This window comes from Streptomyces sp. NPDC014006, assembly GCF_043088925.1.
Lineage (GTDB): Bacteria > Actinomycetota > Actinomycetes > Streptomycetales > Streptomycetaceae > Streptomyces.
Genome location: NZ_JBICAJ010000017.1, coordinates 70226 through 118282, shown reverse-complemented (window position 1 = coordinate 118282; position 48057 = coordinate 70226). Strand labels below are relative to the sequence as shown.

37 protein-coding genes and 9 pseudogenes are annotated in these 48057 nt (G+C 70.3%); 18 read left to right on the top strand and 28 right to left on the bottom strand.

Annotated features, from left to right (window positions below):
- Window positions 1-567 (bottom strand): annotated as a pseudogene (locus tag ACF1GV_RS38080) (hypothetical protein); the annotation flags it as partial.
- 353 nt (window positions 568-920) lie between these two features.
- On the opposite strand from ACF1GV_RS38080, the gene ACF1GV_RS38075 reads away from it, so the two are divergent.
- Complete coding sequence (locus ACF1GV_RS38075; protein ID WP_391690706.1) at window positions 921-1295, top strand: hypothetical protein; 375 nt, start codon at window positions 921-923, stop codon at window positions 1293-1295.
- Between the two features lie 63 nt (window positions 1296-1358).
- On the opposite strand, the gene ACF1GV_RS38070 is transcribed toward ACF1GV_RS38075, so the two are convergent.
- The 3 genes and pseudogenes from ACF1GV_RS38070 to ACF1GV_RS38060 all read right to left on the bottom strand — a co-directional run.
- Window positions 1359-1745: a hypothetical protein gene (locus ACF1GV_RS38070; protein ID WP_391690703.1), complete on the bottom strand. Its 387-nt coding sequence runs from the start codon at window positions 1743-1745 to the stop codon at window positions 1359-1361.
- 281 nt (window positions 1746-2026) lie between these two features.
- Window positions 2027-4492: a PAS domain S-box protein gene (locus ACF1GV_RS38065; RefSeq protein ID WP_391690700.1), complete on the bottom strand. Its 2466-nt coding sequence runs from the start codon at window positions 4490-4492 to the stop codon at window positions 2027-2029.
- A gap of 565 nt (window positions 4493-5057) precedes the next feature.
- Window positions 5058-5237, bottom strand: a pseudogene (locus tag ACF1GV_RS38060) (histidine kinase); the annotation flags it as partial.
- A gap of 99 nt (window positions 5238-5336) precedes the next feature.
- Here ACF1GV_RS38060 and ACF1GV_RS38055 point away from each other — a divergent pair.
- Window positions 5337-5750 (top strand): pyridoxamine 5'-phosphate oxidase family protein, encoded by a 414-nt coding sequence (locus ACF1GV_RS38055; RefSeq protein ID WP_391690697.1) that lies wholly within the window; start codon window positions 5337-5339, stop codon window positions 5748-5750.
- 37 nt (window positions 5751-5787) lie between these two features.
- On the opposite strand, the gene ACF1GV_RS38050 is transcribed toward ACF1GV_RS38055, so the two are convergent.
- The 14 genes and pseudogenes from ACF1GV_RS38050 to pflB all read right to left on the bottom strand — a co-directional run bounded on the left by ACF1GV_RS38050 (window position 5788) and on the right by pflB (window position 19505).
- A complete protein-coding gene (locus ACF1GV_RS38050) occupies window positions 5788-6489 on the bottom strand; it encodes a response regulator (protein WP_391690694.1) in 702 nt (233 codons plus the stop codon).
- A gap of 87 nt (window positions 6490-6576) precedes the next feature.
- A pseudogene (locus ACF1GV_RS38045) lies at window positions 6577-6777 on the bottom strand (pyridoxamine 5'-phosphate oxidase family protein); the annotation flags it as partial.
- A 91-nt stretch (window positions 6778-6868) separates the two neighbouring features.
- Window positions 6869-7206 (bottom strand): annotated as a pseudogene (locus ACF1GV_RS38040) (phosphoketolase); the annotation flags it as partial.
- Between the two features lie 274 nt (window positions 7207-7480).
- The gene (locus ACF1GV_RS38035; protein WP_391690692.1) at window positions 7481-8383 is read right to left on the bottom strand and encodes a universal stress protein; all 903 of its coding nucleotides are present in this window, start codon (window positions 8381-8383) and stop codon (window positions 7481-7483) included.
- 372 nt (window positions 8384-8755) lie between these two features.
- Window positions 8756-9637, bottom strand: a complete 882-nt coding sequence (locus ACF1GV_RS38030) for a universal stress protein (RefSeq protein ID WP_391690689.1) — start codon at window positions 9635-9637, stop codon at window positions 8756-8758.
- 67 nt (window positions 9638-9704) lie between these two features.
- Window positions 9705-10325: a hypothetical protein gene (locus tag ACF1GV_RS38025; RefSeq protein WP_391690734.1), complete on the bottom strand. Its 621-nt coding sequence runs from the start codon at window positions 10323-10325 to the stop codon at window positions 9705-9707.
- Between the two features lie 162 nt (window positions 10326-10487).
- Window positions 10488-11411: a carbamate kinase gene (locus tag ACF1GV_RS38020; protein ID WP_391690686.1), complete on the bottom strand. Its 924-nt coding sequence runs from the start codon at window positions 11409-11411 to the stop codon at window positions 10488-10490.
- A 4-nt stretch (window positions 11412-11415) separates the two neighbouring features.
- Complete coding sequence (gene argF, locus ACF1GV_RS38015) at window positions 11416-12417, bottom strand: ornithine carbamoyltransferase (RefSeq protein ID WP_391690683.1); 1002 nt, start codon at window positions 12415-12417, stop codon at window positions 11416-11418.
- Window positions 12418-12435: 18 nt separating this feature from the next.
- Window positions 12436-13650: an arginine deiminase gene (locus tag ACF1GV_RS38010; protein ID WP_391690680.1), complete on the bottom strand. Its 1215-nt coding sequence runs from the start codon at window positions 13648-13650 to the stop codon at window positions 12436-12438.
- Between the two features lie 29 nt (window positions 13651-13679).
- Window positions 13680-15164 carry an APC family permease gene (locus ACF1GV_RS38005; protein ID WP_391690677.1) on the bottom strand — a complete coding sequence of 495 codons (1485 nt, stop codon included), beginning with the start codon at window positions 15162-15164 and terminating at the stop codon, window positions 13680-13682.
- A 569-nt stretch (window positions 15165-15733) separates the two neighbouring features.
- Window positions 15734-16078, bottom strand: coding sequence for a universal stress protein (locus ACF1GV_RS38000; protein ID WP_391690731.1), 345 nt, complete (start codon window positions 16076-16078; stop codon window positions 15734-15736).
- Window positions 16079-16251: 173 nt separating this feature from the next.
- Window positions 16252-16473, bottom strand: a pseudogene (locus tag ACF1GV_RS37995) (universal stress protein); the annotation flags it as partial.
- A 27-nt stretch (window positions 16474-16500) separates the two neighbouring features.
- On the bottom strand, window positions 16501-17247 hold the full coding sequence (gene pflA, locus ACF1GV_RS37990) for a pyruvate formate-lyase-activating protein (protein WP_391690675.1): 747 nt from the start codon (window positions 17245-17247) through the stop codon (window positions 16501-16503).
- A complete protein-coding gene (pflB, locus tag ACF1GV_RS37985; protein WP_391690672.1) occupies window positions 17244-19505 on the bottom strand; it encodes a formate C-acetyltransferase in 2262 nt (753 codons plus the stop codon). Before pflB ends, pflA begins: the two co-directional genes overlap by 4 nt.
- 209 nt (window positions 19506-19714) lie before the next feature.
- Between pflB and ACF1GV_RS37980 the strand changes: the two genes are divergently transcribed.
- The 7 genes and pseudogenes from ACF1GV_RS37980 to ACF1GV_RS37950 all read left to right on the top strand — a co-directional run bounded on the left by ACF1GV_RS37980 (window position 19715) and on the right by ACF1GV_RS37950 (window position 26947).
- Window positions 19715-21172 carry a pyruvate, phosphate dikinase gene (locus ACF1GV_RS37980; RefSeq protein ID WP_391690669.1) on the top strand — a complete coding sequence of 486 codons (1458 nt, stop codon included), beginning with the start codon at window positions 19715-19717 and terminating at the stop codon, window positions 21170-21172.
- 202 nt (window positions 21173-21374) lie between these two features.
- Window positions 21375-21899: pseudogene (locus ACF1GV_RS37975) on the top strand (putative PEP-binding protein); the annotation flags it as partial.
- 88 nt (window positions 21900-21987) lie between these two features.
- Window positions 21988-22228, top strand: a pseudogene (locus ACF1GV_RS37970) (putative PEP-binding protein).
- A 110-nt stretch (window positions 22229-22338) separates the two neighbouring features.
- Window positions 22339-22710 carry an HPF/RaiA family ribosome-associated protein gene (locus ACF1GV_RS37965; RefSeq protein ID WP_391690728.1) on the top strand — a complete coding sequence of 124 codons (372 nt, stop codon included), beginning with the start codon at window positions 22339-22341 and terminating at the stop codon, window positions 22708-22710.
- A 68-nt stretch (window positions 22711-22778) separates the two neighbouring features.
- Window positions 22779-23441, top strand: a complete 663-nt coding sequence (locus tag ACF1GV_RS37960; protein ID WP_391690666.1) for a CBS domain-containing protein — start codon at window positions 22779-22781, stop codon at window positions 23439-23441.
- A gap of 199 nt (window positions 23442-23640) precedes the next feature.
- Window positions 23641-26334 (top strand): bifunctional acetaldehyde-CoA/alcohol dehydrogenase, encoded by a 2694-nt coding sequence (gene adhE / locus ACF1GV_RS37955; protein ID WP_391690663.1) that lies wholly within the window; start codon window positions 23641-23643, stop codon window positions 26332-26334.
- Window positions 26327-26947 carry a CBS domain-containing protein gene (locus ACF1GV_RS37950; protein WP_391690660.1) on the top strand — a complete coding sequence of 207 codons (621 nt, stop codon included), beginning with the start codon at window positions 26327-26329 and terminating at the stop codon, window positions 26945-26947. The genes adhE and ACF1GV_RS37950 overlap by 8 nt, the downstream gene beginning before the upstream one ends.
- Window positions 26948-27008: 61 nt before the next feature.
- Here ACF1GV_RS37950 and ACF1GV_RS37945 read toward each other — a convergent pair.
- Window positions 27009-27451 (bottom strand): annotated as a pseudogene (locus ACF1GV_RS37945) (flavodoxin).
- 530 nt (window positions 27452-27981) lie between these two features.
- Entirely contained in the window at window positions 27982-28608 is a 627-nt protein-coding gene (locus tag ACF1GV_RS37940) for a hypothetical protein (protein WP_391690657.1), read from the bottom strand.
- An 834-nt stretch (window positions 28609-29442) separates the two neighbouring features.
- Here ACF1GV_RS37940 and ACF1GV_RS37935 point away from each other — a divergent pair.
- Window positions 29443-29640 (top strand): hypothetical protein, encoded by a 198-nt coding sequence (locus tag ACF1GV_RS37935; RefSeq protein WP_391690654.1) that lies wholly within the window; start codon window positions 29443-29445, stop codon window positions 29638-29640.
- Between the two features lie 210 nt (window positions 29641-29850).
- Here ACF1GV_RS37935 and metF read toward each other — a convergent pair whose 3' ends face one another.
- A complete protein-coding gene (gene metF, locus ACF1GV_RS37930) occupies window positions 29851-30777 on the bottom strand; it encodes a methylenetetrahydrofolate reductase [NAD(P)H] (protein WP_391690651.1) in 927 nt (308 codons plus the stop codon).
- Window positions 30778-31297: 520 nt separating this feature from the next.
- Between metF and ACF1GV_RS37925 the strand changes: the two genes are divergently transcribed.
- The gene (locus tag ACF1GV_RS37925; RefSeq protein ID WP_391690648.1) at window positions 31298-31543 is read left to right on the top strand and encodes a Tn3 family transposase; all 246 of its coding nucleotides are present in this window, start codon (window positions 31298-31300) and stop codon (window positions 31541-31543) included.
- A gap of 201 nt (window positions 31544-31744) precedes the next feature.
- On the opposite strand, the gene ACF1GV_RS37920 is transcribed toward ACF1GV_RS37925, so the two are convergent.
- Window positions 31745-32041, bottom strand: coding sequence for a helix-turn-helix domain-containing protein (locus ACF1GV_RS37920; RefSeq protein ID WP_201878052.1), 297 nt, complete (start codon window positions 32039-32041; stop codon window positions 31745-31747).
- A gap of 330 nt (window positions 32042-32371) precedes the next feature.
- Here ACF1GV_RS37920 and ACF1GV_RS37915 point away from each other — a divergent pair, with 330 nt between their 5' ends.
- The 3 genes from ACF1GV_RS37915 to ACF1GV_RS37905 are packed head-to-tail and all read left to right on the top strand — an operon-like array spanning window position 32372 to window position 33251.
- Entirely contained in the window at window positions 32372-32665 is a 294-nt protein-coding gene (locus ACF1GV_RS37915; protein WP_391690645.1) for a DUF1330 domain-containing protein, read from the top strand.
- A gap of 3 nt (window positions 32666-32668) precedes the next feature.
- Window positions 32669-33100 carry a PhzF family phenazine biosynthesis protein gene (locus ACF1GV_RS37910; protein ID WP_391690642.1) on the top strand — a complete coding sequence of 144 codons (432 nt, stop codon included), beginning with the start codon at window positions 32669-32671 and terminating at the stop codon, window positions 33098-33100.
- Window positions 33093-33251 carry a hypothetical protein gene (locus ACF1GV_RS37905; protein WP_391690640.1) on the top strand — a complete coding sequence of 53 codons (159 nt, stop codon included), beginning with the start codon at window positions 33093-33095 and terminating at the stop codon, window positions 33249-33251. The genes ACF1GV_RS37910 and ACF1GV_RS37905 overlap by 8 nt, the downstream gene beginning before the upstream one ends.
- Window positions 33252-34111: 860 nt before the next feature.
- Here ACF1GV_RS37905 and ACF1GV_RS37900 read toward each other — a convergent pair.
- From ACF1GV_RS37900 to ACF1GV_RS37880, 5 genes and pseudogenes are all read right to left on the bottom strand, one after another.
- Window positions 34112-35410, bottom strand: a complete 1299-nt coding sequence (locus ACF1GV_RS37900; protein ID WP_391690637.1) for an SLC13 family permease — start codon at window positions 35408-35410, stop codon at window positions 34112-34114.
- Window positions 35411-35430: 20 nt separating this feature from the next.
- Window positions 35431-36690 (bottom strand): cation:proton antiporter, encoded by a 1260-nt coding sequence (locus tag ACF1GV_RS37895; protein ID WP_391690634.1) that lies wholly within the window; start codon window positions 36688-36690, stop codon window positions 35431-35433.
- Window positions 36691-36851: 161 nt separating this feature from the next.
- Window positions 36852-37316, bottom strand: coding sequence for a CBS domain-containing protein (locus tag ACF1GV_RS37890; RefSeq protein ID WP_391690632.1), 465 nt, complete (start codon window positions 37314-37316; stop codon window positions 36852-36854).
- Window positions 37317-37628: 312 nt separating this feature from the next.
- Window positions 37629-42514, bottom strand: a pseudogene (locus tag ACF1GV_RS37885) (DNA repair ATPase).
- An 87-nt stretch (window positions 42515-42601) separates the two neighbouring features.
- Window positions 42602-44635 (bottom strand): SPFH domain-containing protein, encoded by a 2034-nt coding sequence (locus ACF1GV_RS37880; protein ID WP_391690629.1) that lies wholly within the window; start codon window positions 44633-44635, stop codon window positions 42602-42604.
- Between the two features lie 259 nt (window positions 44636-44894).
- Between ACF1GV_RS37880 and ACF1GV_RS37875 the strand changes: the two genes are divergently transcribed.
- The 4 genes from ACF1GV_RS37875 to ACF1GV_RS37860 all read left to right on the top strand — a co-directional run bounded on the left by ACF1GV_RS37875 (window position 44895) and on the right by ACF1GV_RS37860 (window position 47311).
- Entirely contained in the window at window positions 44895-45953 is a 1059-nt protein-coding gene (locus tag ACF1GV_RS37875) for a PucR family transcriptional regulator (RefSeq protein WP_391690627.1), read from the top strand.
- Between the two features lie 319 nt (window positions 45954-46272).
- Window positions 46273-46386 carry a DUF6207 family protein gene (locus ACF1GV_RS37870; RefSeq protein WP_391690624.1) on the top strand — a complete coding sequence of 38 codons (114 nt, stop codon included), beginning with the start codon at window positions 46273-46275 and terminating at the stop codon, window positions 46384-46386.
- Between the two features lie 357 nt (window positions 46387-46743).
- On the top strand, window positions 46744-46995 hold the full coding sequence (locus tag ACF1GV_RS37865; protein ID WP_391690621.1) for a hypothetical protein: 252 nt from the start codon (window positions 46744-46746) through the stop codon (window positions 46993-46995).
- A 166-nt stretch (window positions 46996-47161) separates the two neighbouring features.
- Window positions 47162-47311, top strand: coding sequence for a hypothetical protein (locus tag ACF1GV_RS37860; RefSeq protein WP_391690725.1), 150 nt, complete (start codon window positions 47162-47164; stop codon window positions 47309-47311).
- A 232-nt stretch (window positions 47312-47543) separates the two neighbouring features.
- Here ACF1GV_RS37860 and ACF1GV_RS37855 read toward each other — a convergent pair.
- The coding region (locus ACF1GV_RS37855; RefSeq protein WP_391690618.1) for an Ig-like domain repeat protein at window positions 47544-48057 on the bottom strand (514 nt) is incomplete at its 5' end.

Genomic DNA, 48057 nt, shown 5'->3' with positions numbered 1-48057 from the left:
GTCGAGCGCGTCGACACCGCCGCCCGCGATCAATGCGGCCATGGCGCCCCGCCGAATCCTGGGGGGCTCTGCCGGGTCGCGGCGCAGCGCACGCAACCGCGGCCGGAAGACGTCGTCGAGCCGGCGGGCGTAATCAGCTGCCTTGTGCGGGACTACACGACCACGAGCGTAGGTCTCCACCAGTGCCCTCAGCCCGGCCTCCGAGTCGACTCGCAGCCGGACAAGCCCCTGGAAGCCGTTGCCTGACTTGCCGTAATCCGGATCGGCCGCCAGGGCCGCGTACTGGTCGGCGCAGCGCTCATCGAATACACCGAGGAGACGGCCCGCCTGCCAGTCCGCGACCTCTCCGCGCCGCCAGGCCGCCAGGCCGGCATCGAAGGCCAGAGGGCCAATGCTGCGCAAGGCCCGCATGACCGGCCGGAGTTCCGTTGTCTGGCGCGCAGTCGCGGCACTGCGCAGAAGCTCCGGCACGAGGGTGTCAGCCTCTTGCACCACCCGGGCAACGGCGGACTCCACACGCTCGGCGTCGTCGCTGTCAAGATCTTCGAGAAGGGATTCGATCTTCATACCGCAGGACAGTAACCGCGTCTCGAAGAACGCGCGCCACGGGGCCCTGGGCCGGGGCAGTACACGCCGCCCTCGGTTTGCCCGGAGCGGCCGGCGTGCCGCGCTGCACCGCTGCGGGCCGGGGTCCTGACCGCGACGCGGTTGCCCTGGAGGTCCGCAAAGCCCTACAGGAAAAGCACGAACCACTCGTCAACGGCCCGGTCAACGCAGCGCTCGTCGGCGCGGCGTTTGTAGCGAACTGGTTCAGGGTGTGGAGCTCCGGCGCAAGGCACAGAGCACCGCCGCAACCGGGTTCCTTGATCGCTAACATGTGACACTTCCGACCACCAACCCACGAAGAAACGGGGAGACACATGGCTGTGAAGCGGATCGTCCAGGCCGTGGCCATTCTGGCCACCGCGACGGGAGTTGTCCTGGGGACCCAGTCGGCCGCACTGGCCGCGGACAAGACCGGCAGCATCACGGGCGGTCAGTTCGCCTATATCGACGGCGGCAACATCCTGACGGTGACCGACACCAAGCGGGACGACGCCTGGGCCGAAGTCATCGTCTTCAACAAGCGGTGGCCGGGCGGCGCGCTGGAGTGCAGGGCCTCGGGCGCCGGCAAGACCAAGCGCTGCACGCTCGCGGGCACCGACACCCGGGAGAACGAGAAGATCACTCTGTGGCTGCGGGTGATGAACACCAAGGGCAAGTACAGCGCCAAGAAGTACACCACCACCGCCTGACGGCCCAGCGGCCGGCACCGAACGACGCCCGAGGCGCCCCGGTGGCGTTGGAGTGGTACTGCGTCATGACCGCCCTGGCGGCGAGGCCGTAGCTGAAGACCTGGGGCGCATCGGCAGCGCCGGCAGATGATCGGCACGCGCACGCAGGGCCTGCGACAGGCCCTGCACTGACCCGGGACCGCCTACGTCGATCCCGGCCTCCAGCGCGGTCAGGCCGCCGGCGACGCTGCCGGTGGTGCGGCGGCGGCCGGCGGGCGCACCTGCGCCCGGCGCACCGCCGCCTCTTTCTGCCAGTCGCCTCGGGCGGAGGCCCGACCAGTCGTCGTTCTGGACGGCGAACGCCGCCTCGGCTTCGGTGACGGCGTCGCGGACGTTCCGGGACGCCAGACGCCGCACGCTCGCTGCCGGACCGCCCGTCATCGAGACGATCTCCCCGCTTTCCGGAATCAAGCACTTGGCCCGCTGCTTCTCGAGGCAGGCCGTGGTCCTGGCAACGCATCAGGACGCCGTGGGGCCACCGGACGGGTTTCGCGAAGGGGAGACGCGGCGGGCCGCGACCGTGTCGTGGTCGTGAGGGCCTCGGGAGCTACTACGGGGGACACGCCACCCCGGACGGCGGTGGGGACCGACCCTGCCACCGTTCGCGGTGAGGTGGTCGCCCCGCTCGGCACCCGCCCCGGCATCGCAGCAGCCGGACGGGCCCCGCAGGCCCCCGGCTGGGCGGGCAGCCCCTACAGTTTCAGGCTGAACCAGATGGTTTTCCCCTGGTCCGTCGGCCGAACGCCCCAGTCGTCGGCGAGAGTGCGAACCAGCAGGAGACCGCGCCCGGACTCCTCGTCCTGTGCGGCGAGGCGTGGCTGGGGCAGGTGGGGGCTGTGGTCGCTGACTTCCACGGTGAGGCCGGTGTCAGTGCGGCATACGTGGACACCGAGGGGGCCGTGGGCGTGCTGCACGGCGTTGGTGAGGATTTCGGACAGCAGCAGGAGCGCGTCGTCGGCCATGTCCGCGAAGCCCCAGGCGCGCAGTGCCCTGGCGAGGAAGCCACGGCCCGAGGGCACGGACTCGGGCGTGGCGGACAGATGTGTGGTGGCTGTGGCCAGCGGGGCGGCAGGCAGCTGGGTCAGGAGCAGCGTGACGTCGTCGTGGCCGTCCGCGTCAGGCAGCAGAGTCGACAGGACATGGTCGGCAGTGGCCTCCAGATCCGGCGCGGTGGGCGGGAGTTCGTCCAGGGTGGCAATGAGCTGGGTGAGTTTGTCCTCGATGTCTGCCCCGGGGGTCTCTACGAGGCCGTCGGTATAGAGCACGAGCGTGGCGCCGGGCTCGATGGTGCTGCTGCACTGCTCGTAGATCACCCCACCGACACCGAGCGGGGCGTTCACCGGTGCCGGCAACGTCCGGGTGCGGGCATCGGGGACGGCGACGAGAACCGGCAGATGGCCGGCGGAACACACGGTCACCTCGCCCGCATCCGCAGCGATCACCAAGTAGCAGCAGGTGACCAGCTGGTCAGGAACGTCGAGATCGGCGACGACGGTGTCCATCGCCTGCATCAACTGGCGCGGCTGAAGCCCCGTCTTGGCCAACGCGTGAGCGGCCGAGCGGAGCTGGCCCATGACAGCGGCGGCCTCCAGTCCGCGGCCCATCACGTCGCCGATCAGCACGCCCACTCGTCCGGCGCCGAGCGGTATCAGGTCGAACCAGTCACCACCGACGCCGGCTCCCTGAGTCGCCGGCTGGTACCGGCTGGCGGTGGCCAGGCCCGGAATCGCGGGCGGCGTGCCCATCAGCGAGCGCTGCAGGGTGAGGGCGATGTGGCGCTGCTGCTCGTACAGCTCCGTCAGTTCCGCCTCTGCGCGTTTGCGGTCACTGATGTCCCGGACGATCGCGCACGCCCCGACGACCGTGCCGTCGGCTGCCCGGGTCGGCCACAGCGTGACGTCAACGTCCAGCAGTGCGCCGGCGCGGGTCAGCCGCAAGGTCTCGAAGTGCTCGACCTTCTCGCCCTGGCGCAGCCTCTTCAGCAATGCGTTGATCTCGTGCTTGCCGGCCGGTGGTGCCAGCATGGATACGTGCTGCCCCAGGACCTCGTCCGCCGTGAACCCGTACATCCGCTGGGACGCGGCGTTCCAGTACGTGATGCGGCCGTCCAGTGTCATGGCGAGAATCGCGTCCTGCGAGGACTCGACCAGCGCGGCGAGCTCGTTGATGCGCTGCTCGGCGGCTTTGCGTTCGCTGACGTCGCGCACGGCGGCGGAGACGAGGAGGCCATCGGTCGTTTCCAGGGGGCTGAGGCTGATCTCGACGGGGAACTCGGTACCGTCCTTGCGCAGGCCGTACAGGTCGAGTCCCGCGCCCATCGGGCGCACCTGCTGATTGTGGGCATAACCGTTGCGATGTGCGGTGTGGTGACCACGGAAGCGGCCCGGGACCAGGAGCTCGACGGGGTGGCCCAGAAGTTCTTCACGGCCGTAGCCGAACAAAGCTTCCGTCTGAGCGTTGACGAGACGGATGATGCCGGTGTCATCGACGATGACCATGGCGTCCGGAGCCGCCTCCAGCAGCCCCCGAAACCTCTCCTCAGCGGCCTTGCGTTCGCTGACGTCGCGCACGGCGGCGGAGACGAGGAGGCCATCGGTCGTTTCCAGGGGGCTGAGGCTGATCTCGACGGGGAACTCGGTACCGTCCTTGCGCAGGCCGTACAGGTCGAGTCCCGCGCCCATCGGGCGCACCTGCTGATTGTGGGCATAACCGTTGCGATGTGCGGTGTGGTGACCACGGAAGCGGCCCGGGACCAGGAGCTCGACGGGGTGGCCCAGAAGTTCTTCACGGCCGTAGCCGAACAAAGCTTCCGTCTGAGCGTTGACGAGACGGATGATGCCGGTGTCATCGACGATGACCATGGCGTCCGGAGCCGCCTCCAGCAGCCCCCGAAACCTCTCCTCAGCGGCACCCGGGACGCCGCCGGACACCCGGGCGCCGCACGCGCACGTGTCAGGCGCCACCGTGCCGGCGGAAGCGGATGCGGCTGTTTCGATCAGGCTGTTCATTGTCGTCCTCGCCCCCGAACACGTCTTCAGACAGGTCATTGCACCGCGAAACTGGCGGTTGCACCGTGACAAGTCGTGTAGTGACCTGAGCTGTCCGAGCCTGCCCGCGGATGTGACCGCAATGACTGGTCCTCCGCGGCGTCCGGTCACTCGGTCAGCGCGGCACTGCCGCCCGCCGTGAGCTCTTCGGATGAATGCCAGTGAGTGCGGGGCCATCGCAAACACATCCGATTGCGGAACTCGCCGGCCTGCGTACCCCATTGCTTGAACCGCACTGTCACCCCCGGAGGACTCTGTGGGCCTGCCGCCCGCGCTACCGCGACTGCGGCGGCGGGCCCGATGGCCGCGCCGCTATCGGCTCCGAGATGCCGCGCTGCAGCTGGTGGAAGCGGACGCTATGGTCCTCGGTTGCGGTGTGGAGGCTGGCTGGTGCGGTGGCGAGCTCGAAAGTGATCACGTCTGTCCGGATCACCCGCGCCATCACCGTGCTCCGTCCCGCGCCCCCGGCTCAGTGGCCGGGTGTGCCTGCCTCTTCGCCTCCGCGCTCGCGCCGCCGCCAGACTCGCGCGTGCCCAGGCCGCACGTCAGCTACCCGATTGGCCCCCGTCGGCGGTCGCGTGGCGGGGGTGCCTTTCCGCGCGAGCAGGTCCCGGCTTCACACGGACCTGCGCTGAAGGCGTGGCGGGGCGCCCCTGCATGCGCGCTCCTTCTTGGAACCGGCCGCCGTCGACCCTTTTACAGCGGCACGTGCGGAGCGGATGATCTTGATGGTCTGGTCGAGGTCGTCGACGGCCCGCCGCACCCGCTCCGAGGCCTCCGCGTGCTGGATGAAGCGGCCGGTGCTCTGCAACGTCATGCCCGTCGCGAAGAGCCGGTGGATGGCCAGGTCGTGCAGGGTGACCCGTTGGCGCGGGAGGACGACGGTCCGGTCGGTCGGTGAGGATGGGGCCGGTCGGCCCTGTTGTCACCGACCGCGCGAGCAGACCATGGCCTGGTGCTCAAGAACGGTGATTTCCACGCACTCGACAGACAGACGTGTCTGCGCCTGCTTGCCGACGTACCGGTCGGCCGGATCGTGTACACGAAGCAGGCGCTCCCGGCCGTGCTCCCGGTCAACTTCTGCCTCGACACGGACTTTTCCGTGGTGTTGCTGACCTCGGGCGGTTCGGACCTGGTACGCGCGGTCGACGGCGCCGTGGTCGCCTTCGAGGCGGACGCGTTCGACACGATCGCCCGCTCCGGCTGGGGTGTGGTCGTGACCGGTCGGGCCACCCTCGTGACGGACGCCGCCGAGCACGCGCGTCTCGCGCGGTGCGGCCTCGACTCATGGATGCCGTCGGGCAGGGACGGGAAGTTCGTTCGGATCGAGTCGGACGTGGTCACCGGCCGCCGCCTGGGAGGAGCGTGACGCACGAGGCTCCTCCCCTCGGCAGCCGGTGGTGCGTTCAGCGGCCGTCGGTGCGCAGACGGCCCTGGGCCTCCTTGGCCTGAGTGGCGATCACGGCCGCCTGGATCCGGCGTTCCACCCCGAGCTTGGCGAGCAGACGCGAGATGTGGTTCTTCACCGTCTTCTCCGCCAGGTACAGCCGCTGGCCGATCTGCCGGTTGGTGAGCCCCTCGCCGATGAGGGCCAGGATCTCCCGCTCCCGGTCGGTCAGTCCGGGCAGCGCATCCGGCTCTGCCTCCTGTTGCTGCCCGCCCCGCAGCCTGGCCATGAGCTTGGTGGTCGCGCTCGCGTCCAGCAGTGACTGGCCACGGGCGACCGTCCGCACAGCCGAAACCAGGTCCGACCCCTGGATCTGCTTGAGGACGTACCCGGACGCGCCGGCCATGATCGAGTCGAGCAGCGCCTCCTCGTCGTCGAACGACGTCAGCATCAGACACGCCAGGTCCGGCATGTTCGACCGCAGCTCCCGGCACACGGTCACGCCGTCGCCGTCCGGCAGCCGGACGTCGAGGACCGCGACGTCGGGACGCAGGGCGGGGACACGCACCAGGGCCTGCTCGGCGGTGGCCGCCTCGCCGACCACCGTGATGTCCGGCTCGTCGTTCAGCAGGTCGTGCACTCCCCTTCGTACCACCTCGTGGTCATCGAGGAGGAAGACCCGGATCGGGTCGTCACTGCCTGCCTGCTCGCGGTCCGCCATCGGTTGCTCCTTGTCCCCTGTCCGGATCGACTTGACGATCCTTACCCTCCCTGGGACCGAAGACCAGGGCCGATCGGCCCTGATTGCTCACGGCGCGAGATCCACTCCGTAGAGGGTTCCCCCTCCCACCAGCTCACACCCGGTGACCAGCTCGGCATCGATACGGACGAACACCTCGTCGACCGACGGCCCCCAGGACCGCGGGCCGGTCCGGATGAGCCGCTCCCGCTCGGCGGGATCACGCACGACGCTCGCCCCTTTGATGACGACGACGCTCCACCCCGCGGAACTCGTCGTGCGAGGTCGGCGGTCACGGGGTTGGCGATCTCGTAACCGTTCCAGGTGCATGATCGGCAGGGCAGCTCCGCCCTCGACGGGTCGAGAAACTTGGGTAGATCTCGGTGTACGAGTCCTCCGGCCCGGCGTTGGCGAGTGCGGCGGGTCCGCCGTGCCCCGGCCCTCCAGAGGGGCCAGGGCATCCAGGCCACGGTCGTTGATGACGCGGTTGAGGTGAGTGTGGACCAGGTTCAGGCCGGGCAAGGTGCCCCAGTAGCTGGGGTTTGACGTGCTCGGGGCGCAGGGGTTCGGTCAGCAGGGGGTTGGCCATGAGGGGACCTGACCGACGGCCAGGTGGTTCGCCGCGCGCCAGTGGGCGTCCGGCGACCTCAGCTCCTCGCCCTCCAGTCCGGCTGGCGCCTGCTGGGTGTAGGCGGACATCGGATTCCTCTCCATGCCGGGGCGGCTGGGTCCGTCTCCCGGCAACGAGCGGAACGGCCGGGCGCACACGGCGTACCTGCCGTGTGCCGTCGGCTTGGACCATGTCCGCCGGCGCCTTCTGACGCGGCACGACCGTGTCACGCGGGCTTGCCACGGCCGACCGTTCCTGGCGACAGGCCCGGGCGGCCCCGTGGTCGAAGGTTGCGAAAGCCGAGGGCCGGGCCGACGCGGAGTGCTCTTCCGCGTGCCGTGGCAGTCGGCTCCGGGGTCAGGGTCAGTGGTGGGGGACGACGGCCACCGGGCAGCCGACGTGATGGATGACTGCGTGGGTGGTGGGGCCGGTGCGTGCGAGCGCCGGCCGGCCGGTGATCCGGCGGCCCACGACGAGCAGGCCGGAGCCGGAGGCGGCCCGCTTCAGCGCCGTGGTGGCCTTTCCCCGTACGACCGTCTCCAGAACCTCGACGCCGGGGTACTTGTCCCGCCAGACCTGGAGCACGGCGGACGTGAAACCCCGCCACTCGTCCGCCCGGCAGGGGTCGTCCACCAGGGCGATGTCACCGGGACCCAGGCCGAGCACGGACGGTGGCTGCCAGGCGTGCACCACGCGCAGCCGGGTCCGGCGCAGCGCCGCGGCCTCGAAGGCGAACCGAATCACCTCGTCGCACGCTTCCTTGACGTCGAGCCCGAGCACCACGTCGCGGCGGTCGGTGCGGGGGCGGGCGCTGCCGTCGTCCGCCGGACGGCACTCGCCATCGGCAGGGTCCGCCGCCCTGACCAGGACGACGGGGACCGTGGCCCGTGCGACCACGCCCAAGGCGACCGAGCCCACCAGGAGTCCGGCGAGACCGGTCAGGCCGCGCGAGCCCAGAACCAGCAGGTCCGCCCTTTCGGCGGCTTTCAGCAAGGCGGTGGTGGCCGGGCCTTCCACCTGTTCCTCGGTCGGGCGCAATTCGGGAACCGCGTCGCGGATCCGGTCCTCGGCCTGGCGCAGCGCCCGCATCGCGAGGTGCCGCTGGGCGGCGTTCGCGGGTTCGCCGTCGTGCGGGCGCGGGTGCCAGTCCCAGACGTGGATCAGGTGCAGGGGCCGGTTGCGAAGCGCCGCCTCGCGGGCCGCCCATTCCGCGGCGGCGAGGCTTTCGGCTGATCCATCGACTCCGGCGATGACGGGTGCGGGCATGGTGCCCTCCTGAGCGGGGATTGGCTTCGTGAGCCGGGGTCTGTGCGGCCGCCGCCCGGAGGGCCGCGCGGTCCGCGGGTCCGTTGGGCCGTGCGTACGACGGCCGCGGTGCCGCGGCGTGGGCGGGCGGACCGTCGCACGGCCGACCGCTCCTTCGGGGGGCGGTCCGGCGGTGGTGTGTGCCGCTCACGCCTCGATCGCGGGAACGAAGCGGGAGCAGAACGCGCGGTGACGGCGCGAAAACGGGCGTGCCATCCGGTCCTTCGCGCCGTCCTCCGGGTGGCCGTGGCCGCCCGGACGGTCTGGTTGTCGTCGGTGCCGCGGAGTGAGGGCGGATCCCCGGCGCGACGGTGGCCGGGATCTACGTCTGACTCAGTGGTGCGCGATGACGGCGACGGGCGCGGTGGAGTGGTGCAGGACCGCGTGCGTGACGGGACCGATGTGAGCGCCGATGGAGCTGCGCCGGATGCGCCGGCCGACGACGACGAGCGAGGCCTCGTGGGAGGCGTCGATCAGGACGACCGAGGGGCTCCCCGAACGGGACTGCGTCACTACCTCCACGCCGGGGTGTTTCTGCTGCCAGGGCTTCAGCGCCTCGTCCAGGGCGGCGGCGGCGCTCTGCGCGACCATCTCGGTGACCTGCGGATCGGGCGCCATGCCGTAGGGGTAGTAGTAGGGCTCGTTCCAGCCGTGCAGAACGCACAGTGGCACGCCGCGGGCTGCGGCGGCCTCGAAGGCGAACTCGATCAGCGCCGCGTCCGGGTTGCTGGTGTCCAGTCCGAGCACGACGGGGCGGCGCCCCGTGGTCGCGGCGTGGCCGCCGGCGGTCTGCCCGCCGGGACGGACCAGCACGACGGGCCGCTCGGTGGACGCGACGACCGCGAGGCCGACGGAGCCGACCAGGAAGCCGCCGACCCCACTGAGGCCGCGTGAGCCGAGGACCAGCAGTTCGGCGTCCTGGGCGGCTCGTACGAGGGCCTCGGCGGGCACTCCGTTGAGCTGTTCGGTGGTCACCTCGATGCCGGGGTGAGCCAGCCGCAGTTCCTCGGCGGACTCGCGGGGGATCCTCTCGGTCCAGTGCTGATGGGTTTCGGCGCCGAGAAGCGGGGCCTGTGCGATGGGTTCGGGTACCGGTTGCCACACATGGACGAGCCGGACGGGCAGTCCACGCGACTCGGCCTCTTCGGCCGCCCACTCGGCGGCGGCTCGGCTCTCGGGGGAACCGTCGAGGCCGACGGTGATGGTGCGGGGCATGATCTCCACCTCCTGAATCGGGGACTCCCGATTCCGTCGTTGTGTTCGGATGCGTTGCGGTGCGGGGTCAGCGCAACCACGCCTGGTCGCGCACGATCGGCAACCGGGCCCAGAGTCGGCCCAGGCCCCACGTGGTGCCCGCGCCCGCCGCCGCGACGGCGATCAGGACGATGGCGTAAATGACGTGGTAGTCGGCGAACGGATTGGTCGACATGCTCGGTGCTCCGTTGGCCAGGTGTGTGGCCGGCGGCCACTCGGCCGTCCACATCAGCGCGAGCATCGCGGTGCCGGCGACCGCGGCCGGTCGCAGCGCCACACCCGTCATGACGGCGACGCCGATGCCCAGCAGGCCGAGCATGAACAGCCAGTCGGCCCAGGCGGCACCGGCCCAGGCGTGGAACGTGGACCGCATGGGCCCGGCGGCGACCGAGCTGAGGAAGCCCTTCGTCGGTGAACCGCCGTCGACCCAGCCCTTGCCGGACGCCGTGGCGTAACCCAGGCCGAATGTCTTGTCGAGGAACGCCCACAGAAAGACGAACCCGGTCAGGATGCGCAGTGATGCGAGGGCGCGGGCCTGCGCGGTGTGCAGGGCGACGCCCGTCGACGCAGCGAGCGCGGATCCGGTCCGGTTCCTGCGGAACGACAGGTTGAAGCCCTGGTTGCGGTGGGAGTGGTCGTGGACGGCCATGGACGTGGTCCCTTCTGGCATGTTCAGGTCGTGTTTTCCTGACACCCCTACTCTCTGGCCGCACGCCGCGCTGCGCCGGATGCCGAATGGCTCCGGCGATGGGGCCCAAGGTCCTTGTCGCAGCGGGCCTTTCAGCGCCGTGTGCGGGGCCGTGCGCGTCGTTCAGCCGCCTGTGAGATCCGGGCGGACAAGGGTGCCCGAACGGCCGTGGACGATCTCGTACGCCGCGTCCAACGCCCCGATAGCAGCCAGTCCCCCGGTGCGTTCCACGAAACGGGCGGCGGCTTCGGTCTTCGGCCCCATCGAACCGTCCGGGAAGCGGCCGTGGCGCAGGTCGGCAGGTGTGGCGTCGGGCACGGGCCGCTGGTCCGGCGATCCGTAGTGCTCGTACACACAGGGCACGTCGGTGAGGATGAGGAGGAAGTCCGCCTTGAGGTCCTCGGCGAGCAGGGCGGCGGTGAGATCCTTGTCGACGACGGCCTCGACGCCGCTCAGGGCGCCGCAGTCGCGGTCGGTGGTGACGGGGATCCCTCCCCCGCCGGCGCAGATCACGAGGGCGCCGAGGGCGAGCAGGTCGTGGATGGTGTCGGTCTCCAGGATCCGTTCGGGCGACGGGGAGGGTACGACGCGGCGCCAGCCCGTGCCGTCCTGGGCGATGCACCAGCCGCGCTCGCGGGCCAACTCCCGCGCCCTGCCCCGGGAGTAGACCTGCCCCACGAACTTGGTGGGCCGGTCGAAGGCGGGGTCGTCGGTCCGCACGAGGGTGTGGGTGACCAGGGCGGCGATGCGGCGGCCGGGCAGGGCGTCGTGCAGGGTGCGGGCCAGCAGGGAGCCGATCATGCCCTGGGTCTGGGCACCGAGGAGGTCGAGCGGGTAGGGCGCGCTGAGGGCGGGGTCGGTCTCGCTCTCCACAGCGAGCAGTCCGATCTGCGGGCCGTTGCCGTGGGTGACGACCAGCTCGTGTTCGTGGGCGAGGGCGGCAAGTGCGGTCGCCACGCGGTCGATGTTGCTCCGCTGGACGGCTGCGTCGGGGCGTTCGCCGCGGTGGAGCAGGGCGTTGCCGCCGAGGGCGACGACGATGCGCATGGCTTCAGTCCTCCAGGGTGGCGACGAGCAGGGCTTTGATGGTGTGCAGCCTGTTCTCCGCCTGGTCGAACACGATCGAGGCCGGCGAGGAGAAGACGTCGTCGGTGATCTCGAGTCCGGTCAGGCCGTAGGTGGCGAGCAGGTCCCGGCCGAGTGCGGTGTCTTCGTCGTGCAGGGAAGGCAGACAGTGCATGACCTTCACGTCGGGGTTCCCGGTGGCTGCCAGTGTCTTGCCGTTGAGCTGGTAGGGCAGGAGCTGGTCGATCCGCTCTCGCCAGGTGAAGGCGGGCTCTCCCATGGAGACCCAGACGTCGGTGTGCAGGAAGTCGGCGCCGCGCACGGCGCTCTCGACGTCCTCGGTGAGGCGGATGCGGGCACCGGTCCGCGCAGAGAGGGTGCGGCAAGTGGCGACCAGCGCACCGTCCGGCCACAGCGCCCGTGGTGCGGCGATGCGTACGTCCATCCCGAGCAGGGCCCCCATGGAGAGCAGGGAGTTTCCCATGTTGTTGCGGGCGTCACCGAGGTAGCAGTAGCTGATGTCGGTGAGCGGCTTCGTGCTGTGCTCGCGCATGGTGAGCATGTCGCACAGGCTCTGGGTGGGGTGGCAGGTGTCGGTCAGCCCGTTGTAGACGGGGACGCCGGAGCACGCGGCGAGGTCGGTGACGGTCGACTGGGCGGAGCCCCGGTACTCGATGCCGTCGAACATGCGGCCGAGGACGCGGGCGGTGTCGGCGACGGACTCCTTGTGGCCGACATGGGTGTCGCCGGGGCCGAGGTAGGTGGTGGCGGCGCCCTGGTCGGCGGCGGCGACCTCGAAGGCGCAGCGGGTGCGGGTGGAGGTCTTCTCGAAGAGCAGGGCGATGTGCCGGCCGGTCAGCCGGGGCCGTTCGGTGCCGGCGCGGCGGGCCGCCTTGAGGTCCGCGGCGAGATCGAGCAGGTGGTGTATCTCTTCCGGGGTGAAGTCGAGTTCGCTCAGGTAGGAGCGGCCTCGCAGGTCGACGGTCATGATGGTGTCCTTCACGGGTCAGGCAGCCGGGTCGCGTTCGATGGGGCAGCTCATGCAGCGCGGGCCGCCGCGTCCGCGGCCGAGTTCGGCGCCGGCGATGGTGACGACCTCGATGCCCTGCTTGCGCAGGAAGGTGTTGGTGGCGACGTTGCGCTCGTAACCGACGACGACACCCGGGGCGACGGCGAGGAAGTTGCTGCCGTCGTCCCACTGTTCGCGCTCGGCGGCCCTGATGTCCTGCGGCGCGGAGAGCATACGGACCTTGTCGATGTCCAGGGCCTCGGCGAGCGCGGTGGCCAGGACGGAGTTCGCGACGACGTCGAAGCCGGCCTCGCGGGTGTCGCTGGGAACGAGTGTCCAGGAGCGCAGGGAGTCGGCGAGGCCCGGGTAGATGGCGAACGCATCGCGGTCGAGCATGGTCAGCACGGTGTCGAGGTGCATGTAGGCACGGGTCGCAGGCAGTTGGACCGCTATCAGCCGCCTCGCCGTGCCGCTCGCGAACAGCCGGGCGGCCAGGTTCTCCACGGCCTGGGCGGTGGTGCGCTCGCCCATGCCGACCATGACGGCGCCGTTGCCGAGGACGTGCACGTCGCCGCCCTCCAGGGTGCCCACGGCACCGCCGAGCAGAGACCGTGGGGCGACGGAGGCGAACATCGGGTGGAAGCGGTAGATCGCCTCCGCGTGCAGGCTCTCACGGCGCCGGGCCGGTTTGGCCATCGGGTTCACCGTCAGACGGTCGTACAGCCAGCATGAGTTGTCGCGTGGGAAGAGGTGGTTGGGCAGTGGTGGGAGTGCGAAGTCGTCGGTGTCGAGCGCGCTCCACACCAGGCTGTGCGGGTCGGCAAGGGGCAGATCGCTCTTGAGCAGTCCGCCGATCAGGTATCCGGCGAGCGTCTCCCCGTCGAGCTCGGCACACAGGGCGCGCACCGGGTCGATGAGGGCCGGTCCGACGATGGCCGGGGTGAGGATCCGGTCCAGCAGCCATGCGCGGGCCTCGGGGACGTCGAGGGTCCGGGCGAGCAGGTCGGCGAAGTAGTGGACGCGGACGCCGTGGTCGCGCAGGGCCTGGGCGAAGGCGTCGTGCTCTTCGCGGGCCCGCTTGGCCCACAGGATGTCGTCGAAGAGCAGAGCGTCGACGTTGCGCGGCGTCAGGCGCGAGAGTTCGAGGCCGGGGCGGTGCAGGACGACCTGGCGCAGCCGTCCGACTTCGGAGTCGACGTGGAAGGTGTTCATCGCGGGAGTTCCTCCGAGCAGCGGGGCGGTCAGTCCTGGTGACGGGAGTCGTTCGGCTTGCGCGGTGCGCGCGTGCGACCCGTGCGCGGGCCGCGGGAGAGCCGCGGGGCCGGCGCAGGTGTCTCGGGCGCCCGCTGCGGCCGGGTCCGGCTTGCCGTGGCCGCGGCGTCGGCCACCCGTTCGTCCATGGCCTGGCCCCGCTTGAGCCAGACGTACACCGGCACGCCCAGCAGCAGGACGAACAGGCCGTAGTAGACGGTCTGGTAGCCACTGCCCTGGATGGACCAGTAGGAGAAGGCCAGTGCCAGAACGGCGACGGTGACATCCCGGGCGAACCGCCGCGGGCTCAGGCTCTCCGGAGCCCGCACCAGCAGCCAGTACAGCTGGGCGGCGGCGGAGAACAGGTACGGGATGACGGCGGTGAGCACGCTGAGCAGCACGATCTTGGTGAAGACGTCGTCAAACCGGGTGTAGCTGAACACCGTGATCAGCGACGCCAGCACCGTGGAGGCGACGATGCCGAAGACGGGCACGTCACTTCCCCCGCGCAGTCGGGAGAAGGCGCGGGGGAAGAGGCCGTCGCGGGCTGCGGCGTACGGCATCTCGGCGCACAGCATGGTCCAGCCGTTGAGGGCGCCGATCCCGGAGATGATCGCAGCGACCGCGACAACGTCACCGGCCCAGGTTCCGCCGAAGACGTTGTTCACGGCGTCCGTGAAGGGAGCCGTGGAGCCGCCCAGCTTGCCGTGGGCGACGGTGCCGAAGACCGCGAGGGTGCCCAGGATGTAGATCACCGCGCAGACGAGAGTGCCGTAGACCGTGGCGCGCGGCACGTTGCGTCCGGGTTCCCGGACGCGTCCGGCGACCACCGAGGCCGCCTCCAGGCCGAGGTAGCTGAACAGGGCGATGGCGCCCGCCGCGGAGATGGCGCCGACCGCCGACTGCCCGCTGGCGTTGAAGGGGCCGAAGTTGTGGGGGTCGATGAACAGGAGCCCGACGGTGGCCATGAAGACCAGCGGGACGAACTTCAGCACGGTCGTGATCACTTGGAACGCACCCGTGTTGCGCACACCCGTGAGATTGATCGCGGCGGGGATCCACAGCCCGACCAGCGCCAGCGCCACGGACACCCACTTGTCGTGGCCCTTGTTGACGAACACCTCCACGTAGCCGACCCACGCCACGACGATGGCGGCGTTGCCCGCCCAGGCGGTGATCCAGTACGACCAGGCGTTGAGGAATCCCGTGAACTCGCCGAACGCCTCACGGGCGTAGACGTACGGCCCGCCGCTGGCGGGAACGCGCTTGGACAGCGACCCGAAGGTCGACGCAAGCGCGAGTGCGCCGAGGGTGACGACGACGAACGCGACGAGCGAGATCGGCCCGTAGGGGGCGAGGGCGGAAGGCAGCGCGAACACTCCGGTACCGATGATGCTGCCGATCACGAGGGCGGAGGCGGCGGGAAGGCCGAGCGCCGGCGCCCTTCGCTTCCCGTCCTGTCTGGACGCGGACATGGCTTACTCCTTGCGCAGTTCGTGAGGGTGAGTCGATCTGCGACGATCTTTCTGTGCCCCGCCGCCCGGGGTCAGTGGCCGCAGGCCCCCTGCTTCCGGTCCGATGGTCCCGGCCCCCGGGGCCCGCTCAGCCCAACGCGGCCACGACAGCCGACAGGAGCGCCGACCATGCGTATGCAAGTCCCCGTACCTGGGCTGTGGGCCGGGACGGGCGACCTCGCGCACCCCTTACCCGGTGCCGTCCGCTCACCTGCCGGGCGTCACCGCCCACGAGGACCCAGACCCTGCTCCATGGGTCACCCGGCCCGGGCAGCAACCCGCGGCTACGCGGCACGAGTTCACAGGTCTCCCCCGGCTCCCCACTGACCGCTCGGTCGGGCAGCTCGATGTCGACCGGCATCAGGTCGGAACAGAGCTTCCTGGCAGTACTGCCCTGCCTCGACACGCCGGCATCGGGCGAGGGACCAGCCGTGGACCAGGCTGCTGACGGTGGAACCGTGACTGATGCGCTCCAGGTGGTGGTCGACAGTCAGCCCTCCTTGAGGGCCGCATTTCCGCAGGACTCGCCCTCACACGCGCTGGAGTACGACGGCCACGGGTGCGAGCGAGCGGTGAAGGAGCGTGTGAGCGACCCGGCCGAGTTGAAGGCCGGCATGGCCGTGCCTGCGCCGCGCCCCCACGATCACGACGTCGGCGGCCGCCGAGCGGTCCGCCAGCACCCTGCGGGCCGGGCCCTCCACGATTGCGCGGTGCACCCGGGCGTCCCGGTGGTCGGCGGCCACGTCCCGCAGCAGTTCGTCGAGCCGGGCGACGGCACGTTCCTCGTGGTACCGGGCCGGTTCCTCGGCGCGTGCGGCCGTGTCGGTGCTCTCGTGGGCGGGGCAGCGCCAGGCTCGGCCACGTCGAGGGTGCAGCCGCGCACCTCGGCCTCGTGGAAGGCGAACCGGGCAGCGTCCGAACCGGTGGTGGCGTCTGCGGCGACGAGAAGGACGCGCCCGTGACTGCCGACGAGACCGGCTGGTCCGCCTCGGACGACGATCACCGGAAAGTGGGCGCGGGCCGCGACGGCCAGTCCTGTCGACCCCGGTAGCAGTCCCGCCGGCTCAGCACGGCCCCGTGGTCCGGTGATCACTGCCGTGGCGTTGTCACCCTGGCTCGGGAGGGCGTCTGCCCCGTCGGCGAGCACCACGTTCGTGGACGTCTTCACGTCCGTCCGGGTTGCGTCTGCTGACGCGCTGCGCCGCGGATGCGCCAAGGCGGCGTACGGCACGGGGGGTGGTTCGGGCCCTGCCGTGGCCGTTCGGCCCATGGTCGTCGGCGATACGAGGCTCGGCCATCACTGAGCGACGAGTCCGTGGGCCCGGAACTGCGCGCGGACCCGTTCGGTGAGGAGGGAGTCCGGCACCGGTGTGTTGTGGAGCGGGAAGGGGATGCCGAGGGCGTCGTACTTCGCTGCTCCCAGCTTGTGGAACGGCAGTACGTCGACCCGTTCGACGCTGCTGAGGCCGGTCACGAAGCCGGCCAGGCCCTCGACGGCCTGCGGGTCGTCGGTCCAGCCGGGGACCAGGACGTAGCGGATCCACATGCGCTTGCCGAGCCGGTCGAGACGCCTGGCGAAGTCGAGGGTGGGCGTCAGCTCGCCGCCGGTCAGCCTGCGGTACGTGGCGGCGCTGAAGGACTTGATGTCCAGCAGCACCAGATCGGTGTCGGCGAGCAGGTCGTCACCGGCTCGCGCTCCGAGGAAGCCCGAGGTGTCCAGGGCGGTGTGCAGCCCGGCTTCCTTGCAGCGGCGCAGGACGGCGCCGGTGAAGGCGGGCTGGAGCAGCGGCTCGCCGCCGGTGACGGTCACGCCGCCGCCGGCCGTGGTGACGAAGTCGCGGTACCGGCCGATCTCCGCCATGACCTCGTCGACGGTCGTCTCCCGGCCGTCGCGCAGGTGCCAGGTGTCGGGGTTGGCGCAGTACAGGCAGCGCAGCGGGCAGCCGCTGACGAAGAGGACGAACCGGGTCCCGGGACCGTCCACGCCGGTGGACAGGTCCCAGGAGTGGATCCGGCCCGTGAGCGGGGCGGCGACGGTGTTCACAACGATCCGTGGAAGGTGCGGCTGATCACGTCGAGCTGCTGCTCACGGGTCAGGCGGACGAAGTTGACCGCGTACCCCGAGACCCGGATGGTCAGCTCGGGGTATGTCTCCGGGTGTTCCATGGCGTCCTCCAGGACGGCCCGGTCCAGCACGTTGACGTTCATGTGGAAGCCGCCGGCCGACATGTAGGCGTCGAGGATGCCGACCAGATTGCCCGCCCGGTCCTCGGGAACGTGCCCGAGCCCTTCGGGGGTGATGGTCGTGGTCAGCGAGATGCCGTCCCTGGCCTGCTCGTACGGCAGCTTCGCCACCGACAGGGCCGAGGCGGCCACCCCGTGCCGGTCCCGGCCGTTCATCGGGTTGGCGCCGGGGGCGAAGGGCGCGCCGGCGCGGCGGCCGTCGGGGGTGTTGCCGGTGTGCTTGCCGTAGACGACGTTGGACGTGATGGTCAGGACCGACTGGGTGTGCTCGGCGTCCCGGTAGGCGGGGTGCTTGCGTACCTTCGCCATGAAGGACTCCACCAGGCCGACGGCGATCGTGTCGGCACGGTCGTCGTTGTTGCCGTACGCCGGATACTCCCCCTCGGTGCGGTAGTCCACGGCGAGTCCGGTCGCGTCGCGGAACACCCTCACCCGCGCGTACTTCGCGGCGGACAGGCTGTCCACGGCGACCGACAGTCCGGCGATGCCACAGGCCATGAAGCGGTGCACGGGATGGTCGTGCAGCGCCATCTCCAGGCGCTCGTAGGCGTACTTGTCGTGCATGTAGTGGATGACGTTGAGCGTGTTGACGTATGTCTCGGCCAGCCAGTCCAGGACTCGGTCATAGGCCGCCGACAGCTCGTCGTAGTCCAGGTACTCGCCCGTCAGCGGGGCCGTCTCCGGGGTGATCTGCTCTCCGGTCATCTCGTCGCGGCCGCCGTTGACGGCGTACAGCAGCGCCTTGGCCAGGTTGACGCGCGCGCCGAAGAACTGCATCTGCTTGCCGACCGCCATGGCGGAGACGCAGCAGGCGATGGCGGTGTCGTCGCCGGTGCGCGGCCGCATCAGGTCGTCGGACTCGTACTGGACGGCGCTGGTGTCGATGGAGACCCGGGCGCAGAACTCCTTGAAACCGGCGGGCAGGCGCGGCGACCACAGCACGGTCAGGTTGGGTTCGGGGGCCGGGCCGAGATTGTGCAGCGTCTGCAGGAAGCGGAACGAGGTGCGGGTGACCAGCGGTCGGCCGTCCAGACCCATACCGCCGATGGTCTCCGTCACCCAGGTCGGGTCGCCGGAGAAGAGGGTGTCGTACTCGGGGGTGCGCAGGAACCGTACGATCCGCAGCTTGATGACGAAGTCGTCGACCAGCTCCTGGGCGCGCGTCTCGTCGAGCACACCGTCCTCGAGGTCGCGCTGGAGATAGACGTCGAGGAAGGTGGAGGTACGGCCCAGCGACATGGCGGCGCCGTTCTGCTCCTTCACCGCCGCCAGGAAGCCCAGGTACAGCCACTGGATCGCCTCATGGGCGGTCGTGGCGGGACGGGAGACGTCACAGCCGTAGCTCTCCGCCATCTCCGTCAACTCGCCCAGCGCCCTGATCTGTTCGGCGAGTTCCTCACGGTCGCGGATGACGTGCTCGGTGGAGGGCCGGCCGTCGAGCAGGGAACGTTCGGCGCGCTTGGCGGCGATCAGCCGGTCGGTGCCGTACAGGGCGACGCGCCGGTAGTCGCCGATGATCCGGCCGCGGCCGTAGGCGTCGGGCAGACCGGTGATGACGCCGACCCGGCGGGCAGCACGCATGGCGGCGGTGTACGCGTCGAAGACGCCGTCGTTGTGGGTCTTGCGGTAACCGCCGAAGACCTTGGTGACGAAGGGGTCGGGCTCGTAGCCGTACGCACGCAGGCCGTTCTCCACCATGCGCAGACCACCGTTCGGCATGATCGCGCGCTTGAGCGGGGCGTCCGTCTGCAGTCCGACGATCAGTTCGCGGTCGCGGTCGATGTATCCGGGGGCGTGCGAGGTGATCGTCGAGGGAGTGGCCGGGTCGACGTCGTAGACACCCCTGCGGCGCTCCTCGGGGAACAGGGCGCTGACCTTCCCCCACACGGCGCGTGTGCGGTCCGTGGGACCGGTCAGGAACGACGCGTCGCCCTCGTAGGGCGTGTAGTTGGCCTGGACGAAATCGCGTACGTCGATGCGCTCGCGCCACGTCGTCCCGGCGAATCCTCGCCAGGCCTCCTCGGTCCGGCTGCCGGTGGTCACGGTCGTCGTGGTCATCACAGGTCCTCTCCCTGAGTGGCTCCGCCTTCGATCCTTCTCCTGTGCCGCTGCGGCGGGCAGTGCCGGTCAGGGCAGCCGGCCGTTCCGGTCGGCCCCGGCGGCCTGGGCCGACCGGCCCTGTCGGCGGGACGCCCGGCACCTGCCGGACACTCGTTCAGCGGTGAAGGCTGGAGGGCACCGACCCCACCAGCCGAGGAGCAGGCGTCATGGTCCGTTGCGTGTACGACTTCGCGGAAGGCGGCCGTGACCTGGCCGGCCTGCTCGGCGGCAAGGGGGCGAACCTGGCCGAGATGACACGGCTGGGTCTGCCCGTGCCGCCGGGCTTCGTCGTCACCACCGAAGCCTGCCGGGCGTACCTGGCCGGCGGCGCGGAGCCCGCGGGCATGTCCCGTGAGGTGTCCCAGCACCTGGCCGCGCTGGAGCGGTCGGCGGGCCGGCGGCTCGGGCAGCCGGACGACCCGCTGCTGGTGTCGGTCCGCTCCGGGGCGCGGTTCTCGATGCCCGGCATGATGGTGACGGTTCTCGACATCGGCCTGAACGACGACTCCGTCGAGGGTCTCGCGAAGACCTCCGGGAGCCGGCGGTTCGCCTGGGACTCCTACCGTCGCCTCCTGCAGATGTTCGGCGCCACGGTCATGGGAGTCGATTCTGCGCTCTTCGAGAACGTCATGACCGAGATGAAGGCCGTCCGGGGCGTCCCCGACGACGTCCACCTGACCGCCGACGACCTCGCCGCGCTGGTGGAGACCTACAAGAGGCTGATCCGTGACGAGACGGGCCAGGACTTCCCCCAGTCCCCCGCCGAGCAGCTGCGCCGCGCCGTCCTCGCGGTCTTCGGGTCGTGGAACGGCGCACGGGCCCGCCTCTACCGGCGCCGCGAACGCATCCCCGACGACCTGGGCACCGCCGTCACCGTGCAGCGCATGGTCTACGGCAACCTCGGTGCCGACTCCGGCAGTGGCGTCGCCTTCACGCGCGACCCGGCCACCGGACGCCGCGGTGTGTACGGCGACTACCTGCCCGACGCACAGGGCGAGGACGTCGTCGCCGGCATCCGCAACACCGTGCCGCTGAGCGACCTGGAGCACCTCGACCCGCGCTCCTACCGGCAGCTGCTCGATCACGTGGACACCCTGGAGCGGCACTACCGGGACCTGTGCGACATCGAGTTCACCATCGAACGCGGCACGCTGTGGATGCTCCAGACGCGGGTCGGCAAGCGCACCGCCGAGGCCGCCTTCGCCATCGCCGCCGAGCTGACCGACGAGGGGCTGATCAACGATGACGAGGCGCTGGCCCGGGTCGGCGGCGAAGGACTGGCCCGGCTGATGTTCCCGCGCTTCGACGTGGCGCGAGTGGGCGATCCTCTCGTCCGGGGCATCCCGGCCTCACCGGGTGCCGCCGTCGGGGCGGCCGTCTTCGACTCCGTCGAGGCGGTCCGGCGGGCCGCGGCCGGCGAGAACGTCGTCCTCGTACGGCAGGAGACCACCCCTGACGACCTGCCCGGGATGGTCGCCGCCCAGGCGGTGCTGACCAGCCGCGGCGGCAAGACCTCGCACGCGGCCGTCGTCGCCCGCGTATGGGCAAAGTGTGCGTGTGCGGGGCCGAGGAGCTGTCCGTCGACCTCGACGGCCGCCGCTTCACCACCCGGGACGGCACTCTGATTGTGGAAGGCACCGTGCTGTCGGTGGACGGCAGCACGGGCGCCGTGTAGGCCGGGCCGGTTCCTCTGGCCGACTCCGCGGTGCTGCGCTACCTGGGGACCGGCCGGACCGCGGAGGAGGACGACCGCGTCGTCGAAGCGGTCGCCGGGCCCTGGGGCGCGCCGACGCCGTGCGGCGGCTGGAGGTCCGCGCCAACGCCGACATGGCCGAGGACGCCGCCCGAGCCCGCCGATTCGGGGCCCAGGGCATCGGGCTGTGCCGCACCGAGCACATGTTCCTGGACGACCGGCGCAAGCTGGTGGAGGACATGATCCTGGCCCGCACCGACAGCGAGCGCCGACGGGCACTGGATGCCCTCCTGCCGCTCCAGCGGGCGGACTTCACCGGAATTCTGGAAGCGATGGACGGCCTGCCGGCCACGATTCGACTGCTGGACCCGCCGCTGCACGAGTTCCTGCCCGACCGCACCGAACTCTCCGTCCGCCTGGCCGCGGCCGAGGTCCGCGGCGAGCGGCCCGACCCGCACGACGCGGAGCTCCTGGACGCGGTGACCCGCATGCACGAGGAAAACCCGATGCTCGGGCTGCGCGGCGTGCGTCTCGGCCTGGTGGTGCCGGGCCTGTTCCCGATGCAGGTGCGAGCGGTCGCCGAGGCGGTGGCGCACCGCATCCGCGCCGGCGGCGATCCGCGGGCCGAGATCATGGTGCCGCTCGTCGGCGACGTGGCGGAGCTGCGCCTGGTGCGCGCGGAGGTGGAAACCGTCCTCGCCCAGGTCGCCGAAGAGTCCGGCCAGCCTGTGCGGTGCCAGCGGCACCATGATCGAGCTGCCCCGTGCGGCGCTCACGGCGGGCCGGATAGCCGAGCAGTCGGAGTTCTTCTCCTTCGGCACCAAAGATCGGTGTGTGCGGGGAACACGGCGGCGACCCGGAGTCCATCCACTTCTTCCACACGGCCGGGCTGGACTACGTCTCCTGCTCGCCTTTCCGCATCCCGGTGGCCCGTCTGGAGGCCGGCCGCGCTGCGCTGGAGGACACCGACGCGAGCGACAGCCGGTGAGCGGGACTCACGGCCCCGCGCACGGGGCCGTGCGGCCCTGGGGCCGGTCCGGTCCCGGTAGCAGTCTGGAGGCCGGAAGAAGCGATCAGACGGTCAACAAGGAGTGGGACATGACGACCAGCGACACCGGTGCCCCCGTGGTGCTGATCAGGAGCGCGGGAGCAGTGGACGACGACGCGCTCGCCTACGTCCGCGAGAAGGTCGAGGCAGTCCTCGCGCGGCCCGGGCTGCCGCCCGCGCACGCTCAGGTGCGGCTGAACCGATCCGCGGCACACCATGTGCGCCGGCCCTGGTTCGCCGCCGCCGAGATCCGTCTGGGCGGCGAACTGGTGGTAGCCCATGCCCAGGAAGCCGACGCACGCGAGGTGACCGACCAGCTTCAGGACCGGCTGCGCAGCCGGCTCGAGCGTGCCACCCACCGCTGGGACACGGCCCGCAGGTCGGCCGCCGCGCCGCCGTGGCGCGGCGGCCCGGCGTTCTAGCGGCTCGCCTGGCGCCCGAGGTGGGGAGGACCCGTCCCTCCTCACCGCCGTGGTGAAGGAGGACAACCATGACGAACCGAACCGTCGGCGAGGTGATGACCCAGGACGTCGTACACGCCCGCCGGACGACGCCGTTCAAGGAACTGGTGCGGTTGCTGGACGCCCACCGCATCGGCGGGTTGCCCGTGGTCGATCACGACGACAAGGTCGTCGGCGTGGTCTCCGGGGCCGATCTGATCCGGCAGCAGGCCCGCCGGGGCGGGCGGGCCGGTACCACGGAGGTCACGGCGGGGGCGCTGATGTCCACTCCGGCGATCACGGTGCATCCCGAGCAGTCCGTGCCGCAGGCGGCGCGCGTGATGGAGCGCCACGGCATCGAACGGCTGCCGGTGGTGGACGAGGAGGACCGGCTCATCGGCATCGCCACCCGCCGCGACCTGCTGCGGGTGTTCCTGCGTACGGACGACGAGATCCGTGTTCAGGCGGCGCAGGCGGTCGTCGCCGGCGTGCCCCATGTGCCGCCGGGTGCCGTACGCGTGGACGTACGCGACGGGGTCGTCACGTTGACCGGCGGTGTCGAGCGCCGCAGTCAGGTACCGGCGGCGGTGCACGCGGCCTGGCGGCTGGACGGCGTCGTCGGTGTGGTCAGTCAACTGTCGTTCCGGGTCGATGACTGCGCGACGGAACCGGCCCGCGCGGGCACACAGCGGGGCGGCCGGGCGATGCCGTGATCACCTCCGCGGGTACCGGGGCCGTCCGGCCCTCACCGAGCGGGCCGGACGGACCCGGGAGGGGACCATCAGCGCCTGCTCAGAGCCCTCGCTCCCCGGAAGAGTGAAGGAAGGGCGACACGCACCGCACGCGGTGCCGCTCACCAGCGCACCGCCGGACCTGACCGGCGGGCACCGACGTACCCGGAGGCGCACTGCCATGACCCGACAGGAAGCCGGAACCCCGGCCACGCCGCTCAGTGAGGCGCCGTCGGACACCGACATCGCCGTGGACCGCCTGGTGACGGCCGGACTCAAGGCTCTGGCCGACTACGAGGCCCTCACCCAGGAGCAGGTCGACCACATGGTGAGGAAGGCTTCCGTGGCGGCGCTCGACCAGCACACCGTGCTGGCTCGGCTGGCGGTGGAGGAGACCGGGCGCGGAGTCTTCGAGGACAAAGCCGCCAAGAACATGTTCGCCTGCGAGCATGTCACGCACAGCATGGGCCGGATGCGGACGGTCGGTGTGATCGCCCGCGACGACGTCGAGGACATCGTCGAGATCGCCGAGCCCGTGGGGGTGGTGTGCGCCGTCACGCCAGTCACCAACCCGACCTCCACCACGGTCTTCAAGGCGCTGATGGCCCTCAAGACGCGCAACCCGGTCGTCTTCGCCTTCCATCCCTCGGCCCAGCGGTGCAGCGCCGAGGCCGCCCGCATCGTGCGCGACGCGGCCGTGGCCGCCGGAGCTCCGGAGAACTGCGTGCAGTGGATCGAGACCCCTTCCCTCGACGCCACGCGGACGCTCATGCACCACCCGGGCGTCTCCCTCATCCTCGCCACCGGCGGCAACGCCATGGTCAAGGCCGCGTACTCGGCGGGCAAGCCCGCCCTCGGCGTGGGCGCCGGCAACGTGCCCGCGTATGTGCACCGCAGCGCCGACCTGCGCCGCGCCGTCAATGACCTGGTGCTCTCCAAGTCCTTCGACAACGGCATGATCTGCGCCTCGGAGCAGGCCGTCATCGCCGACGCCGAGATCCACGACAGGCTGCTCGCCGAGTTCCGCAGCCTCCACGCCCACCTGGCCACCGCCGAGGAGAAGGCGAAGCTGGAGGCGTTCCTCTTCCCGGCCGGTGCGGCGGGCACGGGCTGTGAGCCGAAGGTCAACTCCCGGGCGGTCGGACGGAGTGCGGCGTGGATCGCCGACCAGGCGGGCTTCAGCGTACCCGCGGACACCTCCGTGATCCTTGTGCGAGCGGACCATGTCGGCGCGGACGAGCCGCTGACCCGTGAGAAGCTCTGCCCGGTGCTCGCCGTGCTGCGTGCCCGGGACGAGCGGCACGGGTTCGACCTCGCCGCGGACATGGTCGCCTTCCACGGGCAGGGCCACAGCGCCGTCATCCACACCGCGGACCGTGAGCTGGCGGAGGCGTACGGCCGGCGCATGAAGACCGTGCGCGTCATCGTCAACTCCCCTTCGTCGCAGGGTGCCATCGGCGGCATCTACAACAACCTGCTGCCCTCGCTCACGCTGGGCTGCGGATCGTGGGGCAGCACGTCCGTGTCGAACAACGTGTCCGCCGCGCAGCTGCTGAACGTCAAGCGGGTCAGTACCAGGCGCAACAACCTCCAATGGTTCAAGGTGCCCCCGAAGATCTACTTCGAGCCGCAGGCCATCCGCTACCTGCAGTCGATGCCGGATGTCCACCGCGTCACCATCGTCACCGACGCCACGATGACACGCCTCGGCTTCGTCGACCGGGTCAGCGGCGTCCTGCAACGCCGCGCCGAGCCCGTCGTTCTCCAGATCATCGACAACGTCGAACCCGAGCCGAGCATCGACTCCGTCCGCCACGGTGCCCGCCTCATGGCCGATTTCCGCCCGGACGTGATCATCGCACTGGGCGGGGGCTCCCCCATGGACGCCGCCAAGGTGATGTGGCTGCTGTACGAACAGCAGGCCGCCGGGAGGGACGTCGACTTCTCCGACATGCGGCAGAAGTTCTCCGACATCCGCAAGCGCGCGTTCCGCTTCCCGGCCCTCGGGAAGCTGGCCCGGCTGGTGTGCGTCCCGACCACGTCCGGGACCGGCGCCGAGGTCACCCCCTTCGCGGTGATCTCGGACCCGTCGACCGGTAAGAAGTACCCGCTGGCCGACTACGCGCTCACGCCCAGCGTGGCCATCGTGGACCCCCTGCTGACCACCGCGCTGCCCCCGGCGCTCGCGGCCGACAGCGGCTTCGACGCCCTCACCCACGCCATCGAGGCGTATGTGTCGGTATACGCCAACGACTTCACGGACGGCCTGGCCCTGCACGCCATACGGCTGGTGTTCGACCACCTGGAAACGGCGGTGAACGACCGGGCCGGCAGTGCGGAGGCCCGCGAGCGGATGCACAACGCCGGAACCATCGCCGGTATGGCGTTCGGCAACGCCTTCCTCGGCATGGTGCACGCCATGTCACACACCCTCGGCGCCACGTTCCACATCGCCCACGGCCGCACGAACGCCGTGCTCCTCCCCCACGTCGTCCGTTACAACGGCACCGTTCCGGCCAAGCTCACCGGCTGGCCCAAGTACGAGCACTACCAGGCCCCGGAACGCTTCCAGGACATCGCCCGTTGCCTCCGGCTGTCCGCGTCCACCCCGGCCGAGGGAGTGGAGTCCCTCGCCGGTGCGATCGAGCAGCTGCGCGACGCGGTCGGCATCGAACCGTCGTTCCAGGCTCTCGGTATCGACGAGCGTGCCTTCCTCGACGCGCTCCCCCAGCAGGCCCTCAACGCCTTCGAGGACCAGTGCGCGCCGGCCAATCCGCGCATGCCGATGCTCGCCGACATGCAGCAGCTCATGCTCACCGCTTACCACGGGACCGCCACGGCGGCGGTCCGGGCCCCTGGAGGTACCGATGTCTGAATCCCCGTACACCGTGAGCGACGTGATGACGCACACCGTCGTCGCGGTCGGCAGCGAGGCGCCCTTCAAGGACGTCGTGGAGCTGCTCGAGCAGTGGAAGGTCAGCGCCGTGCCGGTGCTGGCCGGCGAGGGCCGAGTCGTGGGCGTGGTCTCCGAGGCGGACCTGCTGGCCAAGGAGGAGTTCCGGGACACGGACATCGGTGATCTCGCCGAGCGGATCAAGGCTGGCGCCCTGACTGCGGGCGAGCTGATGAACGCCCCAGCCGTGACCGTGCACGCCGACGCCACCGTCGCCGAGGCGGCCCGCATCATGGCCCGCCGGCACGTCAAGCGGCTGCCCGTCGTGGACGGCGTCGGCCTGCTCCAGGGCGTGGTCAGCCGCAGTGACCTGTTGAAAGTGTTCCTGCGCTCCGACGAGGAGATCGCCGAGGAGATCCGGCGTGACGTCCTCGCCCTGCTCCCCGCCGGTGACACCTTGATCCCGTCGGTCACCGACGGGATCGTCACCCTGGAGGGTGCCCTCCCCGAGCGCGGGCTGGTTCCCGTGATCGTGCGGGCCGTGCGTGCCGTGGAGGGGGTCGTGGACGTCCGTGCGGAGCTCACCCACCGGTGAACACGACAAGGGGCCCTGGCGGCGGCGGAACCGCTGCCAGGGCCCCTCGGCCTGCGCGGGGTCAGCCGGTACCGACGCTTCCCCTCTCCTCGGCGACACGGGCCGCCCACTCCTCGATGCGGGTGAAGTCCCGGAAGTCCCCGCCCTTGCCGTTGCGCAGGATCATTCCGGCTACGCTCCCTTGGCACCCTCCTCCAGGCAGCCGCCGAAGGTGGCGTGGTCGCCGGCGTCCAGCCGGTCCATGCCCCGCCGGACGCCGGGCACGATGTCCCGCTCGGACGCGGAGGGGTCCAGCGGGCCACTGCTGGACAGCCACGCGGGGCGTTCGGACACGGCGCGCCGGTTCCTGCGCGCGTACCGGCGGGCGTCCTTGTGCCGGCGCCCCGTGTGCACGGCACCTTTCGCCGACCACGGCGTCGGTTTCAGTCGCGCTGTGGCCGTTGCAGGGGCCCTGCCCTTTGAGCGGTACATGGCAGGCTCAGCAGTCCCCTCGGGTGACGTCAAACTCGGTAGTGGAGAAGGAGAGGCGGAGACCGCGAATGACGGGGGTAGCTGGTGCCGCAGCCCGACCTGGACCAGCCTGCGTCCGAGAACAGCCGGCTCCCGACTGTCCGCGCTTGCAGGCCGTGGTCATACTCCCTCAAGCGTGACCGGTCCCAACGACCGGTTAGCGCCCAAGCCTCCGGCATCGTCCGGTGCTGCGAAGAGCGCATGCGCTCCATCACCTGATTCGAGGGACAGGCGCACCGAAACAGCAGCTGGCGGCAGCCACTGGACCGCGCAGCCGCGTTGTCGTCCCACACGGTCCGGCCCGAGCAAAGGGAGGTCTGAGCTGGGCGCGTCTCCGGCAGCGGGCGAGGGGGCGGTCCACGTATTGCGTCAAATCACTTCGTCGGCCGCCGTTTTCGGGCGACCATGGCAGCCGCAATGTCGGGGTGGGAAGGTGATCGTGCCGTATGCCCGATTCCAGGTCGGTCTCGGATGAGCGCATGGCTCTCGCCCGGCAGTGGGACATGCTGGTGGAGGCGGTTCGTTCAGCGGGACACAGCGCTTTCCTGCGCCCGCCGCCGCTGCTCACGCTCCTGCAGGCCGCGGCAGGCGGCCCCGTCGTGACGGTCAATGTCAGCGAGCGCCGGTGTGATGCCTTGATCACTCGCACCACGGGCGTGACGTCCCTCCCCTTGCCGGACCTCACCTGGAAGGGCGTCCAGGAACACGCTCACACTTATCTGCGTGTGCTGGCGGATGTGGACCGCACCATGCCGGCTCTCGTACGCATTCGCTCCCGTTACGACGACGGCCTGATGATGACGGCCTTCGCCGCGCAGGTGCAGTCCGAGATTGCCGAAGGCGGTGGCGGCGACGACGTACGTCTGTGCGTCGTCGGCCGAGGCCTTGCGGGAGGGGTCGGCGGGAAGCAGGAGCCGCGCGGTGTGTGCCGCCTCCTGCGCCGCCGCTATGCCCTCGGCACGCCGGCCGAGTCTCATCAGGTGGGTGCCCAGGACGGTCAAGGCCATTGCACGGGTACGGTCCTCCCGCTGGGACGGGTTGGCCCCGCGGCCGCGCAGCAGTGCCACGGCCTCGTGTGCCGCGGCTGCCGCGGACTCCAGCCGTCCCGCTTCGGCGAGCCAGGCTCCGAGGAAGTGGAGTGCCTCGGCCAAGCCGACGACGTGTTCCGGTGCGGGGCGCCACCACGTTTCGCCACAGAGCCACCGCGTAGCGCGCGGTCGCCACTGCCTCGGCGTATGGGCCCTCACGTCCCTGCTGCACGCTGAGTGCTGAGTGCTGAGTGCTGAGCACGCGGCCGCCTTGTCGGCCGCGTCGACGGCGGCTCCGGCCGGCCCGGGTACGACAGGCTCGCCCAACACGCCCGGCCCCTCGCGCCGTCCTGCGGCAGGAAGGTCCACGTCGTCACCGCAGGTGTCCTGGTCGCGATCCATGAGCCCCCTCCAGATCACGACAGTATGCCCCGACTTCCCCTTCGAGGCCCATGACTTGTGCGCTTCGCGTGAGTGTGCGAGGTCGCCAGGCGGACGCACCGCGCGGCCGGCTCGTCAGGCGCGCGGCGCTCGCCGGCCGGCTTCGGCCAACACGGCCGCAACGTACCAATGCGCCATTGGCCGACGCGGGTGGCGATGTGCTGCGTGCGGCGGAACCGAGGCGGGCTCCAGTCGACCGGGTACCGAGGCGTCGAAGTCGGCAGACGGCAGACGCGTGAGCTCCAGGCGCAACTCGTACGGCACATGGCTCTGCGTTGCAGCTGCCCGGTGAACCTCTTTCATCCTGGGGTCTGAGGAGTGAAACAGGCTGGTCAGGTGGGGTGGCGTTGGCGAAGTCCCTCGTCGTTGGTGTGGTGATCTCACTCAACACGCCGACGGCCGGGGGGCTTCGTTGGTTCCGTATCCTTCCACGCTCGGCGTCCGGCACGAGCTGGCCGAGCATGTCTCCTGACTCATCTACACCCCAAGGCGTGAACTTCGCTCGCCGTGGCGGAGGTGAGCGAGGAGAAGTGGCAGAGGCGCCTCACCTACGCCGACCGGCGGGCCCTGTCGCCGCTGTTCTGGACTCACGTGAACCCCTACGGCCGCTTCGAGCTCGACATGAACAACCGGATGGCGACCACAGCGACGACTGCTGCGGCGAGGGGCCAAGCCGCGTACACGATCCACGACCCGCTGATGGTCGCCGGGTAAGGGGCCGATGCGAAGGGGTCGCCCATCTGCACCAGTCGTTCCCACGCACTGCGGGGCAGCGCGTGAAGGATGGCGGACGACCAGCGGTGGCGGTCATTGAGGAGAAACGGCAACAGCAGCAGAATGCCGGTGAACGTCACGAGGGTGGTTGCGGTGTGCCGGACGAGGGCGCCCCGCTTCCGCCCACGGGGTGTGCAGCACCCTTGCGCCTCAGGAGGGGCTGTTTCCGGTCTGCAGGCCGAGGTTGCCGTAGATCTCCGAGGTGACCTGGGAGAAGTTCATCGTCATGAAGTGGAGGCCGGGGGCTTCCTCCTCGATCAGAAGCTGGCACATCTTTGTGGCGTGGGCGATGCCAAGCGCCCTGACGGCCTTGGGGTCATCCTCGACGGCGAGCATCTGCTGGGCGAGATGCGGTGGGAACGCGGCGGTGCTGAGGGTGGGGATGCGGCGCAGGGACCGGATCGAGGTGACCGGCATGATTTCCGGGATGATCGGCGTCGTGCATCCTGCGCGCGCCACCCGGTCGCGGAAGCGCAGGTAGGTGTCGACGTCGAAGAACATCTGGGTGATCGCATAGTCCGCTCCGGCCCGGCACTTGTCCACGAAGTTGCGGATGTCGTCTTCCCGGTCGGAGGAGCGCGGGTGCATCTCGGGGAAGGCTGCGACCCCGACGCAGAAGTCGCCGGACTCCTTGATCAGCTGTACCAGTTCGGCCGCGTACTGGACCCCTTCCGGGTGCCGGGGCCAGGGACCGAGCGGGTCGCCGGGCGGGTCACCGCGCAGCGCCAGGATGTTGCGGACGCCCTGGTCGGCGTAGTGGCCGAGGATGTTGCGCAGCTCGGAGATGCTGTGGTCAACAGCCGTGAGGTGAGCGACGGGTGTGAGGGTGGTTTCCTGGGCGATACGGCCGGTGATGTTGATGGTGCGGCCGCGCGTCGAGCCGCCGGCGCCGTAGGTCACCGAGACGAAGGTCGGTGAGAGGGCCTCCAGCTTTCGGACTGCCTTCCACAGGCGTGTCTCGGCGTCGGCGCTGCGCGGGGGCATGAACTCAAAGGAGTAGGAGCGGGCTCCCGAGGCCAGGAGGTCGCGGATGGACGCCGCGCGGTCCGTACGGGTGGTGGGCGTACCGAGAGCCATGGAAGCAGGTTAACGCACGGCAGATGTGTCCTGATCTTGTGTCCACGTGCTGATATTCGCTGAATCGGCGGTGCGGTTCGTCGCCCGCGTGGCGCCGGGTACTGGGCGTGGCTGGGACATGCGTGCGCGCAGTGTGTCGCCATCACGCGGTCGGCCCGTCGTGGATGGCGAGCAGCGGGCTCGTGCCGGCCCTGTAGTCCGAGGCCGACGGTCCTTTGGTGTCCTCCTGTCCGTTCGGCTCGTCATGGGTCTTTTCTCATCCGTGCGGCGGGGCCCTGTCGGTGTTGCTGCCGTGGCTATCCGGCGGGGGGCTGGGGGTGTTGGGGGCGTGGGGCGCCCCAGGGCGGGTCCCCCGACTGTGCGGGCAGGGGGCGGTCGTCGATGACGTTCTTCATCACGAGGGTGGAGGTCAGGCGCCCTACATCACCCTCACCGCCGCCGCCCGTCACTTCGGCATCTGGCCGGCCACCATCACCGCCCTCGAACGCGGAATCTGACGGACGCGCCGCTGCGCCGGCGGGTGACCGCCGCGACCAACAAGGTCGAGTCGTTCAACCGGTTCTCCCAGTGTGTCGGCTTCGGCAAGGGCGGCGTGATCGCCGACAATGACCCCGTCGAGCAGGAGAAGACCGCGAAGTTCAACGCGCTGCTGTCCAATGCGGTGATCTTCCATAACGCGCTCGACATCGCCGAGATCGTGCGCCAGCTGCAGGCCGAGGGGATGGACATCGCCCCGAGGACCTGGCACAGGCCTCGCCGTACCTGACCGAGCACATCCGGCGCTTCGGCGAATACTGCATCCACGAGCTCGGCGACGAGCCCGACGCGTACGACCCGCGCCTGGACGTCGACTTCACCCCTCTGCGCGGCGACGAGCCAGCGGCCGAGGGTCTCTCGGAGGCCGCGTGAGCCCGTGTCCCGAGTCGGCGGCCGTCACATCACCGCTCCACCTGGTCGGGCGTGACCTTCACGTCTCTGTGGGCTCCTGATCGTTGTGTTCTTGCTCCTGCGCCCAGGCGATCGCCCATTCGTCGAGCGGACGAAGGGCATCACGGAGTGCTGTCCCCAGCCGAGTGAGCTCGTAGCCATCGGCCGAGGGCGCGATGATCCCGCTCGATGCGAGTTCGCGGAGCCGCTGGTAGAGGACGCTGGATGACAGCCCTTCGCACCGAGCCAGCAGCGCGCGGGCGCCGAGCGGACCCGCACGCAGTTCCCAGAGAATTCGCAGCGCCCACCGACGGCCGAACAGGTCCATCGCGGCCATGAGGGGACGGCCGGTCGTCGATCCACGAACCGGTGTTCCTGGGCGCGGTGTCGGCATGACCCTCCTTGCGTTTCGTTATTCGAAACACTAGCATCCAACCGGCGTTTCTGATTTCGAAACGAACTCGAGGGGAGAGCCGATGTCGCAGACAGCCCTGCTGGAACCGCCGTGCACCGGCCAGGCCGGCGCGCTGCTCGCGTGCATGACACCGCGGCGCTGGTCGGCATCGGCGCGATGATCACGACGCTGACAAGCCTCGCTCTCGCCCGCCGACGCTCGTCCGAGACCAACCTGTAAGTCAGATGCACTCATCCCAACACTGGAGGTTCCATGCCCAAGGGCTACTGGGTCAGCGTCTACCGCACCATTTCAGATCCTGAGAAGCTGGCTGCTTACAACAAGCTGGCCCGCCTGGCCGTCGAGCCCGCGGGCGGCCGGACCATCGTCCGTGGCGGTCGGGTCGTGGCGCATGACGCCGGAATCGCCGAGCGCACCGTCCTGGTCGAGTTCGACAGCTTCGAGCAGGCCGTCGCGGCGCGCGAGAGTGCGGCCTACCAGGAGGCGCTGGTCGCCCTCTCCGACGGCGTCGAGCGCGACTTCCGCATCGTCGAAGGCATCGACTGACCGATGTCCTGGCCGGATGTCACGGTGGTTGATGCGTGCGTGCGGCGCGATGGCCGGGGCGGTAGCCCCAAGGCCGTCACCGACGACGACCCGGCGGCGACGGACGCGGACCGACGTGCGGTCGCTGCTGCGGCCGGCACCTCGCACGCGGCGTTCCTCGGCCCGGGGCGGACGCCGGACGGTGGCCGGCCGGTCCGGTTCTTCACCGCCACCGCCGAACTGTCCGGCTGCGGCCAGGCAACTGCAGGCCGCCGGCGTCCAGCTCGAACTCCTCACCGGCTCGCTCACCGGCATCTGCGACGGTATGGGCGCGATGTTCTTCGCCGTCCTGGCCGCCTCCGCGCAGATCGATCGCAACTACATCCGCAAGAAGACCCTCGAAGGCGAGCAGGCCGCCGCCAAGGGCAACCACGGCGGCCGCCCGGAGGTGATTGACGACGACATGCTCACCTTCGCCGTCGCGCTCAAGGCCAAAGGCACCCCGGTCCCCAAGATCGCCAAGAAGCTCACCATCAGGACCGGCAAGAACGCCGGCAGGAACCCGTCCGTCGCCTCGCTCTACCGCGCGCTCGCCGAGGCCTACTAGACCAAGATCATCCCATGGCCCGTTTGGGCCGTATCTGGGTCACACCCCTCCGTCGCCAGCATCTACCGGGCGCTCGCCGAGCACACCAAGCGCGAGGCGTACCCCAAAACCGTCGAGCAGGCCCACGCCGACTTCGCCGACCTCCAGGCTGGCGAAGTCCCCGGTCCCGCTTCGCTCTCCTGACCGAGCGTCATTCTGCTTACAGAGAGCTACAGCTGGTCCATGCTGCCCTCGGGCAGGTAGCGGCGGGGGAAGGCGATCCACTCGTCGTGCAGCTGGAAGCGGCTGCGCCCTGGCCGTTGCTGCGGCCGCCTCGGCACGCGACACGCACACCGCGGCCATGCCCGGGCCGCACACACGAAAAAGCGGTCCCTTCCGCAACTGCGCTTCAGGCGCGGGAAGCCGTCCGCCCATACCCGGCCGACGTGCTTCCCGGGCGCATGTCCCAACCCGCCATCCTCCGGGTCGCCTCAGAACCTCCCGGGGAACTTGACCGCCAAGAGGAGGTATCCGACCAGACAGACCGCGACGATTATCCCCACGACATGTTGGACGTCCACCGACACTCAGCTCCTCGGTCTTCCGGCGGCTGGCTGAAGCGTGACGCGCCGGGTCTCTCCAAGGAAAGCGGTTCGGCGACCGCCCCGCAACGTCCTGGCAGCTTGCCGACTCCGTTGCCGAGACCTGGCAGTGGCGAGTGCGGCGGTGAAGGCCTGCTGGGCTGCTACGGGATCACCTTCGCAGATTGGGCGTGCCCAGGGTGGCCATGATGTTGGACCCTGGGCTCCTTGACCGGCCTTACGGCGGCCACGGTGGCGACGAGCCCCACGGGGAGTGGACGCGCCGGTCCCCCTTCTCGTTCAGGCCAGGGCGAAGTACCGCAGCCACACATAGGCGAGGGCGATGGACACCGTCACGATCGTGACGACGAGGCCGTATTTGGTGAACTGCCAGAAGGAGATGGGCTGCCGGTTGCGTTCGGCGATGCCGAGGACGACGACGTTGGCGCTGGCGCCGATGGCGGTGGCGTTGCCGCCGAGGTCCGCGCCCAGGGCGAGCGCCCACCACAGGACGTGGTGGCCCGAGCCGCCCATGTCGTGGACCAGGTCACCGGTGATGGGTGCCATGGTGGCGACGTAGGGGATGTTGTCGACGATGCCGGACAGCACGGCGGAGCCGCCGAGCAGGGTCATCGAGCCGCCCAGTTCGTTACCCCCGATGGCCTTCGCGAGCTGCTTCGAGATCTCCCCGACGACCCCGGTGTCGATGAGACCGCCGATCATCACGAAGAGGCCGGCGAAGAACGCCAGCGTGGGCCACTCCACCTCGGCGAGCACCTCAGGCGTCTTGACCGTCGAGACGGCGATGAGCAGCCCGGCGCCGAGGAGGGCGACGATGCTGGGCTCGTAGTGCAGTACCGGATGCAGAACGAAGCCGGCCACCACCACGGCAAGGACGACCAGGCCCTGCACCAGCAGCCGCGGGTCCTTGATGGCCTCGCGCTCCTCCAGGGCCATGATGTCGGCGGCGCGTTCCTCGTCGTAGACGAACGACTTGCGGAACATGATCCGGCACAACAGCAGGAGGACGGCGACCAGAACGGCGGCCAGTGGGGCGAGGTGTACGAGGAAGTCGTTGAAGGTCAGGCCGGCCCGGCTGGCGATGATGATGTTCGGCGGGTCGCCGACCAGCGTCGCCGTGCCGCCGATGTTCGACGCGAGCACCTCGGCGATCAGGAACGGGGCGGCCGGCAGGGCCAGGCGCTCGCACACCAGCAAGGTCACCGGGGCGATCAGCAGGACCGTCGTCACGTTGTCGAGCAGAGCCGAGGCGAGCGCGGTGATGACGACCAGCATGCCCATCACCCGGAAGGGTTTCGCACGGGCACGCTTGACCGCCCAGATGGCCAGGTACTCGAACATGCCGGTCTTTCTCAGCACGCCGACGATCATCATCATGCCCATGAGCAGGAAGATGACGTTCCAGTCGATGCCGGAGTCCTCGGAGTAGAAAGCCGAGACGTCGTCGGTCGCGCCGATCGCCAGCATCAGGCCCGCGCCGCCGAGGGCGACGGCGACGCGGTGGATCTTCTCGCTGATGATCAGGACATAGGCCCCTACGAAGACGACGATCGCCGCCCAGCTGTGCCAGTCGTTCACGGTCCTCCAGTACGTCGTTCCTAGTGGGCTCGAGCCGTCGGCATCGCCGTGCCTTCGCGGTCACCGGTGTGAGGGTGGTCCTGGGTATCGTCGTCGGGGAGGCCGACGAGGTCCTCCACGTCGAACATGCGGGCGATCGGTACGTCGGTGGAGCTGTGGGCGACGATCGAGAACGCGATGCACACCGCGATCAGCGTGTACGCCTCCTCGGCCTGCGGGATGCCGGACTGGAGCACCAGCAGACCGTAGACCACGGACGCGAAGCCCTTCGGGCCGAACCACGCCGCGGTGAGCTTCTCCCGCCGGGTGAAGCGGGTGCCGACCAGGGAGATCAGCAGCGACGTCGGCCGGATCAGCGCGATGGCCAGCACAAGCGCCACGTACCCGCCGAACGGAAGGTCGCCGAAAAGGTGAGGGGTGAGCAGCGCGCCGAACACCAGTAGCGCCGTGAACTTCGCCAGCTCCGCCAGCGCCTCGCCGAGTGGTCCGAACGCCTTCTTCGCCTCCGGGGAGACGGCGGCCAGCAGCGCTCCGGCCGAGAACGCCGCAAGGTAGGGGTTGGCGTGGGTGAGGTGGCAGGTGGCGTACAGGATGATGCCGGTGGCCAGCGGCAGCAGGGGCTGGAGCTTGGGCTCGGCGCCCAGCAGCCGGAACCGGACCAGCCCGTTGACGAGCAGCGGCAGCGCCACACCGAACACGAGGCCCAGCAGCAGCTCCAGGGCGATCTTCCCGAACGACGCCTCGTCCCCGTGGCCGGCGGCAGGCCCGGCCGCCGCGATCAGCAACAGCACCACCGGCAGGGCGAGACCGTCGTTGACTCCGCTCTCCACGTTCAGCAGCTCACGCAGCTTGGCCGGCACCTCCTTGCGGCCCACGATCGCCGAGGCGAACACCGGGTCCGTCGGTGCCAGCACCGCGCCGACCAGGAACGACGTCGTCCAGTCGAGGCCCACCAGGAAGTGGGTGAGCAGCGCCATGAACACGAACGCCAGCGGCATGCCGAGGCCCAGCGCCCGTGCCGGGTTTCGCCAGTTCGCCCGCAGTTTGCCGAACGAGACGTGCATGCCGTCGGTGAACAGCACCGCGAAGAGGGCCAGGTCGGCCGTAACGGAGACGATCTCGCTGTCCGGCGTGATGTGGATCAGCCCGAGGAAACCGTCGCTGACCAGGGCTCCGCCGGCCAGGAAGAGAAAGGAAGTGGAGAGCACGGTACGGGCGGCCAGGCCCGACAACAGCACCGCCGCCAGGAGCGCGACGCCAAACACCACTACCAGCACCATGACGGGCCCCCGATCGGAAAGAGAGTTCTCCTCACTTCGCCGACCAGGCTTCCCGGCACACCGCAGGAAACTTTACATGTCCTTGACGCGTCTCCAACAGGCTGCCTGCGGGCACGCCGGAACGTCTCCCGTTGCCGGTGCCCGGCAACGACTCTTCCGGCTCAGCCGGCGCTCGCGGCGAGCAGGCGCTCCAGCAGATTGGAAGCGGTGATCACGCCGAGGAGACGGGTGCCGGCAGCTGCCTGATCCACCACGGCCACCAGCGGGCTGCGAAGTTGTGCCATCTGCGCGGCGATCTCCAGCGCGGTGTCGTCGGGCGCAGCGACCACCGGGGCTGGAGTCGTCTTGGACAGGCAGTCGCGTACCTTGCGGCCCGCCAGTGCCTCGCAGAGCCGGTCGGCGTGGCGCTCGTCGACGACCGCCGCGAGGGTGGGGTCGTCGATGACGTACTGCGGAACCAGGACCTTGACCATCTGGGAGGCGGGCAGGATCGCCTTCGGCGCGCCGCTGGCATCCACGACCAGCAACGCGGGCAACCGGTGCTCGACCATCAACCGCGCAGCGTCGAGGGCATCGCTGTCGAGGCCGACCGTCTCGTACTCCACCGCCAAGTCACGCGCTCGCACAACCGGCTCCTGTTCCCCGTCATACCGTCCCCGGGCGGGTGTCCCCGCGGACCGGCCGCCTGTACGGGGCACGATACCGCCGGCCCGCTCGCAGAGCGCCGCCCGCCGAGGACTCGTCCTCCTCCAACTCGCGCCAGAAGGCGTTGTGGTACGCGTGCGCCCTGCGGGGCTGCCTCACGGACACCGCGCGTGGCGGCCGTGTCGATCAGCAGGCTGTCCCTGCTCGCCGCCATGCGCCGGTCTCGACGTGCCAGCACGACGGTGGTGACGGCCACGATCAGTATGCAGACGCACAGCGGGACAAGGAACGCATCATGGCTGCTCCGGGTTGTCAGCGGCGTGCCGTCCTCGCGGATGGGTGAACACCGGGCGGGGGTCGGTGGCGCGGGCGATGGCGGCCTCGACGGCGGCCACGCGGTCGGCGAGGAGACCGAGGGCGTTGACCGCCCGGACGAGCGGGTCCTCCTCGGGGCCGCCGAGGGTTTGCGTGCGGACGTACGCCGCCTTCACTTCCGCCCAGCGTTCTGCCTGGGCCGGGGCGAGGGTGCCGCGCAGTTCGGCGAGTTTCAGCAGGTTGGCCTCGGCGCCGGCGGTCAGCGTCTGGGCCTCGGCGGTGAAGTGGTCGTCGATGACGGCGGCGACCTCGGCATCGTTCATGACCGGCCGGACGCGCTGGGCGATCTTGTTCATGGTGCGGTAGGAGCCCTGGAGCCGGAACGGCGGCTCGGTGCGGCTGGCGGCGGACTGCCCCGCGGAGGCGATGTAGGCAGCGTTCACCGCGAGGACCGTCTCGCGTATCCGCAGCAGATGCCGCATCACCGTCACAATCTGCTCCGCCTCCGCAGCCCCGTAGGGGTGCGTCAGCCGATCCTCGCGGGCCGTGGGGTCGCCCTCGGCGAGGCGGACGAACAGGTCGAGGTCGGCTCGGTCGCGCCCGGCCAGCGGGGCGAGCACCGGGTTCGAGGTGAGCGCGTTCTCCAGGAAGCTGTGCGCGAAGGCGTCCTCCTTGCCGGTGAGGACATCGCCGAGGTTCCACACGTCGGCGCGGTTGGCGAGCATGTCGGGCACCTGGAAGCGGGCCCCGGACTCGGTGTAGGGGTTGCCGGCCATGCAGACGGCGAAGCGTTTGCCGCGCAGGTCGTAGGTGCGCGGTTCGCCGTCCCACACGCCGTCGATACGGCGGGTGGCATCGCACAGCGGGATGAACTTCTGCAGCAGTTCGGGGGAGGTGTGCTGGATGTCGTCCAGGTACAGGAGGGTGTTGGTGCCGGCCGCGAGCGCGAAGTTGATCTTTTCGATCTCCTGGCGGGCGGTGGCGTTCGGGGCCTCGACCGGGTCGAGCGAGGTGACGGTGTTGCCGAGTGCCGGGCCGCTGACCTTCACCAGCATCAGCCCGAGCCGGTCGGCGACGTACTCGATCAGTGTCGTCTTGCCGTAGCCGGGCGGGGAGACAAGCAGCAGCAGTCCGCCGGTGTCGGTGCGCTTGGTCTCGCCGGTGGTGCCGAGTTGCCTGGCGAGGCTGTCGCCGACCAGGGGCAGGTACACCTCGTCTATGAGGCGGCCCCGCACGAAGGACGCCAGTGAGCGCGGGCGGTGGTCGTCCAGCCGCAGCCGCGCGCGCTCGGCCGCCACCAGCGCGGTGCGGCGGCGCTGGTGGGCGCGGAAGGCCGGGACGTCGTCCTCGGCGAAGCGACCGGTGCGGGCGAGGAACTCGTCGACGCGGAGGTGCAGTCGGCGGTCGGTGATGCGCGGATGCGTGCCGAGCAGGCCCTCGACGACCGTCGCGGGTGTGACGTCGGACAGGCGGCGGGGCAGGCCGGGGCAGAGCTCGGCGGCCACCGCCTCGGCCAGGTCGCCGGGGGTGACGTCCCGACCGGTGGCCGAGACGAACGCCGACAACCAGGCCTCGGCGAGCTGGTGGCGCGCGGCGAGGTCGTCCACGGCGGCCAGGTCCTCGTCGAAGGCCAACCCGTCGACCGTGCGTCGGAAGTCGTCCAGCAGAGTGCGGGTGGCGGCGGCGAGGACGAAGGCTTCCGGTCCCGTCGCGAGTTCCTCGAACAGGTACTCGGCGGCGGGGTGGTCGTGTTCGCCGCCGACGGCATCCGCCAGCTCGCGCTGGAGGTCGGCGATCGCGGGCGCGAGGCCGAAGGTCTCCCGAGCACGGGCCAGGGACACCGCGCGCCGGGTCCACCCGGCGCGCTGGTCCGCGGTGGTGCCGTGGGCCCAGAACAGCTGAGCGGCGGCCCGCGCCGCGGGTTCGTGGCGCAGTGGGCCGGCATTCCCGTACAGGGCAGCAGGGCGGTGAGGATCAGCGTCGCGTCATGGTCGTGGACTCCGCGCTCGTAGCCCTCGTCGTACGCCTCCTGCGCCGCCGCGCTGACGAGTGCGGGCAGGTCGCCGGCGTCCGCGAGGGCGGCCGCACCGTGTTCGCGCAGCAGGCGGGCGGCGAGGTGTTCGGCGCGGTACACCCGCGGTGACTCGGACGGCACGTGCCGGTTCCCGTAAGCGCGGGCGTCGTCGAGGCCGGGGTCGGTGACCGGGCAGCGGTAGTCGGTGCCTGTCAGGGCGAAGGCGAGGCCGTCGCCGTGCGGCACGAGGGTGAGATCGAGGGCCTGGGTGGTGACGGCGAACCGGTGGGAGCCCAGGCGGATCGTGCGGCCGCCGTCGGCGTACAGGTCACTGCGGTCGCGCAGCGCGCGGGCCGCCTCCTGGCGGGCCGACTTCAGACGGCCGTCCAGTTCCTCCGCCCTGACGCTGTCGCCGAGTTCGCGCAGCTCGTCGGCCATGCGGCGGACCTTGGCGACCATGGGATCGGAAGCGAAGTAGGTGCTGACCGCGTCGTCATCCACGAGCGTGGCGGCACGCCGGGCGATCGTCGCCAGAACGCGGCCGGCGGAGTCCGAGAGCTGCTCGGCGCGACGCGCCCGGGTGTCGAGGAGGTTCTGTTTGCGGCCGGTGAACGCCTCGTACACCTTCGCGCGCCGGGCGGAGAGCTCGGCCAGGAAGTCGTCGAACTCCGCGAAGCGGGACTCCAGGTCCTCCAGCCGCGCCAGTACGAAGGCCTGTTGTTCGTCGCACTCCCCGGGCGTGCCCGCGGCCGCGAGCGCGCCGGTGATGTTCTGGCCGAGCAGGGCGAACTCGGCGGCGAACTCGGCGCGTGCCTCGCGGTCGCGCAGGGTGCGGCGCCGGGCGCCGAGGAGAGCGCGGGCACGGTTGACTCCGCCGAGCACGTCGGCGGTGCGCACGAGGACCGATGTGCGCACGGTGGCATCGGCGATGTCGAGGCCGGAGACGACCTCGGTGACCGTGCGCAGCTGCTCGGCGAGGTCGTCGAGCCGGGCCTCCAGGGGCGCGGCCTGGGCCAGTGCGGTGATCGCCTCGACGTCGGCGACGAGCTGCTGAAGGTCCTGCTGGTGCTCGGCGAAGGCGTCCTCGCGGCTCAGGAACGCGACGGCCCGCTGTCCGAGGGCCGCGAGATCGGCGTCCGCCTGGGCGGCGAGCTCATCGATCCGGATCGTGTCGGCGTACCGCAGGTCCTTCAGGGTCAGCAGATGGCCTTGGGCGCGCCGCAGTTCGGTCAGCCCGCTCACCCAGGCTGACGCGTCACGCGGGGCCTCGCCGCGCAGCCGCCGTACCACCGCCGCCAGTGCTTCGGCGGTCCGGTCGACCGCGTCGGTCGCCTGCTGTGTCAGCGCCCGCACGGTCGCGAACTCGGCCAGCACCTGCCCGGCCGTCTCCCGGACCGCCTCCAGCGGGGTGTGCAGGTCGCCGAGTTCCGTCGCGCCCAGCCAGTGGTGGGTGTCTGCGGCGCGAACGCAGGCCGAGACCAGAGCCGAGTACACCTCACCGGTCGGGGTCGTTTCCACAACCGCGCGGGCCAGGGACAGACAGTCTGCGATGCCACGGACGAGGTCGGCGTTGCCGACGCGGGCCAGCGCGCCCTCGCCCGCGGGAAGGGCGGCCGCGTACGTATCCGAGACGTAGGGGGAGGCCCACAGCTGCAGCGGGTGCACACGTGCCGGCTCACCGCCGTCCGCCCGCAGCACCACCAGGGTGCCGTCGTCGAAGCACGCCCAGCCCGAACAGGACATCGGGGTGGCGACTTCCTCGCGGATCGTGTTGTACGACAGCAGCAGGCAGCGTGCCTCGGTCCGGGAGCGGAAGGCATACAGCACGTCCTCGCCGTACGGCGAGCGCACCTCGGCCTCGAACTCCAGCCCGCGCGTGTCGAGGTCGAAGGTCTTGTGCGTCCCCGTGGTGAGGCAGTAGCCGCCGGGGAAGACGATGCCCTGGTCGTCGGGCAGCCGGCGGCACGCCTGCCCGATGCCGTCGAGACGGACGACCGTCCGCGTGAGGGTGTTGAAGACCAGGTACCGCTCGGTGTCCTCCTTGTAGGGCAGGATCCGCAGCACGATCAGGTCGCCCACGCGCGCGTGGGCGACCTCGGCGTCGGCGATGGACTGGAGCGGCTCGTTCACGGGCTCGTCGTACAGCTTGTCGCCGTCATTCGTGCACACCGTCAGCGTGCCGCCGACGGTCGACACCAGGACCTCGCCCTGGACGCGCACGTACGGGCGGGAGCCGAGGACGTGGTCCTCACGGGTGGCCTCGGTCCAGTCGAAGTCGTGTGAGGGCGGGAACGTGTCGTCGCGCTCGCCGCGTGCGTCGAGGAACGCCACCTGCCCGTCGGCGCCGATCGCCCAGCGCAGGACCCGGATGTCGCCGGCCTTCTCGCCGGTCTGGAAGACGGCCAGCAGCCGGTCACCGACACGGCGGAGCCGGAGCAGGCGGCCCTGCCGGTAGTAGCGGTGCAGCGCGGTGAACTCCCGCACGAACTCGGCGTCGTCGAGCAGGCCGGGCACGGTGCTCTCCGGCAGCGCCTTCAGGTCGCGGTCGCGGAGGGCGAGAACGTCGCCGACGGCAGGCTCTGTCCGCAGTCCCGCGGCGTCGCTGCCGCCAAAGAGCAGCCGGTCGCCGACGGACACCAGGTCGCGGAGAACGGCGGCACGCTCTACGCGCAGGTGCTCGGTGCCGATCAGTTCCAGCCGGACCGAGCCGAACTCCTCGGTGCGGCGGGCGTTGAGTGCTTCGGCGCGGCGGGCGAGTTCGGCCGCCTGTGCGGTGAGCCGGTCGCGCAGCACCTCGTACGTGCCGGTGTCGACGGCGTCGTACGAGCCCGTCTCCAGGACGGTTGCCATGGATCGTGCGTCCTTCCCTCGGGGCGTGGTGCGTGGTGCCGGAGCTGCCGTCCCCTGTGCGGCAGCTCCGGCACCACCTGGTCCTGGTCAGACCCTGGACGCGCCGTTGAGGGCGGTGAGCGGGGTGTCGGCCAGGCCGAGTTCGCCCGCCTTGTCGAGGAGCTGCTGGAGGTGTCCGGCGTTCGTGCCGCCCGATTTCATCAGCCGCATCAGCAGGGCGGAGACGGTGAGGTTCTGCACGTCGGCCGTCGAGACCGAGCCCAGGATGCGGGCGAGGTCGTCGGTGAAGCTGGAGGTGCCGTCCAGCCAGGGCTTCGCCAGCGTCTGCGCGGTCTCGGAGTGCTGTACGAAGGCGTCGACGCCCTTGCCGAGCGCGATCGAGCCGACCAGCTTGTCGAAGAAGACCGATTCGCCGCCGACGATGTTGATGTCGGCGTTCTCCAGACCGGTGGCGAGAACCGTGGCCTGCGCCTCGGCGATCTGCCGCTGCACGTCCAGTCCGGCCAGCCGGATGTCCTTCTCCGCCTCCAGCCGCAGCCGGTACTCTTCGTGGCCGCGGGACGCTTCGTCCAGGGCGGCCATGGCGGCGGCCTTCTCGGTGAGACCGGCGGCCTCCGCCTTGAGCCTCTCGCCGATCGCCTCGGCCTGGGCGAGGGCCTTGGCCCGCACGCCCTCGGCTTCCGCCCGCAGCCGTGCCTCGGTCGCTTCCGCCTCGGCGCGGCCGGCCTTCTCGATGACCTCGGCCTCCTTGTCGCGGACCTGGACGGCGGCCAGTCCCCCGGCGGCGGCCTCCGCCTGGACGCCCTCGGCGAGCTTCAGCTTGGCCTGCGCGTCGAGGTCGGCCGTCTTCAACCGCGCCTCCGCCAGAGTCACTTCCTCTGCGGCGCGGTGGGTGGCGGCCTGCTCGGCGGCCTCCGCGGCCTTGATGTCCTTGACCAGCTTCTGCTGTGCCTCCGCCTCGGCGGCGATGACCACGGCCTGGCGCTGCCGCTCGGCCTCCTCGACCGCGCGGAGCCTCTTGATGGCCTCCTCCTGCTCGGCGACCGTGCGGTCCACGGCGACCCGCTCGCGGATGACCTCGGCGATCTCCCGCTTCTCCGCCTCGACCTCCTTCTCCGCGGCGATCTGCGTCAGCCGGGTCTCCCGCTCGCGTGCAATGACCTCCAGCTGGCGGTCCTTCTCGATGCGCTCGTTCTCCACGGCGATGACCCGCTCGCGGTTCTTCTGCGCGACGGCGACCTCGCGGGTCTGGTTCTCGCGCTGGACGCCGAGCTGCTCCTCGGTCCGCAGGAACGCGGACTGGGCACGCAGCCGCTCCTCCTCCATCACCCGCGCGGTCTCGGCCTCCTCGCGGGCGCGGGACGTATCGATCTCCCGGCGCTGCTTGATCTCGGCGTCCGCCTGACGGCGCTCCAGCTCCAGGATGGCCTCGCGGGCGTCGACGTTCTGCCGGGTGATCTCCTTCTCCTCGGTGCGCTGGTACTCGTTGGTGCGCACATGCTCGATCGTGGTCAGCTCGGTGATCTTCCGGATGCCCTGGGCGTCGAGCACGTTGGCGGGGTCGAGCTGGGTGAGCGGTGTCTGCTCCAGGTAGTCGATCGCCGCGTCCTCCAGGTGGTAGCCGTTGAGGTCGACACCGATCAACTCGATGATCTTGTAGCGGAGTTCCTCGCGCTGGGTGTAGAGGTCGGTGAAGTCCATCTGTTTGCCGACGGTCTTCAGCGCCTCGGAGAACTTCGCGTGGAACAGCTCCTGCAGGGTCCGCTGGTCGCTCGCCCGCTGGGTGCCGACGGCCTGGGCCACCTTGATGACGTCCTCCACGGTCTTGTTGACCTTGACGAAGAACGAGATACGGATGTCGGCGCGGATGTTGTCCCGGCAGATCAGCCCTTCCTTGCCGGCCCGGGTGATCTCGATCGTCTTCACCGAGATGTCCATCACCTCGGCCTTGTGCAGCACCGGCAGCACGACCTGCCCGGTGAAGGTCACGTCGACCTTGCGCATCTTGGAGACGATTAGCGCCTTGCCCTGCTCCACCTTGCGGAACAGCCGGGAAACGAGCAGCAGTACGACGGCGACGACGAGGAGGAAGGCGGCTGCGAGCACGCCGATGACAGTCATGGCATACGTCCTTGAGGCGAGGCGGCGGTCGACGAGACAGGCGCGCGTTAGTGAACGGTGCACTGCTTCGGTGCGGGTTCCGGTGCCGGGGCACCTGCCGGTGTCCGGCACCGAAACCCTCCGCAGTGCTCCCCGCGAGTCATGATGAGCGCTGGGGGAAGGTCCGCGCATTGCCGATGTCCGGCAGTGTTCACTAGGGTCTGCATGCCGGTGACCCGCTAAGAAGACGTCATCGGCGCGTCAAGATCCTGGGGGCGGCGTGACGGGGCGGGACATTCCCGAGCAGTATCTGGACGGCTATGCCCGCATCCTGGCCGAGGTCTCGGCAACGGGCCGCCGCCTCACCCGCGAAGAGATCGAGTCCCGGCGGGCCCTGGGCGAGCAGGCAGCGGAAGCCGGTTACGGGCTGCGGGCCCTCGTCAGCGCCCACCTGACCGCCGCACGCGCCGTCCGGTCACACAGCCCCGTCACGGCCGACAGCACCCTGGCCGCCGTGCAGCAGGTGATAGACGCTTTCGCCGAGGGCTACGAACGCGCCCAGCGCCTCGCCGTGCGTCAGGAGGAGGCCGCCCGCCGGGAGTTCATCGACGACCTGCTCTACGGCCGCAGCGACCTCGGCCGCCTCGCCGAACGCGCCGAACGCTTCGGGCTGCGTCTCTCGCACGCCCACGCCGTCGCCGTCGCGGAAGGCCCGGTGGCCTACGACGAGGGGGCCACGGTCGCCCGGCAGGTGGAGCAGGCGCTGCTGGCCCGCTTCGGCAACCGCAACGTCCTGCTCACCACGAAGGAGGGCCGACTGCTGTGTATAGCCCCCGGCCACGAGGACGAGGTCCTCCCCTACTTCGCCAAGCAGGCCCACGCCGCCACCGACGGCGGCACGGTGGCCATCGGCCGCCCGCAGCCCGGCCCCGGTGGGGTCGTCCAGTCCTACGAGGAAGCCCTGAACACCCTCGAACTGGCCGAGCGGCTGGGCCTGGACGAGCCGGTACTACGCGCCGCCGACCTGCTCGTCTACCCCGTCCTGGCCCGCGACCGGCAGGCCATGGCCGACCTCGTCCTCAGCACCCTCGGCCCGCTCACCACAGCCCGCGGCGGCGCCGAGCCGCTCCTCGACACGCTCACCGCCTACTTCGACTCCGGCTGCGTCGCCGCCGAGGCAGCGCGCCGCCTCTCCCTCAGCGTCCGGGCCATGACCTACCGCCTGGAACGCATCCACAAACTCACCGGCGCCAACCCCGCCGACCCGGCGCACCGCTACATGCTGCAGACCGCGGTGATCGGCGCCCGGTTGCTCGAGTGGCCGGCCAAAAACCTTTGACCAGTCACGTCGGAGTCTGAGCCCTGCCTCATGGGCCGCGACGACTCCCGTAACGGCCGACCCACGCGACATCCGCGCCGTCAGGGCCGAGCCGGCTCGCTCTCGGGCAGCCGCGCGCAGCGTGGCAGCAAAATCCTCGGCACGGGAGAGCTGGATGCGCAGCTTCTCCACCTGCTCCGCCGCGGTCCGCTCCTACGCACGCACACGCTCAAGGAGCGCCTCGCGCTCATCCACGACCAGTTCTCCCCCGCGTCCAGCCGGTCGGTGGGGTAGTGGAGGTGGCGGCCACCGATGACGAAACCGCCTTCGCATCCAGGCGTTGCTCGCCGCACGGTGCGCCATCGCACCGGCGGACCGTACGACCCGCGAACCAGGCGAGCCAGGCGTACGGCTGCGCTGCTACGTGAACCTCCACCCCGAGCCGACCTCGTAGCCCTGCGAGACGCGGGACCTCAGTGAGGCCGCACCCTTCGGCGGCCGCACCGGCCGGTCGTTCGATCCGAATCGGAAGCTGGCCTCGTTTCCTCGCCCGGAGATACACCGTACCCGGCACCCGTCAACGGCCGGTACAGCCCCTTCGCCACCCAGGCCCGCGCGGATGACCGCCGCCCTGCCCCAAGCCCCGGAAGATCAGCCAGGACCGCGAACTACGGGCCGAACAGGCACTGCACCCCGTTTGTGAGCGGAACCCCGATGGAAGTGGCGAACTGCGCGAAGTGGGCCAACTCGGGTAAACCCTGGAATGACAGATCGCCAGTCACGTGGGGACGTCGCGAGGCAGGACTGGTTCGTGCGTGCCCGCGTCCGCATCAGCAAAGAACACCACTCCATCTCGCTGGAGCTGAAGCCGAGAACTTTCCGGCCCGGAGAGGAAGTGGAGATGGTGAAGTGGGGGCGGGCGGGCCAGGAGGTCGATGCGGACTCATGGTGGACGACGAACCAATACATCCCCGCAGCTCACACCATCCCGGCCAACAAGCTCGAGGTCCTTGTGTGCTCGAAGAACGGCGGCCCGAGGCCGGCGCTTAAAGCAACGCCGTGAGCATTGTGCTGGTGCTTCCGGCTTGCGCACACGCACGTGCAGGCCCGGGCGCACTGCCGACCCGGGCGGGTGAGGTGATTGTGCAGGGCGAGGACCTGGGCGCGTGGGTGAGCGCGCAGCGCGCGGAAGCTGACTTCCGCTGTGACGGCCATGGCGAGGCGATGCCCTGGAGGTCAACGCCCTGCCAGGCCTGACGGCGACGAGCCTGCTGCCACGCGCGGCGGCCGGCGCCGGCTGGTCCCATCCTCACCTGGTCCAGCGCATCGTCGACCTAGCCGATCCGGTCCGGCTTCCATCGCTTGCTGTTCGGCGGTAACGCGGCCTCGGCACCGGTAGGTGGCGTTGGGTGCCGACAAACGGTCATCCCACAGCCGGTCAACCAGGACCGGGGCCGTCACCTGGCCATCGATATTCTCCCGCTGGCTGATGAGTAGAAGGTCCGCCAGATCGCGGAAGCGGCTGGAAGGCGGCCCGCGAGTAGCCTAACCACCCTGGATCACCATTCGTTGGCAGACCTCCAGTGTTGCCTTTTCGTGACTGGTGCCAGGTCAGGCCGTGACGGTATGGGTGTCCGTGCCGCTGGAATTGGCGAAGTCCGCGCTGCCGGTGTAGGCGACGGTGATGGGTTGGGTGCCAACGTTCAAGGAGCTGATGGCTGTGCTGGCGGTCCCGTTGACGAGGGGGAGGGTGACGGGGGAGCGTTTGCCGATGGTGAAGGTGACGGAGCCGGTGGGGGTGCCCGCTCCCGGTGGGACGGCTGTGACGGTCGCCGTCACGGTTACCTCCTGTCCCGGACGCGACGGGTCCGGGGAGGAAACGACCGTGGTGGCTGACAGTGCCCGGTTCACGGTGTGCGGGTCGGTTCCACTGGACCCGGCGAAGCTGTTGCTGCCGGTGTAGGTGGCAGTGACGGTGAAGAGGCCGCTGGACCTGCTGGTGTAAGGGCGGGTGACGGTTGCGGCGCCGCCTGTCAAGGTGGCCGCGACCGGTGTGGTGCCATCCCCGAAATCAAAGGTGATCGTCCCGGTGGGAGTGCCCGCCCCCGGGGCGACGGGCACGACG

Excerpts from the sequence above, each read along its gene's own strand:
- ACF1GV_RS38075 (WP_391690706.1), top strand. The coding sequence starts at position 921 with ATGGCTGTGAAGCGGATCGTCCAGGCCGTGGCCATTCTGGCCACCGCG.
- ACF1GV_RS38050 (WP_391690694.1), bottom strand. The coding sequence starts at position 6,489 with ATGGCGGACCGCGAGCAGGCAGGCAGTGACGACCCGATCCGGGTCTTC.
- ACF1GV_RS38035 (WP_391690692.1), bottom strand. The coding sequence starts at position 8,383 with ATGCCCGCACCCGTCATCGCCGGAGTCGATGGATCAGCCGAAAGCCTC.
- ACF1GV_RS38030 (WP_391690689.1), bottom strand. The coding sequence starts at position 9,637 with ATGCCCCGCACCATCACCGTCGGCCTCGACGGTTCCCCCGAGAGCCGA.
- ACF1GV_RS38025 (WP_391690734.1), bottom strand. The coding sequence starts at position 10,325 with ATGGCCGTCCACGACCACTCCCACCGCAACCAGGGCTTCAACCTGTCG.
- ACF1GV_RS38020 (WP_391690686.1), bottom strand. The coding sequence starts at position 11,411 with ATGCGCATCGTCGTCGCCCTCGGCGGCAACGCCCTGCTCCACCGCGGC.
- argF (WP_391690683.1), bottom strand. The coding sequence starts at position 12,417 with ATGACCGTCGACCTGCGAGGCCGCTCCTACCTGAGCGAACTCGACTTC.
- ACF1GV_RS38010 (WP_391690680.1), bottom strand. The coding sequence starts at position 13,650 with ATGAACACCTTCCACGTCGACTCCGAAGTCGGACGGCTGCGCCAGGTC.
- ACF1GV_RS38005 (WP_391690677.1), bottom strand. The coding sequence starts at position 15,164 with ATGTCCGCGTCCAGACAGGACGGGAAGCGAAGGGCGCCGGCGCTCGGC.
- pflB (WP_391690672.1), bottom strand. The coding sequence starts at position 19,505 with ATGACCACGACGACCGTGACCACCGGCAGCCGGACCGAGGAGGCCTGG.
- ACF1GV_RS37980 (WP_391690669.1), top strand. The coding sequence starts at position 19,715 with ATGGTCCGTTGCGTGTACGACTTCGCGGAAGGCGGCCGTGACCTGGCC.
- ACF1GV_RS37965 (WP_391690728.1), top strand. The coding sequence starts at position 22,339 with ATGACGACCAGCGACACCGGTGCCCCCGTGGTGCTGATCAGGAGCGCG.
- ACF1GV_RS37960 (WP_391690666.1), top strand. The coding sequence starts at position 22,779 with ATGACGAACCGAACCGTCGGCGAGGTGATGACCCAGGACGTCGTACAC.
- adhE (WP_391690663.1), top strand. The coding sequence starts at position 23,641 with ATGACCCGACAGGAAGCCGGAACCCCGGCCACGCCGCTCAGTGAGGCG.
- ACF1GV_RS37950 (WP_391690660.1), top strand. The coding sequence starts at position 26,327 with ATGTCTGAATCCCCGTACACCGTGAGCGACGTGATGACGCACACCGTC.
- metF (WP_391690651.1), bottom strand. The coding sequence starts at position 30,777 with ATGGCTCTCGGTACGCCCACCACCCGTACGGACCGCGCGGCGTCCATC.
- ACF1GV_RS37920 (WP_201878052.1), bottom strand. The coding sequence starts at position 32,041 with ATGGCCGCGATGGACCTGTTCGGCCGTCGGTGGGCGCTGCGAATTCTC.
- ACF1GV_RS37915 (WP_391690645.1), top strand. The coding sequence starts at position 32,372 with ATGCCCAAGGGCTACTGGGTCAGCGTCTACCGCACCATTTCAGATCCT.
- ACF1GV_RS37910 (WP_391690642.1), top strand. The coding sequence starts at position 32,669 with ATGTCCTGGCCGGATGTCACGGTGGTTGATGCGTGCGTGCGGCGCGAT.
- ACF1GV_RS37895 (WP_391690634.1), bottom strand. The coding sequence starts at position 36,690 with ATGGTGCTGGTAGTGGTGTTTGGCGTCGCGCTCCTGGCGGCGGTGCTG.
- ACF1GV_RS37880 (WP_391690629.1), bottom strand. The coding sequence starts at position 44,635 with ATGACTGTCATCGGCGTGCTCGCAGCCGCCTTCCTCCTCGTCGTCGCC.